52 protein-coding genes, 1 tRNA gene and 1 other RNA gene (1 of these 54 running past the window's edge) are annotated in these 57,671 nt (G+C 59.2%); 36 read left to right on the forward strand and 18 right to left on the reverse strand.

All coding sequences use genetic code 11. The features are described from left to right. The 5 genes from HALAL_RS0107265 to HALAL_RS0107280 form a co-directional block, all read left to right on the forward strand. A protein-coding gene (locus HALAL_RS0107265; RefSeq protein WP_156937656.1) for a hypothetical protein crosses the window boundary here: on the forward strand, window positions 1-1,612 show its 3' portion. 20 nt of this gene lie to the left of the window's left edge; only the last 1,612 of its 1,632 coding nucleotides appear in the window; its start codon lies beyond the left edge, outside the window; the stop codon is at window positions 1,610-1,612. Window positions 1,613-1,824: 212 nt separating this feature from the next. Continuing rightward, the gene (locus HALAL_RS0107270; protein WP_025273369.1) at window positions 1,825-4,620 is read left to right on the forward strand and encodes an alpha-L-arabinofuranosidase C-terminal domain-containing protein; all 2,796 of its coding nucleotides are present in this window, start codon (window positions 1,825-1,827) and stop codon (window positions 4,618-4,620) included. A gap of 361 nt (window positions 4,621-4,981) precedes the next feature. Then, on the forward strand, window positions 4,982-5,290 hold the full coding sequence (locus tag HALAL_RS0107275) for a helix-turn-helix domain-containing protein (RefSeq protein WP_025273370.1): 309 nt from the start codon (window positions 4,982-4,984) through the stop codon (window positions 5,288-5,290). 208 nt (window positions 5,291-5,498) lie between these two features. Continuing rightward, window positions 5,499-5,600 (forward strand): 30S ribosomal protein bS22, encoded by a 102-nt coding sequence (locus tag HALAL_RS18075; RefSeq protein WP_084471901.1) that lies wholly within the window; start codon window positions 5,499-5,501, stop codon window positions 5,598-5,600. Window positions 5,601-5,837: 237 nt separating this feature from the next. Then, window positions 5,838-6,140 carry a DUF2516 family protein gene (locus HALAL_RS0107280; RefSeq protein WP_051462816.1) on the forward strand — a complete coding sequence of 101 codons (303 nt, stop codon included), beginning with the start codon at window positions 5,838-5,840 and terminating at the stop codon, window positions 6,138-6,140. Window positions 6,141-6,166: 26 nt separating this feature from the next. Here the strand turns inward: HALAL_RS0107280 and htpX are convergent, their stop codons facing one another. From htpX to HALAL_RS0107310, 6 genes are all read right to left on the reverse strand, one after another. After that, window positions 6,167-7,027: a zinc metalloprotease HtpX gene (gene htpX / locus HALAL_RS0107285; RefSeq protein WP_025273372.1), complete on the reverse strand. Its 861-nt coding sequence runs from the start codon at window positions 7,025-7,027 to the stop codon at window positions 6,167-6,169. Between the two features lie 142 nt (window positions 7,028-7,169). Further along, window positions 7,170-9,941, reverse strand: coding sequence for a type I DNA topoisomerase (gene topA / locus HALAL_RS17495; RefSeq protein WP_025273373.1), 2,772 nt, complete (start codon window positions 9,939-9,941; stop codon window positions 7,170-7,172). A gap of 241 nt (window positions 9,942-10,182) precedes the next feature. Further along, a complete protein-coding gene (locus HALAL_RS0107295; RefSeq protein WP_025273374.1) occupies window positions 10,183-12,549 on the reverse strand; it encodes a sodium-translocating pyrophosphatase in 2,367 nt (788 codons plus the stop codon). Between the two features lie 305 nt (window positions 12,550-12,854). Next, window positions 12,855-13,304: an ATP-binding protein gene (locus HALAL_RS0107300; RefSeq protein ID WP_025273375.1), complete on the reverse strand. Its 450-nt coding sequence runs from the start codon at window positions 13,302-13,304 to the stop codon at window positions 12,855-12,857. After that, window positions 13,301-13,648 (reverse strand): STAS domain-containing protein, encoded by a 348-nt coding sequence (locus tag HALAL_RS0107305; RefSeq protein WP_025273376.1) that lies wholly within the window; start codon window positions 13,646-13,648, stop codon window positions 13,301-13,303. The genes HALAL_RS0107300 and HALAL_RS0107305 overlap by 4 nt, the downstream gene beginning before the upstream one ends. Before the next feature lie 145 nt (window positions 13,649-13,793). Further along, window positions 13,794-14,960 (reverse strand): glycosyltransferase family 4 protein, encoded by a 1,167-nt coding sequence (locus HALAL_RS0107310; protein WP_025273377.1) that lies wholly within the window; start codon window positions 14,958-14,960, stop codon window positions 13,794-13,796. 296 nt (window positions 14,961-15,256) lie between these two features. Here HALAL_RS0107310 and HALAL_RS0107315 point away from each other — a divergent pair, with 296 nt between their 5' ends. The 3 genes from HALAL_RS0107315 (at window position 15,257) to HALAL_RS0107325 (ending at window position 19,003) form a co-directional block, all read left to right on the forward strand. Next, the gene (locus HALAL_RS0107315; RefSeq protein WP_025273378.1) at window positions 15,257-16,801 is read left to right on the forward strand and encodes a sugar transferase; all 1,545 of its coding nucleotides are present in this window, start codon (window positions 15,257-15,259) and stop codon (window positions 16,799-16,801) included. Window positions 16,802-16,945: 144 nt separating this feature from the next. Continuing rightward, window positions 16,946-17,926, forward strand: coding sequence for an NAD-dependent epimerase/dehydratase family protein (locus HALAL_RS0107320; protein WP_025273379.1), 981 nt, complete (start codon window positions 16,946-16,948; stop codon window positions 17,924-17,926). 75 nt (window positions 17,927-18,001) lie between these two features. Continuing rightward, window positions 18,002-19,003, forward strand: a complete 1,002-nt coding sequence (locus tag HALAL_RS0107325) for an LCP family protein (RefSeq protein ID WP_169732414.1) — start codon at window positions 18,002-18,004, stop codon at window positions 19,001-19,003. Between the two features lie 48 nt (window positions 19,004-19,051). Here HALAL_RS0107325 and HALAL_RS17500 read toward each other — a convergent pair whose 3' ends face one another. Continuing rightward, window positions 19,052-19,768, reverse strand: coding sequence for a hypothetical protein (locus HALAL_RS17500; RefSeq protein ID WP_051462819.1), 717 nt, complete (start codon window positions 19,766-19,768; stop codon window positions 19,052-19,054). A 343-nt stretch (window positions 19,769-20,111) separates the two neighbouring features. On the opposite strand from HALAL_RS17500, the gene HALAL_RS0107345 reads away from it, so the two are divergent. The 4 genes from HALAL_RS0107345 (at window position 20,112) to HALAL_RS17505 (ending at window position 26,912) form a co-directional block, all read left to right on the forward strand. Then, complete coding sequence (locus tag HALAL_RS0107345; RefSeq protein WP_025273384.1) at window positions 20,112-21,191, forward strand: glycoside hydrolase family 43 protein; 1,080 nt, start codon at window positions 20,112-20,114, stop codon at window positions 21,189-21,191. Window positions 21,192-21,361: 170 nt separating this feature from the next. Then, window positions 21,362-21,434, forward strand: a tRNA-Arg gene (locus HALAL_RS0107350). A 1,609-nt stretch (window positions 21,435-23,043) separates the two neighbouring features. Then, the gene (locus tag HALAL_RS0107365) at window positions 23,044-23,448 is read left to right on the forward strand and encodes a hypothetical protein (RefSeq protein WP_025273386.1); all 405 of its coding nucleotides are present in this window, start codon (window positions 23,044-23,046) and stop codon (window positions 23,446-23,448) included. Window positions 23,449-24,029: 581 nt separating this feature from the next. Then, on the forward strand, window positions 24,030-26,912 hold the full coding sequence (locus HALAL_RS17505) for a hypothetical protein (protein ID WP_342670455.1): 2,883 nt from the start codon (window positions 24,030-24,032) through the stop codon (window positions 26,910-26,912). A gap of 327 nt (window positions 26,913-27,239) precedes the next feature. On the opposite strand, the gene HALAL_RS0107380 is transcribed toward HALAL_RS17505, so the two are convergent. Both HALAL_RS0107380 and HALAL_RS0107395 read right to left on the reverse strand, forming a co-directional pair. Continuing rightward, window positions 27,240-28,274: a hypothetical protein gene (locus HALAL_RS0107380; RefSeq protein ID WP_025273388.1), complete on the reverse strand. Its 1,035-nt coding sequence runs from the start codon at window positions 28,272-28,274 to the stop codon at window positions 27,240-27,242. A gap of 1,133 nt (window positions 28,275-29,407) precedes the next feature. Continuing rightward, window positions 29,408-29,785 carry a VOC family protein gene (locus HALAL_RS0107395; protein ID WP_025273391.1) on the reverse strand — a complete coding sequence of 126 codons (378 nt, stop codon included), beginning with the start codon at window positions 29,783-29,785 and terminating at the stop codon, window positions 29,408-29,410. Window positions 29,786-29,892: 107 nt separating this feature from the next. Here HALAL_RS0107395 and HALAL_RS0107400 point away from each other — a divergent pair, with 107 nt between their 5' ends. Continuing rightward, complete coding sequence (locus HALAL_RS0107400; protein WP_025273392.1) at window positions 29,893-30,639, forward strand: TetR/AcrR family transcriptional regulator; 747 nt, start codon at window positions 29,893-29,895, stop codon at window positions 30,637-30,639. 247 nt (window positions 30,640-30,886) lie between these two features. Continuing rightward, the gene (locus HALAL_RS18550; protein ID WP_025273393.1) at window positions 30,887-32,140 is read left to right on the forward strand and encodes a glycosyl hydrolase family 18 protein; all 1,254 of its coding nucleotides are present in this window, start codon (window positions 30,887-30,889) and stop codon (window positions 32,138-32,140) included. A gap of 13 nt (window positions 32,141-32,153) precedes the next feature. Here the strand turns inward: HALAL_RS18550 and HALAL_RS17510 are convergent, their stop codons facing one another. Beyond that, window positions 32,154-32,873, reverse strand: coding sequence for a hypothetical protein (locus HALAL_RS17510; protein WP_025273394.1), 720 nt, complete (start codon window positions 32,871-32,873; stop codon window positions 32,154-32,156). A 71-nt stretch (window positions 32,874-32,944) separates the two neighbouring features. Between HALAL_RS17510 and HALAL_RS0107415 the strand changes: the two genes are divergently transcribed. Next, the gene (locus tag HALAL_RS0107415; protein ID WP_025273395.1) at window positions 32,945-34,690 is read left to right on the forward strand and encodes a glycerol-3-phosphate dehydrogenase/oxidase; all 1,746 of its coding nucleotides are present in this window, start codon (window positions 32,945-32,947) and stop codon (window positions 34,688-34,690) included. Between the two features lie 45 nt (window positions 34,691-34,735). Here the strand turns inward: HALAL_RS0107415 and HALAL_RS0107420 are convergent, their stop codons facing one another. The 4 genes from HALAL_RS0107420 to HALAL_RS0107435 form a co-directional block, all read right to left on the reverse strand. Continuing rightward, window positions 34,736-35,224, reverse strand: a complete 489-nt coding sequence (locus HALAL_RS0107420; RefSeq protein WP_051462823.1) for a RidA family protein — start codon at window positions 35,222-35,224, stop codon at window positions 34,736-34,738. A 93-nt stretch (window positions 35,225-35,317) separates the two neighbouring features. Next, entirely contained in the window at window positions 35,318-35,473 is a 156-nt protein-coding gene (gene sp36, locus HALAL_RS18815) for a Sp36 family protein (protein ID WP_169732415.1), read from the reverse strand. A gap of 198 nt (window positions 35,474-35,671) precedes the next feature. After that, window positions 35,672-36,589 carry a hypothetical protein gene (locus HALAL_RS0107430; RefSeq protein WP_025273397.1) on the reverse strand — a complete coding sequence of 306 codons (918 nt, stop codon included), beginning with the start codon at window positions 36,587-36,589 and terminating at the stop codon, window positions 35,672-35,674. Between the two features lie 611 nt (window positions 36,590-37,200). After that, window positions 37,201-37,992 (reverse strand): DUF3800 domain-containing protein, encoded by a 792-nt coding sequence (locus HALAL_RS0107435; protein ID WP_025273398.1) that lies wholly within the window; start codon window positions 37,990-37,992, stop codon window positions 37,201-37,203. A 1,037-nt stretch (window positions 37,993-39,029) separates the two neighbouring features. Here HALAL_RS0107435 and HALAL_RS0107450 point away from each other — a divergent pair. Next, the gene (locus tag HALAL_RS0107450; protein ID WP_025273400.1) at window positions 39,030-39,353 is read left to right on the forward strand and encodes a hypothetical protein; all 324 of its coding nucleotides are present in this window, start codon (window positions 39,030-39,032) and stop codon (window positions 39,351-39,353) included. Here HALAL_RS0107450 and HALAL_RS0107455 read toward each other — a convergent pair. From HALAL_RS0107455 to HALAL_RS0107470, 4 genes are all read right to left on the reverse strand, one after another. Continuing rightward, window positions 39,342-40,007, reverse strand: a complete 666-nt coding sequence (locus HALAL_RS0107455; RefSeq protein WP_025273401.1) for an HAD family hydrolase — start codon at window positions 40,005-40,007, stop codon at window positions 39,342-39,344. The genes HALAL_RS0107450 and HALAL_RS0107455 overlap by 12 nt on opposite strands. 12 nt (window positions 40,008-40,019) lie before the next feature. Beyond that, a complete protein-coding gene (locus HALAL_RS16740; RefSeq protein ID WP_169732416.1) occupies window positions 40,020-40,658 on the reverse strand; it encodes a protein phosphatase 2C domain-containing protein in 639 nt (212 codons plus the stop codon). A 181-nt stretch (window positions 40,659-40,839) separates the two neighbouring features. Next, entirely contained in the window at window positions 40,840-41,748 is a 909-nt protein-coding gene (locus tag HALAL_RS0107465) for a DMT family transporter (protein WP_025273403.1), read from the reverse strand. Next, window positions 41,748-42,533, reverse strand: a complete 786-nt coding sequence (locus HALAL_RS0107470) for a GntR family transcriptional regulator (RefSeq protein ID WP_025273404.1) — start codon at window positions 42,531-42,533, stop codon at window positions 41,748-41,750. The genes HALAL_RS0107465 and HALAL_RS0107470 overlap by 1 nt, the downstream gene beginning before the upstream one ends. Before the next feature lie 1,601 nt (window positions 42,534-44,134). Between HALAL_RS0107470 and HALAL_RS0107475 the strand changes: the two genes are divergently transcribed. The 20 genes from HALAL_RS0107475 to HALAL_RS0107570 all read left to right on the forward strand — a co-directional run bounded on the left by HALAL_RS0107475 (window position 44,135) and on the right by HALAL_RS0107570 (window position 57,014). Then, window positions 44,135-44,506 carry a hypothetical protein gene (locus tag HALAL_RS0107475; RefSeq protein ID WP_025273405.1) on the forward strand — a complete coding sequence of 124 codons (372 nt, stop codon included), beginning with the start codon at window positions 44,135-44,137 and terminating at the stop codon, window positions 44,504-44,506. 2 nt (window positions 44,507-44,508) lie between these two features. After that, entirely contained in the window at window positions 44,509-44,790 is a 282-nt protein-coding gene (locus HALAL_RS0107480; protein WP_035534431.1) for a hypothetical protein, read from the forward strand. Window positions 44,791-44,817: 27 nt separating this feature from the next. Further along, window positions 44,818-45,522: a GGDEF domain-containing protein gene (locus tag HALAL_RS16745; RefSeq protein ID WP_281171605.1), complete on the forward strand. Its 705-nt coding sequence runs from the start codon at window positions 44,818-44,820 to the stop codon at window positions 45,520-45,522. Then, window positions 45,522-45,950, forward strand: a complete 429-nt coding sequence (locus tag HALAL_RS0107490) for a hypothetical protein (protein WP_025273408.1) — start codon at window positions 45,522-45,524, stop codon at window positions 45,948-45,950. The genes HALAL_RS16745 and HALAL_RS0107490 overlap by 1 nt, the downstream gene beginning before the upstream one ends. Before the next feature lie 95 nt (window positions 45,951-46,045). After that, a complete protein-coding gene (locus HALAL_RS18555) occupies window positions 46,046-46,225 on the forward strand; it encodes a hypothetical protein (RefSeq protein ID WP_156937659.1) in 180 nt (59 codons plus the stop codon). A 28-nt stretch (window positions 46,226-46,253) separates the two neighbouring features. Further along, window positions 46,254-46,466 (forward strand): hypothetical protein, encoded by a 213-nt coding sequence (locus HALAL_RS0107505; protein ID WP_025273409.1) that lies wholly within the window; start codon window positions 46,254-46,256, stop codon window positions 46,464-46,466. Window positions 46,467-46,603: 137 nt separating this feature from the next. Beyond that, complete coding sequence (locus tag HALAL_RS0107510) at window positions 46,604-46,903, forward strand: hypothetical protein (RefSeq protein WP_025273410.1); 300 nt, start codon at window positions 46,604-46,606, stop codon at window positions 46,901-46,903. A 140-nt stretch (window positions 46,904-47,043) separates the two neighbouring features. Next, window positions 47,044-48,363: a DUF2637 domain-containing protein gene (locus HALAL_RS17515; RefSeq protein ID WP_025273411.1), complete on the forward strand. Its 1,320-nt coding sequence runs from the start codon at window positions 47,044-47,046 to the stop codon at window positions 48,361-48,363. A 2-nt stretch (window positions 48,364-48,365) separates the two neighbouring features. Further along, entirely contained in the window at window positions 48,366-49,013 is a 648-nt protein-coding gene (locus HALAL_RS0107520) for a hypothetical protein (protein WP_025273412.1), read from the forward strand. A gap of 141 nt (window positions 49,014-49,154) precedes the next feature. After that, window positions 49,155-49,547, forward strand: a complete 393-nt coding sequence (locus HALAL_RS0107525; protein WP_025273413.1) for a hypothetical protein — start codon at window positions 49,155-49,157, stop codon at window positions 49,545-49,547. Between the two features lie 3 nt (window positions 49,548-49,550). Continuing rightward, window positions 49,551-50,783, forward strand: coding sequence for a hypothetical protein (locus tag HALAL_RS0107530; protein WP_025273414.1), 1,233 nt, complete (start codon window positions 49,551-49,553; stop codon window positions 50,781-50,783). A gap of 89 nt (window positions 50,784-50,872) precedes the next feature. Continuing rightward, a complete protein-coding gene (locus tag HALAL_RS0107535) occupies window positions 50,873-51,169 on the forward strand; it encodes a hypothetical protein (RefSeq protein WP_156937660.1) in 297 nt (98 codons plus the stop codon). Between the two features lie 163 nt (window positions 51,170-51,332). Further along, window positions 51,333-53,492 (forward strand): hypothetical protein, encoded by a 2,160-nt coding sequence (locus tag HALAL_RS0107540; protein WP_025273416.1) that lies wholly within the window; start codon window positions 51,333-51,335, stop codon window positions 53,490-53,492. Window positions 53,493-53,546: 54 nt separating this feature from the next. After that, a complete protein-coding gene (locus HALAL_RS0107545) occupies window positions 53,547-53,813 on the forward strand; it encodes a hypothetical protein (protein WP_025273417.1) in 267 nt (88 codons plus the stop codon). Between the two features lie 81 nt (window positions 53,814-53,894). Beyond that, on the forward strand, window positions 53,895-54,503 hold the full coding sequence (locus HALAL_RS0107550) for a hypothetical protein (protein ID WP_156937661.1): 609 nt from the start codon (window positions 53,895-53,897) through the stop codon (window positions 54,501-54,503). A 24-nt stretch (window positions 54,504-54,527) separates the two neighbouring features. Then, window positions 54,528-54,935, forward strand: a complete 408-nt coding sequence (locus HALAL_RS0107555; RefSeq protein WP_025273419.1) for a hypothetical protein — start codon at window positions 54,528-54,530, stop codon at window positions 54,933-54,935. Between the two features lie 161 nt (window positions 54,936-55,096). Next, complete coding sequence (locus tag HALAL_RS17520) at window positions 55,097-55,903, forward strand: hypothetical protein (RefSeq protein ID WP_025273420.1); 807 nt, start codon at window positions 55,097-55,099, stop codon at window positions 55,901-55,903. 23 nt (window positions 55,904-55,926) lie between these two features. Further along, window positions 55,927-56,307, forward strand: a complete 381-nt coding sequence (locus HALAL_RS0107565) for a hypothetical protein (protein WP_025273421.1) — start codon at window positions 55,927-55,929, stop codon at window positions 56,305-56,307. A gap of 6 nt (window positions 56,308-56,313) precedes the next feature. Then, window positions 56,314-56,391: hammerhead ribozyme type II (locus tag HALAL_RS18085), an RNA gene on the forward strand. 116 nt (window positions 56,392-56,507) lie between these two features. Continuing rightward, window positions 56,508-57,014, forward strand: coding sequence for a DNA adenine methylase (locus HALAL_RS0107570; protein WP_025273422.1), 507 nt, complete (start codon window positions 56,508-56,510; stop codon window positions 57,012-57,014). The last annotated feature ends 657 nt before the right edge of the window (window positions 57,015-57,671 follow it).

Raw genomic sequence — 57,671 nt, forward strand, 5'->3', positions numbered from 1 at the left:
CTCAGACGCTCCCGGCCCCGCCTCAGACGGTTCGGGACAGGAGAAACCCGCGCCGAGCCATACCGCGCCACAGCAATCAGAACAACCGCCGCAAACCGACCCCGCTGGAGCACAGGCGCTCCCGCCGGTCGCGCAAAACGGCTCCACTATGGCGGGACCTCCCGCAGGGGCACCACCACCGCCACCGACGGCTCAACCCGCCGTCACCGCCATACCACCGAACGCCCCACCTCCGAACCCCGGGCCACCGCCGCCGCAGTACTACCAACCCATGCCGCCTCCGACCCCACAACGGTCCGGCCGCGCTACAGCGATCGTGATCTCAGTGCTGGTTCTCCTGCTGGTGGTGGGATCTACCGCTGCCTATATAACGGTGGACCAGACCGACATGCTCGCCACCCCCACCGGCGACATCGAACCCGGTACCGCCGACGACGGACCACCCCCCAGACCCGACGACGACGCCGACCGACTGGAAGTCATCGACTTCGTCGAAGGGACGATCGAGCACGACCTCGGCAATCGCTCGGAAGCCCTCCTCGACAACGACCGCGAGGGTTGGATGCGAGCAGTGGACTCGCCGGCCGACGAACAGATGGAACTTCTCTTCGACAACCTACAGACCATGGGCGTCAGCCGTTACGACTTCGACGTCAGCCGCCCACGCGAAGGAAGCTCCGACGACGAATACGAGATCCGAGTTACCGTCACCCAATGTTTCAGCACCCCCGTGGAAGACTGCTGGCCCATCGACGGCGATTACCACACCACCTGGCAAGACCTCGGCGAAGACGAAGGGTTCGAACTGACCGGGTTCGAGGCCGACGACAGCGAATGGACACGGCCCTTTCCCTGGGAAATCGAACCCCTGACCGCGCTCGCGGGTCGGAATACTCTCGCCGTCGCCCCCAGCCACATGGAAGGGGAGCTGGACAATTACCTGTCCATGTCCGAAGGTGCCGCCTCTGTATCCGATCCGTGGGAAGTCTGGGAAGAACCCGACCAGTACCTGGTGTTCTTCGCCGACAAAAACGCCTTCGACGAATGGTTCGGCGGAATCGACGACAACGACGGTGGAGTGCTGGGCTATGCCACGGTTCTCGAGGGAACCATTGAGGGCACACAGAAGAACTCGGCCAGTATCACGGTCATGGGCGTCGACAACCATCGTGACAACGGCCAACTGCGTTCCACCGTCCGGCACGAATTGGCCCATGCGGCGACTCGGTGGGCCGCACCGGAAGTGCGGGCGAAACCGGAAGCCTGGTGGTTCATCGAGGGGATCGCCGAATACATCGACCAGGGCGAGACCGACGTGCGCAGCTACCTGCGTTCATACGGAATGAAGGATTTCGTGGACGACGGTTTGTGCGACAACGGGATCGTTCCCAGTGACAGTGATGACGGCGAAGAGATCAGTGCCAAGTACGGCTGTGCGTACCTCGGGGTACGATACCTACTCGACAATTTCGATCGTGAACAGTTCGAAGAGGTCTTCGCGGCGGTCGGTCGTGAAGGCAAGACCGTGAAGATACAGGTCGAGTCGATTCTCGACGTCGACTATGACGATCTCATGTCTGATATCGGCGACTACATTCGCGAGATGATCTAGGGGTCCTGAGCCAACGGGGCGGCTCGGCGGTATGACACCGCCGAGCCGCCCCGTTTTCGTATTGCGAAGGGGCGGTGCGGGGGAGGGTGTCTGATCCGATCGTGGTGTCGAAGAAATTAAAATGTTTGATAATGTTGTTTATCTTCCTCACTTGACATATTTACCCTCATTACTCATCATGTTTACACAGAATCAAACATTTAAGGAGGGTGATGTCTATGTCACGATACGTGCGATCGGGCGTGGCCGTGCTGGCCGCGACCGCCGTGGCGTCGGTCGCGTGGCAACCGATGGAGACGGCCCAGGCAAACACGACTGAGGCGACAATCGACGTCGATCTGTCGGACACGACGCCCATCAGTGACGATCTGTATGGACTGTTCTATGAGGACATCAATCATGCCGCCGACGGAGGCCTCTATGCCGAGTTGGTGCAGAATCGGTCCTTCGAATTCACCGAAGCCGACAACATCGACTATCACGCCCTGACCGCGTGGGAGGTATCCGGTCAGGCCAATCCGTCCACCGGCGACGGGCTGAACGCGAACAACCCCACCCACCTCTCTTTGACACCGGGAACGACCGTCACCAACGTCGGGTTCAATTCCGGGATGTTCGTGGAAGCGGGACAGTCCTACGACTTCTCCGTATGGGCTCGGGGTAATCGGGGAGACGTGGTGGACGTTGCGCTCCGGGACGCCGACGGAAACGCCGTGGGCGACAGCGCGTCGGTCAACCTGACCGAACCCGGCTGGAGTCAATACGAACTCGATCTCGATGCTCATGACACCACCACGTCCGGGCGCCTCTCGTTGACCGCACATGCGGCCGTCGACGTCGACATGGTCTCGCTGTTCCCCGAAGAGACGTTCATGGGGCGGGAGAACGGGATGCGCAACGACCTCGCCACGCACCTGGCCAACCTCAATCCCTCCTTCCTACGCTTTCCCGGTGGCTGCATCGTCAACACCGGCTCCTACGACGAGGATTCGCGGGAACGCGTATACAACTGGAAAGATACCGTCGGTCCGGTGGAAGAACGCAAAACCAACCACAACTTCTGGGGTTACAACCAGTCGTACGGCGTGGGCTTCTACGAGTACTTTCAGTTCGCGGAGGACATGGGGGCCAAGCCGCTCCCGGTCGTTCCGGTAGGGGTAACCGGTTGCGGCGATCCGTACGAGATCACCGATCCCGACGTTCTGCAAAAGTGGATCGACGACGCCCTGGACCTGATCGAATTCGCCAACGGCCCCGCCGATTCCGAGTGGGGTTCGGTACGCGCCGAAATGGGGCACCCCGAACCGTTCGGCATGGAAGCCTTGGGGCTGGGAAACGAGGAATATGAAGAGCAGTTCCTGGAGAACTACCCGCAGTTCCACGACGCGATCCGCGAGGCGTACCCCGACATCGAACTGATCGGAAACTCGGGTACCGAATCCTCAGGGGAGGTATTCGACCGCAATTGGGACCTCATGCGGGAGATGGGAACCGATGTGGTCGATGAACACTACTACAACAGTCCAGAGTGGTTCTTCGCCAATAACGACCGCTACGACTCCTACGATCGCGAGGGCCCGCATGTGTTCATCGGGGAATACGCCTCCCACTCGAACACGTGGTGGTCAGGACTGTCGGAGGCGTCGTACTTGACCGGGGTGGAACGCAACGGCGACGTGGTCGACATGGCCTCCTACGCCCCGTTGCTGTCGAACATCGACTACATCGACTGGGCACCCGACATGATCTGGTTCGACAATCACCGCTCGCAGACGTCGGTCAATTACGAGGTGCAGCGATTGTTCGCCAATAACACCGGCGACCAGCTCGTTTCCAGCCAACTCGATATCTCCGACGGAGGCGGTACGGTAGACGACATTCAGGGGAGCGTCGGACTGGGGACGTGGAATACCGCCGCTTCCTACGACAATGTGAGCGTGACGTCTCCCAACGGCGACACCATGTTCGCCGACGACTTTTCGAACGGCGCCGACGCGTGGACGGTGACCGGCCCCGGCGGCGAGCCCACCGGGGACTGGTCGGTCGTCGACGGTGCCTACCAGCAGGAAGCCCTTGTCGAAGACGCTCGCTCGGTGGCCGGATCCTCCGACTGGTCGAACTACACCCTGGAAGTAGAGGCAACGAAGGAACAGGGTGAGGAAGGCTTCCTCATCATGTTCGGGGTGGAAGGCTCCGACGATTACTACTGGTGGAACCTCGGCGGCTGGGGCAACACCACTTCGGCGGTGGAAAAAGCGACCGGCGGCGGTAAGCAGACCCTGGTCAACCATGACACTACGATCGAGGAGGGGCGCACCTACGACCTCAAACTCGAGGTTGACGGGCGGACGATCACCGGTTGGGTCGACGGAAACCAGGCGTTTTCGGTAACCGACGAGGTGCAGATCGATCCGCTCTACGAAGTGGTCACCAGGGACAGCGCCACCGGCGACACCGTGGTCAAGGTGGTCAATCCACACGGCTCCGCGGTGGAAACGTCCGTCGAGTTGAGCGGTGCGAATCTTGCCGATACCGGTACCGTTACGACCTTGCAGTGTGCCCCGGAATGCGACAACGTCCTCGGGGAAGAACCGGTGCTGCAACCTGAGGAGTCCACGGTGTCGGGACTGGGGAACTCCTTCGATCACAGCTTCGCAGCGCATTCGGTGACCTTCATTCGCCTGCACGAAGAAGGCGGAAATTCGGGCACGGTCGACGCCTGTGAGGTGTCGGTGGAGACATCGAACGATACTTCACGCGTCACAGTGACCAACCTTGGCGACAGCGCGGTGAGCGACTGGGAGTTGACCTGGAAACAGAAGGGAAGCAAACAGGTCGCCTCCAGTTGGGGAGCTTCGCTGTCGATGCACGGCAACGATGCCGGCGCGGAACCGGGCGAACGTCTCCAGACACTGAGGCCCGGGGAGAGCGCGACGTTCTCATACCGAGTGAAGGGGCGCGAGCACGTCGGCTCGGATTATCGCCTTGACGGTCAGAGTTGCGGTTGACGCTGCGGCCGAATCTATGACACTTGCCTCCGGGCCGGGTCCTTTAGGGGGCTCGGCCCGTTTAATTGCCTACATCACAATTAGAACACTAATTGATAACAGTCGCCAGTGCCCCTTGGGTAACACCGCTTGACTCACGTAACATGAGTTACATCTCATTTACCAGATGAGGGGGTCTGTACGTATTCGACTCACACCCCACCGGAGTCGTATGCGGCGATGCCACTGCGGTGTTCGCGGACAGGCTGCGTGGCGGCGGCAATGAAGCCGTCCGTCATGGAGGAGTGAAATATAAGGACAGAGTTGGCTTTACGGCCACTTAAAAGGACCGATGCAACCCCCGGGAGGACGGCGTACTCTCATGACAGATCCCACTTCCTACCTGCATTATCAGATACTGCAGGAACTTGAAGCCCTGGAAGACGTCAAGTTTTTCACCGTGCAGGAAATTGCCGGATTTATGCAAGTATCTAAAATGACTGTTTATCGCTTGGTGAAAAGCGGAGAACTGCAGGCGATGCGGGTAGGGCGATCGTATCGAGTGCCGCATGATGCTTTGAAGGCATATATTGTCAACAGCATCAATGAGGTGAAGAAGACCGTGGAGAGCAATGAGGAGGCTCGTGAGGCCAATGTTCGTGAATCTGCGGTGAACGGTAACGACACCTAGCAACGGGCTCTCCGGTCCATGCGTTGCCAATATCGGGGCGCGTGGGCTGGAGGCGTCTTATGGCCCGCTGTCGAGGCGATATCCCCCGGCCTTGAGCGTGTCGGCTGGTTTCGCCTCGTTGCTGAGAGTCCCTTCCGGAAACCACCATTGCGGGTTAAGCTGTGCGCAGCGTTTCAAAGCTTCGACGAACGAGCTGTGAGGAAGACCGATGGGTTCAGTCGTTAAAAAGCGCCGTAAGCGCATGTCCAAGAAGAAGCACCGTAAGCAACTGCGAAATACCCGCGTGCAGCGTCGTAAACTCGGTAAATAGTCAGTACCGTCGGCCCTGGTCTCTGGGGCAATACGGCGATTGTCATTCGATCGCCGTCGGCGACACCGTACCGACGGTTTCCCATCCGTATGCGACCGCTCGGAATAGGCGGCCGCCGACCTGCCTATCGTCCTCTGCGCGTATCGGTTTGAGATCGGGCCGTTGACGAGAGGCCGATCTGGTCCAAGTTACTTAGTGACTGTCGCGGATCGTCGGTAAACGTTTACACTTGAGCCCATGGAACAGATGGCCGACTCCGCCGCTTTCGCGCTGCAGGTAACGAACTGGTTTTGGGTGATATTCAATGTGGGAAGTGCGCTACTGGCTCTGATCGCGCTTGTGCATTGTGCGGTGGCGAAGGCCGCGGCCTTTGAAGCGATCGGCACCCTCAGCAAAGGGACCTGGGTGGGTATTCTGGCATTGGCGGTGGTGTTCACCTCGATCCTGACTCAAATTCCGTTCATGGGAATCATCGCTCTGTGCGCCTCGCTCATCTATCTGCTCGACGTGCGCAAGGGCATTAAGGACATCGGCGCGTAAAGCCACCGGTTCCGGTTGGAGCCGACCTAGTGGATCCCACGAGCCATACCCTTAAGACGTTTGATCCGCTCGGCGGTGGGCGGGTGCGTGGAGAACAGGCCGGACATGCCGCCACGCAGCGGGTTCTCGATCATCAAGTGCGCTTCGTTCGCCACGGGGCTGTCGGCACGAGCCGGAGTCCGGTCGATCCCGCCCGAGATTTTCTGCAACGCACTGGCCAGAGCCAACGGGTCGCCGGTGAGGTCGGCCCCCGACTGGTCGGCCTGGTATTCGCGCGAACGGCTGACGGCCATGCGAATCAGTCCGGCGGCCAGTGGACCGAGCAGCATGGTCAGAATCAGCACGAGCGGATTGGGGCCGTTGCGGTCGTTTCCCCCGAAAAAGGGGATGAACCAGGCGATATTGGCGACCATGGTGATGATTCCCGCCAGCGCTCCGGCGACGCTGGAAATGAGGATATCGCGGTTGTAGACGTGGGAGAGTTCGTGGCCGAGGACGCCGCGCAGTTCGTCCGGAGTGAGTAGCTCCAGGATGCCGGTGGTGCAGGCGACGGCGGCGTGATCGGGGTTGCGTCCGGTGGCGAAGGCGTTGGGCTGGCGGGTGGGGGCGATGTAGAGGCGTGGCATCGGTTGTCCGGCGCGTTGTGAGAGTTCGCGGACGATGGCGTACAGCTGCGGTGCCTGGGCCTCGCTGACGGCTTTGGCGCGCATGGAGCGCAGCGCGATCTTGTCGCTGTTGAAGTAGGTGTAGACGTTGATGCCGATGGCGACGAGTGCGGCGATGACGACGCCGGTAGAGCCGCCGAGCAGGTATCCGATGGCTATGACCAGGGCGGAGAGAACCCCCAGCAGGAGGGCGGTTTTCAACCCATTGCGATGTGAATGCATAACGTGATCCTCCAGTCGCTCACCTGTGGTCACGATACTACTGTTTATTACCGGTCAGTGACTGTTAGTGAGGTAAGACATATTGCCTCGCTCCGGTGGTTGTAGTCGTGCCACCGAAACGGCCGGGGATCGTCAGGGCCGTCTAGCTCGCCTTCTTGGTGCTCTTCTTCGCCGCCTTGGCGGTTTTCTTGACCGCCTTCTTCGCCGTCTTTTTGGCGGTTTTCTTCGCTGCCTTCTTAGCCGTCGTCTTCTTGGCCGCCTTTTTCGCGGTTTTCTTGGTGGTCTTCTTTGCCGATTTCTTCGTTGACTTCTTGGCGGCCTTCTTCTTGCCCCCACCGGCGGCGATCTTCTCCCGGCGCTCGGACAGCAGCTCAGCCGCGCGGTCGATGGTCATCGCCTCGATCGTGTCGGTCCGACGCAGGGAGGCGTTGGTTTCGCCGTCGGTCACGAAGGGACCGAAGCGACCGTCCTTGACCGTCACGTCCTTGCCGGTCACCGGATCGGCGCCGAGGTCCTTCAACGGTTCGGAGGCCCGTGCTCGCCTTCCGCGCGACTTGGGTTCGGCCAGCAACTTCTTGGCCTGTTCCATGGTCAGCGTGAACAGTTGATCCTCGTTCTCCAGCGAACGGTAGTCGCGCTTTTTGACCACGTACGGACCGTGAGGCCCGGCTCCGGTGCGTATCTCCTCGCCGTCGTCGTCGACACCCACCAATCGCGGCAGAGTCAGCAGTTGGACGGCGTTTTCCAAGGTCAGGTCTTTGAGGTTCTGATACGACAGCAGCGACGCGGTTTTCTCTCCGCAGGTCACGTAGGGGCCGTACCGGCCGGTTTTAGCGATCACGGGCTCACCGGTGTCGGGGTGGGTCCCCAATTCGCCCTCGGCGGACGCGAGATCGTACAGCTCTTCGACCTTCTCTCGTGTCAACTCGTCGGGCGCCAGGGAGGCGGGGATCGAGACGCGGTCCCCGGGTTCTCCCGCTTCGCGCTGACTGTCACTGGCGCGTTCCAAATACGGTCCATATCGGCCGACGCGCGCCACGATACGGCGTTCTTCGTCGTCGGTGTATATCGGGATCGAATTGACGCCCCGGGCGTCGATTTCCCCTAGCTCCTGGTCGACGAGGTTTTTCAGCCCGCCGGAGGCCGAGACCGACTCGTCGGTCCCTTCTCCTCCAAAGTAGAACGAACGTAGAAACTTCACCGCCTGAGCATGCCCGGCGGCGACCTCGTCCAGTTCGTTTTCCATACCGGCGGTGAAGTCGTAGTTGACCAGTTGCGGGAAATGCCTCTCCATCAACCGCACGACCGCGAACGCCAAAAGGGACGGAACCAGGGCCTGGCCGCGTTTGAAGGCGTAGCCACGGTCCTGAATGGTCTGCATGATCGAAGCATAGGTGGAAGGGCGGCCAATACCCTTTTCCTCCAGGAACTTCACCAAGGTCGCCTCGGTGTATCGGGCGGGAGGCTGCGTGGTGTGTCCGACGGGCAGCAGGCCGCGTTCGGTCAACTCCTCGCGTTCGGTCAACTCCGGCAATCGGTTGTCGGTGGCCTTGTCGTCGTCATCGGCGTAGGCCTTCAGAAATCCGGGGTTGGTCACCGTTTTACCGGTGGCGGTGAAGTCGGCTTCCTCTCCGGTGCTGGAGGTCGCCCGCGTACGAACCGAGGTGGAATTGCCGGTCGCATCGGTCATCTGGCTGGCGACGGTCCTTCGCCAGATCAAATCGTAGAGCCGGTACTCCTCCGGTGTCAGCTGCGCCTTGAGCTCATCGGGGCGAGCGAAGCGGTCACCCGCCGGGCGAATCGCCTCGTGGGCCTCTTGGGCGTTCTTCACCTTACGCGCATAACGACGCGGCTCGGCAGGCACGAACTTCTCTCCGAACATCTGCCCGGCTTGGCGGCGCGCCGCCTGTACGGCCGTCTCGGACAGGTTCGTCGAGTCGGTACGCATATACGTGATGTGCCCGTTCTCGTACAGCCGCTGGGCCACTCGCATGGTCTGGGCCGACGACAGGCGGAGCTTTCGTGAGGCGTCCTGCTGCAGAGTCGAGGTAATGAACGGTGCGTAGGGGCGGCGACGGTACGGTTTCTTCTCAATGCGCACCACCTGGAACGGCGCGTCGGCCAAACGTTCGGCCAAGCCGTTGGCACCGGCCTCGTCGAGTGCGACGACATTGCTTTTGGCCTGACCGGTCGCGGCGTCGAAGTCTTTGCCCGAGGCGATCTTCGTGCCGTCCAGGGCGGAGAGAGTGGCCTTGAACGTCTCGCCCTCGGACGTACCCAGCCGCGCGGTGATGTCCCAGTAATCGGCGGCATGGAAAGCCATGCGGGAGCGTTCGCGTTCCACCAGGATGCGCGTGGCGACCGACTGGACGCGCCCGGCCGACAGGCGGGGCATGACCTTCTTCCACAGCACCGGGGAGACCTCGTATCCGTACAGCCGATCGAGAATACGGCGGGCTTCCTGCGCGTCGACGAGATTCTGGTTGAGCTCACGGGGATTGGCCACCGCCTCGGCGATGGCATTGGGAGTGATTTCATGAAAAACCATGCGCCGGACGGGAATCTTCGGCTTCAGGGTCTCCAGAAGGTGCCAGGCGATGGCTTCTCCCTCGCGGTCCTCATCAGTGGCGAGGTAGAGTTCGTCGGCCTCGGCCATTTCGGCCTTCAACTGTTTGACGTGGTCTTTACGGTCGGGATTGACGATGTAGAGGGCGGTGAAGTTCTCTTCGACGTTGACGCCCAAGCGCGACCACGGCTTGTCCTTATACTTGGCGGGGATTTCCTTGGCCGAGCGCGGAAGATCGCGAACATGGCCGAGCGAGGAATTGACAATATATCCGGGACCAAGATACGACCCAATCGTCTTCGCCTTCGCCGGGGATTCCACAATCACCAGACGTTTGGGTTCAGCCACGGTCCACCTCTACATAAGTCGTTTAATCCGGTACGTGGGTTACGGTAGCGCATCCTGACATTGATGTCGTTGACAAACGCGGCAGACTGCACCCATACGTCGAACCAAGGTACCCCGAAAATCCCCATAAATATGACAAATTGCCCCACCATCGGTGAGGCAATTCATATAAATGAGTGGTATAGGTCGAAGGGCCTCCGGGAACCTAAGCATAGCCGCTCCGGAGGCCCCCAGCGGTCAACTACGAGCTCGCACTTACCTTCGTATCGTCTTCTCCCGCTTTGGTGTCTCGTTGTCCCGGAGCGGAATCGTCGTCTACGTCGCTTTTGGGCGCCTCGTCTTCCAACACCACCGTCCGACGCTTGGACCAAGCGATCGCGGCGATCAGGATGAGTGCGGCCGCACCGGCGATGAGGTAGCGCCCGGCACTGTGATCCTCGGTGCCGGTCCCCTCGTGGAAGGTGAAGGCGACGACGGCCGGAGCGATCAGCAGGCTGACGAGGTTCATGACCTTCAACAGCGGGTTGATGGCCGGTCCGGCGGTGTCCTTGAACGGGTCGCCGACCGTGTCTCCGATGACGGCGGCCGAGTGGGCCTCGGAGCCCTTGCCGCCGTGGTGACCGTCCTCGACGTCCTTCTTGGCGTTGTCCCAAGCGCCACCGGAGTTGGCCAGCATGATCGCCATGAGGACACCACAGCTGATGGCACCGGCGAGATACGCCGCCAACGGTCCGGCTCCGAGGCCGAAGCCGACCGCGATGGGGGCCAGAATCGCCAGGAGTCCCGGGGTCGCCAGTTCACGCTGGCTGTCGCGCGTGCAGATGTCGACGACGCGACCGTACTGCGGACGGGTGTCTCCGGTCATGATGCCGGGGAAGCGGGCGAACTGATCGCGCACTTCGGTGACGACCGCGGCGGCCGACCGGGCTACGGCGTTGATGGCGAGACCGGAGAAGAGGAAGACCACCGAAGCACCCACGATGAAGCCGACGATATTGGCCGGCGAGGCGACGTTCAGTGCGCTCATCAATTCCGTACCCGCCAGGCCGGCTCCGGCCACCTCGTCGGTGTAGGCACCGAAGAGGGCCGTCGCGGCCAGTACCGCAGTGGCGATGGCGATTCCCTTGGTGACGGCCTTGGTGGTATTGCCGACCGAGTCCAGATCGGTGAGCGTCTGGTTGCCCTCTTCGTCGACGTCGCCGCTCATCTCGGCGATGCCCTGGGCGTTGTCGCTGATGGGCCCGAAGGTGTCCATGGCGACGATGACGCCGACGGTGGTCAGCAGTCCGCAACCGGCGAGCGCCACGGCGAAGAGGCTGACCGTGCCTCCGCCTCCCAGTAGGAACGCACCGAATACGGCGGCCGCGATGGTCAGGCCCGTGTAGACGGCCGATTCCAGACCCAGGCTGAATCCGCTGAGAATGTTGGTGGCCGCTCCCGTGCGGGTGGACGCCGAGACGTCCTTGGTGGGCTTGAAACGTGGATCGGTGAAGTAGCCGGTGAGCATCATGATGACGACGGCCAGCACGATACCGATGATGACGGCGCCCAGGGCCAGTATTTGCGGTCCGACCGGAGCGAGTTCTCCTTGTCCCAGGTCCTCCCAGGTGGAGGGGATGTAGGTGAAGATCGCGAGTGCGGTCAGGGCGATGCCGAGTAGTGCGGAAATGTAGAAGGCCCGGTTGATGGCGGTCAGTCCCGAGGCGTCGTTTTCGCGCATGCGGGTGATGATGACTCCGACGATGGCACAGATGATGCCGACGGCGGCGACGATCAGGGGAAGTACCAGACCGTGTTCGCCGAAGGCGGTGCGTCCCAGGATGAGGCTGGCCACGAGGACCACGGCGTAGGATTCGAAGAGGTCGGAGGCCATTCCGGCGCAGTCTCCGACGTTGTCGCCGACGTTGTCGGCGATGGTGGCGGCGTTACGCGGGTCGTCTTCGGGAATGCCCTGTTCGACCTTCCCCACCAGGTCGGCACCGACGTCGGCGGCCTTGGTGAAGATTCCTCCGCCGACACGCATGAACATCGCGAGTAGGGCCGCGCCAAATCCGAAGCCTTCCAGGACGATCGGGGAGCTGGCTCCGTAAATGAGGACGACCAGGCAGGCGCCGAGTAGTCCCAGTCCGACCGTAAGGAAGCCGACCACGCCGCCGGTGCGGAATGCCAGCTGCATGGCTCCGATCTTCTGTCCTTGGCGGGCGGCGGCGGCCACGCGCACGTTGGCTCTGGTCGCCAGGCTCATGCCCGCCCAGCCGATGAAGGCACTGAACAGTGCTCCGACGATGAAGAATCCGCTGCGGCCGACGCGTTCGGCCATGCCCGCGTCGCCGACGGGCAGAATGAACAGCAGGACCACTGCGACGACGGTGAAGATTCCCAAGGTTCGGAATTGCCGCCGCAAATATGCCGATGCCCCCTCTTGCACGGCGGTGGCAATGTCACGCATGGAATCGGTACCGGTCTCGGCCCGAAGTATGTTTTTGACCAACGCGCCGGCGAAGCCCAGTGCTATCAGGGCTAGGACCGCCGCGAGGACTATGAATGTCACATTGGACTGTGACAGGCTGATGGCGTTCTCGTCGCCGTTGGCGAGCAACGTGACCATTCGCCTTCCTCCTCTGCTTAGGCATCAAAGACTCGTTTGTCAGCCGGACGCGATGACTCCAAGCGGGGCACGATGCTCCCGTGGGGCATGGGACGGGTCGACGTCAGGCATGGGCGGAGTCTACTGTTTGCCCGATTCGGGATATGGGTCAGGTCATTGTCATCGTCGGTGAATGAAAATTACTCGTATCAATGGGTATAATGTGGAGAGTAATCACTTCAAATGTGTCTATTTCGGACTATTAATTACTCTTATGCGCTGCTATGACACCAAGAGTGATGTCATCGTTCGGTAGGTGTCCCGTTCTAGGAGTCGTCGTCACTCACCGTGGCCGGTAGCGGCCAGCGCATGCGCACCGTTGATCCGGCGAGATCCGCGCCGGCGGTTACTTCCAGGTCTTTTACCAGGTTGGCCAGGACGACGAGAGTGAGATCCTCGGACGATGAGTTCTCCGTGGCCGTTGGTGCGTAATCTCCGGGCTCCAAGGTCGCCGTGCGCACGTTCTGCGCATTATCGGTGACTTTCACAACGAACTGATCATCAATCGAAAACTGAACGTGCACGAGATCGGTGAGGTAATCATGTCGGTGGCGCAAAATCGCTCGCGTACACGCCTCCCCGGTGGCCTGTTGGATCTCCTCAAGCGATACCGGGTCGACGCCCGATTGGGAAGCGACGTCGGCGGCGACCAGACGGGCGGCGCGGACGTAGGCGGCGGCAGGGGTAAACGAAAAACCAATCTCCACTGAAGTCATTCCGATTCCGGCACCGTCTCACGAACATCGAGTACCACGTTCAAGCCGGTCAGTTGGAGAAGCTTCTCAATCCGACTGTTCGCCGCAACCACAACCAGATGGCCCCCGCGACGAGTGAGGTTACGTCGTGCCCCCACCAGAACCCCGAGGCCGGTGGAATCGCAGAAGTCCACCCCCGAGAGGTCGACGGCGATATTGGTGTAGCCCTTGGTCACGGTGTCGTTGACCGCATCCCGCAGTTGGGGTGCGGTGTACATGTCGATCTCTCCGTTCACGGCCACCACCGCGTAGGATCCCGAGGTGGAGAGGCTCAGGCCCAGTTCAGGTTCGGAATTCGTATCCATGTGCACCTAATTCCTCGGCTGCGTTCGTCCAGTGCTCACATACCAATCAATTGTGACATGACGATCCTACCCTCATGCGGTGAGGCTCTGACTACAGGACGGTGTTTTGCGAGGTAGATTAGTTATGGCCGGGGCGGCGGTTCGGTCACTCCGCCAACTCCTCGTAAATTTCGATCAATCGACGCAAAACGACCGGCGGAGCGAACACCTCTTCATAGCGCCGCCGTGCCGCTTGTGCATAATCGGAAACCCGGTCATGCACTTGTTGAAAGCCCTCGGCCAGAGCCTCCGGCCGGGTATCGGTCACCGTACCGGCCGGGTTCTCGGCGTCGACTCCGGCGATATAAGGCGCACCCCCCATGCGAGTCGCCAATACCGCACGCCCCGCCGCCAAAGCCTCCAGTCCGCTCGTCGGCAAGACGTCCTCCCAGATCGAGGGGATCACCACCGCCGCCGAGGTTCGCAAACGGTCCGCCACCTCATCGCGATTCAAGCTCCCCACGTAATTGATCATCCCCGCTTCCGCCGCGGCCTCGACCTCGTTCCGCATAGGGCCGTCACCGGCGATGGTCAGCGACATGCCCGGCTGAGTGCGGTCCACCTTGTCCCAGGCGTCCAGGAGAAGGCGCACGCCCTTCTCCTCCACCAGTCGAGCGGCGAAGAAAAACCCCTCTCCCAGCCGATGCGGTGAACCGGGATCGGCAATCGCATTCGGTTTGACGCGAATCTGGTCGTCGCGCATCCCGATCGACTTCAGGTAATCCGACATGCCCGTGGTCAGGGCAATGAAGCGATCCACCGAGCGCCAGGTGTCGCGATGCCGTCCCAAGGCCGTCGCCATGATCGCGCTTTGGGCTCGTGAACCTCGGTAGCAGGCGTGGCGCACTCCCGGGGCGTTCCACCGTTTGCCATGACAGTCATGGCAATCGTGGCCGTCTCGGAAATACAGTCCATTGATGCAGTCATGTCTATAATTATGTATGGTCTGCACGACCTTGACCCCGTGTCGATGCGCGGTTTCGATCACCGCAGGCGACAGCAACGGGTAGACGTTGTGGAGGTGAAGGATGTCGGGCCGCTCGCGTTCGAACAATTCGGCCAGTTCCCTTTGGGTCGAACGCGAATGTATCGGCGACGTCACCAGGGACGCCTTTTGAACGGGGGAGAAGTCCGCGATTTCATCAGAGGAGCGCAGAAAGGGGACGACCTCCACGCCGGCCCGCGAGAGCGCGTCGATTTCGTAATCGACGATCACATTCTCCCCGGACGGCTGTGCCGAGGAATAACGATTATGCGCGATGACAACCTTCACAAATTCCGCCTCTCCATGCCTACCATGCGGCCCACAGCTTGACCCATCCCGAACAACGACGCACACAAGCCGGGTGGGACGGTTGTGGACCACTCAAACTAATGTGACCGAAGATGGTTCACCTCAGTCGAAGGTGTAGTTTATCGGAGGAGCGGATACGAGATGGTGATCGACGGCCCATACTCAGCACGGCTCCAGGTCCGATCGACCTACCTCGCGGCGCGACGCGCTCCGGTCGCACCCAGGCGGAAATCCGGCATACGGTCACCACACGGCGGTACCTCGCGGTCGACCGCATGACAGAGACGATACAGACGGGATCACAGTTGACAACTTCCAAGCAGACGGACGAATCCGGCGGAACGTCCACTGACCTCACCACAAACGGCGTCATCCGTTCTGCCTGGAAACGCCACGCCCAAGCGGTCAATTGGCACCACTCGTACCGCCTCGCCCTGGTCATGTTCGATCTCGCCGCCGTGCTCTCCGCCTCCGCCGTCGCCGTCACCTTCACCGCCACGCCGTACGCCGGGTTCGAAGAACCCGGAGACGCGGTCGACCCCATGTACTACCTCATCGTGTGGTTCGGAATCCCACTCTGCTGGATCCTCGTACTCTGGGCCAACAGCTCCTATGACCGGCGTTACCTCGGACACGGAACGGACGAATTCAAGCGTGTCGTGCGCAGTTCGTTCATCATGCTGGGCATCGTGTCGTTCCTCGCGCTGTCGTTCAAAACCGACGTCTCCCGTGCCACCGTCGCCGTGGGACTGCTGTGCGGAGCGATCTTCGTCGCCCTTCTACGCCTGGGCGCCCGTACCGCGTTGCACAAGGCTCGAGCGCACGGCCGTGCGGTGCAACGCGTCCTTCTCGTCGGCTCGTACCCCGAAACCCTTGAGGTCTACCGGGTCATTCAGCGTTCTCCCTCGGCCGGACTCAAACCCATCGCCATCTACGTCACCGAAGGGGCCTCGGCCGTGCGCGGACTGGACACCCCCGTTCCCGTCTACGCCTCCTCCGACATCGTCTCCACCGCCGAAAAGGTGCGTGCCGACACGCTCGCCGTCTGCGGACGCGCCTCCGCCAAGCCAAGTGACCTGCGACGTCTCGCCTGGCAACTGGAAGGCACCGGACGCGACCTCATGGTCGCGCCCCAACTGACCGACATCGCCGGTCCACGGGTGCATATTCGCCCGGTGGAAGGGCTGCCGCTGCTCCACGTCGAAGAACCCACCATCTCCGGGATGAGCTGGCTGGTGAAGAACATCCTCGACATCACCGCCTCTCTGATCGGCCTCATCCTCCTCTCTCCGTTGTTCATCGCGACCGCCATCGCCATCAAGGTCGACAGCCCCGGACCCGTGTTCTTCCGGCAGTCACGCGTCGGTCGGGACGGAGAAACCTTCCGTTGCTGGAAATTCCGCACCATGTACATCGATGCCGAGGAACGCCAGGCGGCACTGATGATGGAGAACGAAACCGACGGCCTGCTGTTCAAGATCAAAGACGACCCGCGTATCACCAAGGTCGGCACGTTCCTCCGCCGTACGTCGATCGACGAGCTTCCCCAGTTGATCAATGTGCTGCGCGGAGAAATGAGTCTCGTCGGGCCGCGCCCACTGCCCGCCGACAACGGCGACTTCCTGGGTGATGTTCGTCGCCGACTCCTTGTGCGCCCGGGAATCACCGGACTCTGGCAGGTGTCGGGACGGTCCGATCTCTCCTGGGACGATGCGGTCCGGCTCGATCTCTATTACGTCGACAACTGGTCGCTGACCACCGATGTGCAGATTCTCGCTCGCACTGTGGGGGCCGTCATTCGATCGAAGGGTGCTTACTGAGATTCAGGTACAGTTGCAGCTAAGACGGCTGCGAAGGATTGCGGTATCATTCAGAACTTCGAAACCGTGCTGCCGAGGATCGTTCACAACCGGCCGAGGCAGTCGGGGCAATAAACTGAACACTGTCGGACAACTGGGGAAACAATGGCCAAATACACTAACGGTAGTCGAGTTCTCATCACTGGTGGAGCGGGATTCATAGGCTCCCACCTCGTTGATGAGTTCCTGCAACGCGGCTGCCACGTCACCGCGGTGGACAACTTCGCCACCGGAAACACGGCCAATCTGCCCGATCACCCCGAACTAACGGTCGTGGAAGCCGACGTCAGCGCCGAACTGCCCGTCGGCGATCAACCCTTCGATCTTGTTCTGCACTTCGCCTGCCCCGCCTCTCCCCTCGACTTCGCCACCATGCCCATCGGTATTCTCCAGGTCGACAGCCTCGGTACCTTCCGGGCCCTCGACCGTGCCCTCGCCGACAATGCCCGCTTCATCATCGCCTCCACCAGCGAAGTCTACGGCGACCCACTGGTCCACCCTCAGACCGAAGACTACTGGGGCAATGTCAACCCCATCGGCGTGCGCTCGTGCTACGACGAAGCCAAACGCTTCAGCGAAGCGGCCACCGTGGCCTATCAACGCCACCGCAGCCTGGACGCGGGCATCGTTCGCATCTTCAACACCTACGGGCCGCGTAACCGCCCCGACGACGGGCGTGTCATCCCGCACTTCATCAACCGCGCACTCACCGGACAGCCCTTGCCGATTTTCGGCACCGGACAACAGACCAGGTCGATCTGTTACATCGACGACCTGGTGAGTGGAGTGATCGCGATGGCCGAATCCGAGGAGGCCGGGCCGGTCAACCTCGGATCGCCGTACGAGTTGAGCATCACCGAGATCGCGGAAACGATCATCCGGCTCACCGGATCGGAATCCGTCATCGAATATCACGATGCACGCTCCGACGACCCCGAACGTCGGCGGCCGGATCTTACCAAGGCTCGGGAGCTGTTGGGCTACGAGCCGCAGGTGTCGTATGAAAACGGACTCAAGGCTACAATCGATTATTATCGGCAATTGAACCAGACAACCGGCTACGATCCGGCCGCCGAAATTTCGTAAGGTTTAGATATGGGAAATCGATATTCGGGGAGTGCCTCCGTGCCAGCCGGCGGACGGCGTCCCGAAGGTGCTCGCGTGGCTAAGAAACCCAACAAGGCGGGTGGTGGCCCGAGCCGTCGTGGACTCATCGGGTCCGCCATCGGGCTCGCCGTCTCCTTGACGGCGGGCGGGTTCGGTCTGGCGTATTTTCGGCAATCCGACGACGTCAACGACAAGCTACAGCGGGCCTTCGAACTCGGCGACGTTCCCAACCGTCCCACCAAGAAGGTGTCCTCCGCACTCGACGTCCTGATCCTGGGGAACGACGCGCGCAGTGACGATCAAGAGGGGCGCTCGGACACGGCGATTCTCATGCACGTGGACAGCGATAAGCAAGAGGCCTATGGGATTTCGATTCCTCGTGACCTGTGGGTCTATGTCCCCGAAGATCCCAACGCCTCGACGTCGGGAACGGAAGCGAAGTTCAACGCGGCCTATTCCTGGGGTGGAGCGCATTTGACGCTGCAGACTCTGGAAGCGTACTCGAACGTTCGCATCGACCACATCGTGGAGATCAACTTCGACGGTCTCATCAAGGTCGTGGACGCGGTGGGAGGCGTGGAGATGGACGTCCCCAAGACCTTCACGTCCATTCACAAGCCGTACCGGACGTTCGAAGCGGGTACTCAGATGATGAACGGAGAAGAAGCCCTTGACTTCGTCCGGCAGCGTAAGCAATTCGCCGACGGCGACTTCCAACGCATGCGCAACCAACAACAGCTGATCACCGGCATTATGGAATCGGCCGTGTCGGCGGATATCCTGCTGTCGCAGAAGAAGCTGACCGATTTCATCAACTCCATGTCGGACGCCATCAAGGTGGACACCGAATTCGACGTCATCTCCACCGGGATCAAACTGATGGATCTGCGGCCGTCGGACATTCAATTCGTGACCAGTCCGAACCTGGGAACCGGGTGGCGTGGAAATTCGTCGGTGGTCGTCTCCGACGACGAAACGGCCACGGAACTGTACGAGGCCGTCGCCGAGGACACGGTGGGGCAGTGGCTCGACGAAAATCCGGAGTACGCGAAATAACGCGGATCAGTGGTGCGGGACGATCGCCCCGCACCTCACGAGCGTCGGCTAGAGGCAGGCGCGTTCCAACTCGTTCCAGAGCCGGTCGTCCTCGTCGAGGAAGTCGATGTATTCGTTGAGGTCTTCCTCGGACAGGTCGTCCGACGTCGGATCGATGATGTCACCTTCCCATTGGTGATCGATGTAGACTTCAACGGATTCGGTGCAGGCGTCGAAGTCGTCGGCACGCGCGCGTAGGTCGTCGTTGTCCGACTCAAGATTCTCTTTATCGGCTTCCAAACCGTCGCGAGTGTCCTCAAGATCGGCGACGGCGGCTTCGAGGTCGTCGGCGTCGCTGGATTTCTGCAGCAGCAGGATGCCGACCGTCGTGGTGCTCAGCACCAGAACTCCAACGAGAATGCTGAGGAAAACGATCGCGCCTTTGCCCTTCTTTTGTGGCATTGCCTGCGGTGCCATCGGTTGCTGTGGCGCATAACCGGGCATCTGCTGCGTCGGAGCACCGGGCGGTGGTGGGGTTGGGGCTTCCTGCGAAGCCGACGACTCGGCGGAAGCCTGTGACGTGGCTGGCGCGACCTCGGGCTGCGACGTGGCCGGCTCGGGAGTGGTCTCGTCGGTGGTGGCCTCGGTCGTAGCGGATTCAGTAGAGTCCTGTGTGGATTCTTCAGACGCCGCGGGTTCAGAGTGGGTGGTGTCCGTTTCCTCCGGGGACACACTGCCCTGGGGCTCGGAAGGGTTGGGTTGGTTTTCTTCGGGGTTGGCAACCATTGGAATCTCCTCATGGAAAAAATCGGGCGTCCTCATCATACAAACTTTCGAACTCTGCCAGGGCGCCGGTCGGAGCGGTTGTGGCTGTGTCCAAACCGGATTCCGGTTGCGATCCGATGCGGAATCGTGTCCATTGCTCAGCGATTCCGATACGTACGGGATCCTGTTCGTAGCGTCGCTGCAGGACGAACTCGACCAAGCAATATCCATCTATGTGTTGTATTATGTTTGAACATGTGGAATAATTGTCGGAAAATTCGAACATAGCGACATTAGTAAACATAACGTCGGTCGTTCCAGTGAACGGCGGTGACGATGTTCAAACCCGAAAGGATATGTGCGCATGGGAGTCAGTAGACGAACAGTATTTACCGGCGCGGGAGCCGCTGTAGCCGGAGCGACGTTGTTCCCGCATATTGCCGGCGCGCGTTCAGCACGCGGGGCGGAACGTAACCGTTCACACCAGCCCCCGGTCAACCCCCTCATCGAACAGCGCGCCGATCCACAGATCACCAAGCACACCGATGGGTATTACTACTTCACCGCCACGGTTCCCGAATACGATCGCATCATTCTGCGCCGCGCCCGCACCATCGCGGGATTGGGCGGCGTCGAGGAACATGTCATCTGGAACGCGCACTCCTCCGGGATCATGGCCAACCACATCTGGGCACCGGAACTCCATTACATCGAGGGTGCCTGGTACATCTATTTCGCGGCCGGTGCGTCGTGGGATCAGTGGCGGATTCGTCCCTATACCCTGCGCAACACCAGCCCCAACCCCATCGAAGGCGAATGGGAGGAAATGGGGGAACTCAACACTCCTTGGGACGCCTTCTCCCTCGACGCCACCGTATTCGAACACAACGGCGTGCTCTACCACTGCTGGGCGCAACATATTCCCGGCCTCGACAACAACACCTCGCTCGTCCTCGCGCCCATGGACACCCCGTGGAGCATCGGCGCCGAACCGGTCGAGATCGCGCGGCCCACCCTGCCGTGGGAACGAGTGCGCTACGCGGTCAACGAAGGTGCCTATGTCCTCAAACGCAATGGACGCCTCTTCCTCACGTACTCCGGTGCCGGTACCGGGCCCGAATACAGCATGGGGTTGCTGACCGCCGATGAAGACGCCGACCTCATGGACCCTGCCAGCTGGTACAAGAACCCCGAACCGGTCATGGTGTCTCACGAGGGCAACAGTGTCTTCGGCCCGGGGCACAACGCCTTCACCCAGGACGAGTACGACCGGGACGTACTGGTTTACCACGCCAGATCGTATGAGCACATCGACGGAGACCCGCTGAACGACCCCAATCGTCACACCCGGGTCCAGCTGCTGGAATGGAACGACGACGGAACGCCGCACTTCCCCGTTCCCTCTCCCGACGGCCCGGTATCGCCTTGGGGCAAGCAAAAGTAGTCAGTGGTGTCGGGCGGTGAGGTAGGTGGGCCTTGAACCATTCGATCGACCGCCCGGGACGCGATGGCGGTGCCCTCGGTACAACGGCGAAGTACCGATTGTCGGGCACCTCCATCATGCGTCGAGTGGGCGGGACGTATACTCGACGGTGTCCGTGGGAAGCGGACACGGCCTCAGTAGCTCAGGGGATAGAGCACCGCTCTCCTAAAGCGGGTGTCGCAGGTTCGAATCCTGCCTGGGGCGCAATAGAAGGACTGATCAAATCAGACGTGGGTCGGCAACCGACCGCTTCCGCAGCTCTCTGGTTAGTCGGATTCTACGGCGCGATCCAACACGGAGCAATACGGCCTGGTCGGTTCCACCGGGCTCAATCCAACTTGCCGGGGTGTAGGTACTGCCTCAGCCGTAATGGCCGATTATGGGGACAACAACTACGTTTCCCGCCCTGGTAGCGCTACGAGTTTATGAAAGATGATAATTCGGCTCACCATAAATGAGCTAGCGTGCCAGTGGCTGTCCCTAAGTATCCGAGGCTCCCTCAATCTACTGTGTCAGAACAGTGTGTCGTGATCGATGGGTGAATCCACAACTCATCTGATTCACAGCAACGTAAGGGAGGCAAGGTTTGCCGGAAGAAAACGCGGTCCTGCTCCTGGACCGGTTCCGTTCCAATGCGGGCGCCGACACTATGATCTCGTTGCTGCGGTCTCGGGAAGCAGCTGTAAGTCTCGCCCTTATGACCGCTCAGCTTGGCGGCGGGGAGATAGTTGAAGCCCAAACACTGAGCGCCGCGTTTGGTGCCGATCTCCACGCGATCGGTCGAAGTTCTGTCGCCCCGGAAGACGATGTGGATAGTGAGGAATCTCCGCTGTGTGTGACTGCGGCTGAAGTGCCTGGAGGTTTCCGGACTAGCAGCCTGGAATGGCTGGTAGGAAGGAACGACTGAACACCATGACAAGACCCATGCACCGGAAGTACAAGCCCGAATTCGTGCAAATGACCCTAGAAATGGTCCTTAACCAGGGTAAGAGACCCTGCCTCAGTCGTGTGCGAGTTTGACATGCCCGTCTACACGCTGCACAACTAGCTGCGCAAAGCTCGTGCCGAGCGCGCGGCCCGACTCCACTCCGCCCACCTCCAAGGAGGGTACCGATGAAGCAAGGTTCCATACGAAGGTGGCCTCGGAGATTGACACGATCACTAATCAAGGAGCCCCTTTTATCCTGAACACCGTTTGATTCGGTCGAGTTCAGCAACGGAGTGGACCAGGTTGGTAGCGTAGTTCGGGTTCCTTCGCAGTCGCCGAAGAACGGCGCATCGTCTGAACTCGGTCAGCCCGCTCTCCCAGAGCTCTCCATGACGAATGTTGTTGCTTGTACGCTCGCTTCCACGCTGGTAGGGTCCGACCCTTGTACCGGGTTTCCACCCGTTCAGGTGCGAGGCCCTGGCAGCGCCCTTGTAGGCGAAGCCAAAGAGGCCGGTTATGCGAAGCACTGGGACGATGTCCCATCGTCGGGCGGCGGCGGTGACGCGGAGGCCCACTACCTCGGCACGGAATACAGGCTTGGGATCGTGCGCGGCGGGGCGCCGCTCTGTGGGACGCCCCGGGGCAGGGCAAGGTCTTGTCTGTCAACGTGATCGCTGAGAGACAGTAGGAACAAGGACGAATGACCGGTGAATGGGCGGTTGACACCTGCTGGCGTGGGAAACAAATTTCGCCAGGTCACGGGGTGTGTCGTTCGAGATTCCCAGTAGTCGCACAGGTGCTCCGTAATGCGGGGGTCGAACGGACCTCTTGCGGGCCAATAGTTCTTGGTCATGTGACCTCCCGGTGTCGTGGCATACTGGAAAGATGAAGCACCGACGCCTCATCCTGTTCGCCGCCGCCAGTGGAATTTTCGGTACGACCGTCATCTTCGCCGTGATGTCCTGGCAGGACGCCTCCTACCTCGCAACGGGAATTGCGGCGGTCGTCGCGATTGCTACTTTGGGCGCGACCGTTTACGGAACGACCGGCGATCGCCGCCGTCCCCGGATCGAGGCCGTAGAAACCGGGGACTCGGTGGCAGCGCCGGATGGGACTGCCAATTCCGGCATCACCGTGGACGGTGATCACGTGCCCGGGGGCATGAAGGTCGAGCAGTCGGGAGAGGCGCAAGCGGAACGGCGAGGTGTAGCCAATACCGGGATTCGCGTGGGCGCTGAACCAGGAGAGCCTCGTGCCGGCGAGAGCGGTCGCAGGAGTCCGAAGGGATGAACCTATTCGGGAAGTCCGCGAGGGAGCCTGGAGCCGAGGTCAAGGACAGCGGGGACGCGCGGGTAGCGCCCGGTGCCTTCGCTAACACCGGAATCCTATTCGGGGACGTCCACCTGGCTGTTCCCGACCAGGGGGGAGCCGGCGGGCAGAGACCGAATTCCTCTGGTGGGATCCCTTCTGCCTATGTCGAGCAGGTAAGAAGGGTGGCCCCCGCCGAGCTGTTGGGCCGTGATGACGAGCTCGCCGACCTGGTCTGCTTCTGCGAATCGTCCGAATCCCGCTTCCTGCGCCTGGTCGCACCGGCGTGGGCCGGCAAGTCCGCTCTATTGGCATGGTTTGTCCTGCACCCGCCCGAGGGGGTCCGGGTAGTCTCGTTCTTCATCACAGCCAGGTTCGCGGGTTCGAGCGATCGGCGCGCCTTTATCGACGCGATAATGACGCAGTTGCGGGACCTCATCGGCGCGCCACCGCACGGTGAGGCCAACGGACCGGCTCGCGACTGGATCATGCTCTCCGAATTGAGGCGGGCGGCGGCCCATTTCCAGGAGCGCGGAGAGCGGCTCGTCCTGGTGGTCGACGGATTGGACGAGGACACGGGGGTGACCGTCCGCGCTGACAGTCATAGCATTGCTTCGCTTCTGCCGGTGGATTCCATTGAGAACCTGCACATTCTGGTGTCCAGCCGCCCCGATCCTCCCATCCCGCAGGATGTCCCGTCGCACCACCCGATTCGCGATCCGGAGAATACGCGGCCTCTCAAATCTTCAAGCCATGCGAAGGCGCAGCAATACGATCGGCTGCGGGACTTGAAGCGAATCCTCTATGGCACCCGACTCGAACAGGACATCCTGGGATTCGTCGTGGGGTCCGGCGGAGGCTTGAGCCTTGAGGACTTGGCGGTACTGACCGGCGCCTCGGAATGGGAGATCGAGAACCACCTGGGAACTTCTGTCGGGCGCACGTTCAACCGGATGGTGACGCCATTGGCCGCCGGCAGGATCGAACAGGTTTATGTGATGGCCCATGAGGAGCTGTTGCAGGACGCTTTGAAAGCGTTGGGTTCTCGCACCGAGGAGTACGGACAGCGGATCGATCAGTGGGCCGATGGCTTCCGACGTGCGGAGTGGCCTGAGGAAACGCCGGTGTATCTGCTGCTCGGATACTTTTGGAAGCTTCAGAGGGATCGGGACTTCGACCGGATGTTCGCCTTCGCTACCTCCCAGGCGCGTTATGTGCGGCTGAGGGCGTTGACGGGTGCTGATCGCAGCGCATTCGACGAGATTCAGGCCTGCAAGGACTTCTTGTTGGAGTCCGGCGGCGCTGACCTGCTGTCCATGGCCCGACTCTGCATGTACAACGATATTCTCCGATCCCAGAACTATGCCATTCCGGCAATTCTTCCCTCTATCTGGTTTCGGATGGGTGAGCCTGAACGTGCCCTTCAACTGGCGCGATCTATGCCCAACTTGGACGAACGCGCGTCGGCGCTGATTCATATTGCGCACGTATTGACGGAACAGGGCCGCCTCAAAGAATCGCGCATGGTTCTGAGTGAAGCGAATACCGAGTTGCCGCAGGTGAGTAACAGGCGTGACAATGGATTGAAGGTTGACCTGGCACGGGAGTTGGCAAAAGTGGGTGACACAGAAGCCTGTCTGGCGATCGCAGAATCAGTGGAGGAAGCTATTCGGCACGAGGAGGATGAACTCCTCAGAACCTTCTCTTTGCGAGACCTCATCGACATCCACGAGCTCCTCGGCCATAAAGAGAAGCCAGCGGAGCTAGTATCGCTTCTCGTCGGGGCCGTCGAGGGGATTCGACTGGATGCCAACCGCGTCCTGTTTCTCCCCAGCGTTTCTGAAACCTTGGAGAAGTTGCTCGGTACTCGTGTTTTGACCTCCATGATTACCGAAGTCGAGTCGATGGCGGAACGAACTGGATTTTCGGGTACGGACGATACAGCCTCTTCTTTTCTTTCCTGGGCGTATTCAAAATCGGGGGACTGGGGCAAGGCCATCGAATGGGCTAGGAACACCGTCGATGATGTCCAAGTTATTTTCAACTTGATCAACCTTATTGCCGGAGAAACACATGACTGTCCCAGTGATGTGATGGAGAACCTGATTGAGGAGATGTTGCTGATCTGGGAAGAACGGCAGCTCGACGACCGATTGGATGAGCCGTCCGTTTACCTGGCCAGAGTACTTGCAGCGAGAAACCGGGTCGGTGAAGCTCGCGCCGTCTTGGATACGATCCGATATACCGGTTTGCGTTCCCAAGGGCTGGCCGAAGTCGCACAGGTTCTCCTGGAACAAGGAAATAATTCGGAGATGGTTCGCTCGCTGATCATTGAATCTGAATCCATTGCCAGGGAATGGGATTCCATCTTTCATGACCCAGAAAGCTACGTGTTCATGGCGCGAAAATTGGATGTCAGTTCACAGAATGAACTATCACGCCGTCTTCTGCTTCGGGCTTTGAATTTGATCTCCCAGGATCCAGCCACGTATGAATATCGCTTCATGATGAATATGGTCGTATCCGAAGTGAGAACGCCGGACCAGGCGGATATTTTGGAACAGTTCGCTCGGGGGCATGTCAATCTGGACCTGCGGGCCTGGCTGTACGGGGAACTGGCCCTGTATTGGGCGCTCCACGGTCGTTCGGACAAATCCAAAGCACTGCTCAAAGCCACGTACGATCTCAATACCCGTATCGCAAACGGCAATTTTTCGTATCGGATCTGGTGTTTGTTGGCTGAAAGTCTGCAAGTGCTGCAGTGCCAAGACTTGTCCGAGTTGATTCAGCCCGGATTGAATGACTTCCTTGAGGTTCAGCCGGACAAGCGAATCAATCTGTTGGATCTCAACGACGCCATTGACCTATTCTTGCTGTGTGACGACATCCCAGGCGCACTGGATATGGCTCGGCGGTCAGACTTCTCATCGGGTGAATACCGCGTGGTGGAAGCCCTGGTGGGTTTTGGGCGGTTCGGCGACGCGGAACGAATGATCGAAGAAATATCGGATCTCGAAGAAAGGGTCGGGGCGATGTCGAAGGTGGCTCTGGGCCTCGCTCGTATTGCGGAGAGTTCACGTGCCTCTGCCTGGGCGGAGAAGGCATTCAATCTTAATGCTGCGATATCCGAAGACTCTAGTTCCGGGCCTGCAGAGACATTCGTGAAAGTCTTCACCCACCTTGGCGAGCACGACCGCGCCAGGGAATTGCTGATGTCCATTTCCAGTGATGAGGACCGGAGTAGACTGGCAGCGCTGATCGCCAGGTCGGCTCAAGATCCAGGGGCTCGAACGGAAATGATGCGGGCCTGTTATCACAGTTCGTGGGTGCACCTTCCTCCGATGTTGAACCGCTTCGATCAGACGATCCTTCCCCTTGTAGCCGAGGAGTTCATGGACCTGGCGAACCGGAGCGGATTCAACTGGGAACCCCCGCAGGGTGATTGAAGCCGTCATCTGATGTTCCAAATGGACGGCCTTCAAACGATTCTTTGGCCGACTCAAGCGCTTCCGTGCGGTGGCGATCAGATTCGCGATAAGCCGGCGCTGCGCTATCGGGCCACGCTCCATCTCGCCGTCATGTTCGCATGGAAACCGTAATTTCAAGACGCACCCGAAAGCAGTGTCGCTTGTTTTAATCCTGCCTGGAACGTCCGGTCAGACACAATGAGGGTCGCCGATTAGCTAACCAATCGGCGACCCTCAGGCCGTACTGAGACCCTAACGGGTTCCCATTGAGCCTTTTCCGCCCCCAACTGCTGGCCGGGGTTCTTATCAGCCTTCCAATATCTTCTGTGCCTTGGTGAGGTGCTTTTCGGCTTCCTGCTGGTAGGCGAAAACTTCGGTCTCGTATTCGGGCAGGTATTCGGCCAGATTTCGATAGAACACGTCAGCGCTCTTTTGGCGTGGGTTGGCGGTGGACTCCAAACAATCGGCGTCGTCACGCGCGAGGTCTACGATGAAATCGTCGAATTTCGCGGAATATTCCGAATCACCAATGGTTCCGTCGCTGACGAGATTGCCGAGGCGCACCTCCTCCTGCATGATGGCGGTATCTATCGTCATACTCGAATCCAAGGTATGTCCCTTGTCTCTCATGCATTCCGTCCACTCCGCGTCAGCGTCTTGGACTTCGGGATCCGACTTTGAATCATCGGTGGGGCGAGCTGTGGCTATGGCTTCCAGCCGTTTGAAATCGAAGATGTCGTCACCGTACAGCCGGGATTTCGCCTCGCCGAGACAACCGTCGGTCTCCCATTCGATCGTCATGCCCTCTTCGATGTCGAAGGACTCTTTACCCGGATTGTCGTCGGTTTCGGATCCGGCGTTCTGCGTTTCATCGTCCGAATAGAGTGCTTCGGCGAGCGCGGGACCCCAATAGTCGAACCAGAATTCCTCCGACTTCTTCTGCCCGGTGCCGGTATGGTATTCGCCGGCCGCCTCTTCTTCCGGAGTGAGGACTTTGGGATTCAATTCGTCCTGATTGAGCCATCCCCACAATGGATAGTAGGCTTCCTCCCGAAGCTCTTTGGGGGAGAGGTTGTGGAAGTTGATCAGTTCGACGTCACGCGCGTCGGTGAGCGGGGTGTCGCTCGGTTCGTATTGTGGGTATCCGCGCGATTCCATGCATTGAAGCGCGATGCGCTCCTCGACATTGGCGATCTCGCTTTTAAGACGGGAGTTTTCGTTCCACGTCGTGCGGTAGAGCTCGACGGTATCCTGATCGACGGTGTCATCGGTTGAACTGCAAGCGGTCAGTATGACGGCTACGGGTATCAAGGTGGAACAAAGTTTTAGGGGAATGCTCATTGGGCCTCGCTAAGAGCGGGAGTGGGATTCGTTGCCCCACTCCCGCTGATGAATGCTAATAATGTGTGACGGTTTTCGAAACGCCTGGTGCGCAGGAGCCACAGGTCTTGTGCGAGCTCGCGCGTAGGGTCACCACGGAAAGTTCCCGAGAGACACTCTGAGAATCGTGTATCCATGGGGTGTAGTTCTCACCGTAGTTGGCTTTGAGCCACGCATGTCCATTGCAGCTTCCGCTGGATTTCCAGGTTTTAGCAATGCTTTTGGTGCTGGTATTCGGTTCTTCCTTACTCCAGTACCCCCAGCTACACCCACTTCGTTCGAGGTATGAGCTTTCGGAGTGGGCACTAACGGGGGTGGAAAAGGCGAGGAAGCCCAAGATGACACCGGTGATGGTTGCCGCGCCAATGAACTTCCGTCTTTTTGGGGATTTCATGAAGTATCACTTCCTTTGTCATGGGGGACGCATGCATAGGATTCCTTAACGCATGCAAAAGTAATTGTGACATGTTGACTATACACAGGGATATCAAATATGGCAACGTCGTTTTCGGGATAATTGATTGGGCGCCAGGGATTGTGAGGTCAAGAGTAGGGCTTCATGCCGTCAAAATCTGCGGATTTGCGGGTTGGAAACGGTTCTGGTCTGAAGGGGGTGTTTTCGACGCGTTTATGTGCTTGGTTCACGCGGGCATGAGGAACAGCCACACCGAGAGGGTCACGAGTAGTATGGTGCCCGATATGGTCAGAAAGCAGCTTGCCCAGCCCGTTCTATCGGTGTAGATAAGCTGAAGGACTGAGCCCAAGAACGCTGCCAGTGCCGGTGCCCACGCCATTACCGGGATCGTACATAGAACGACGACCGACAGGGTTGTCACGATCGCATTGGTGACTATGACCGGGGTAGGGTTATCGATTTTAGTGACCATGTTGTGTCCCAACATATCCGACAACACATTACTAAAATACATCGCTATTGCCGGATGTGTCGATGGTGTCACCGCGAGCGTGATGGAGTGACGCCGATAGTGTTCGACGGCTGCCGGGAACCGAAGTTCCAGTCCCCGGCGGAGCCGTCTGTGAGTCGGTTATGGCCTACGGGATTGAACGACGTTCGAATCAGAATCCCGTTTCGTTTAAACCCACTGAACCAACTGGACCACCACTCCGTTCGGGTCGGAGACCTGGAAATAACGTTCGCCCCACTCTTCGGTCTCGATCGGGGTGGTGATCGCGACGCCTTCCCGCTTGAGGCGCTCGTATTCCGCATCGATGTCGGACACCACGAGAGCGAGTAGGAGACCATCGGCGTGCCGTCCCGCGATCGCCGCCGGTTTGAACGTGGGCAAACCGGTACGTAGATAAATAAGATGAAAGCCGACATCGGGCCGGTGGAGTGAAACGAACCCGTCGGCTGACATGGCTGTGTCGAATCCGAAGTGCGCTCGCATGAAGTCGGCGGAGCCTTCCGGGTCAGTGACGTTGAGGGAGACGGCTGAATCGGTAACCTGCACGGTACCTCCTTTAGTTGTACGTAGTAAATTATACAAGGTATAACTAAAATTGCCGGGCTGCTGTTCCATATTCTTATATGATGTACGCCATTCAATAGGATGGAGTCATGTGCGAGCGTTCCGCGATCGAGCTTCAGCTGCTGTGGAGGAAACCCGGCCCCGAGTCGCGAGGTCGGCGTAAGAAGTACAGTCTTGACGACATCGTCGCCACCGCGATCGACATCGCCGATGTCGAGGGGCTCGCGGCGTTGACGATTCGACGGGTGGCATCGGCCATGGGTATGTCCACAATGAACCTCTATACCTATGTTCCCGGAACGAAAGAACTGCTCCACCTCATGATCGACTACCTGTACCTCAGCTATCCACAGCGCCCATCGGAGACGTCGGGATGGAGAAGCAAGGCGGAGGCGGTCGCGGAGGACAATTACGATCTTTGGTCGCAGCACGCCTGGATCGCGACGGCAGCGCCGTCACGTCCGCCCTTGGGGCCCGGAGTGCTGCGGAAATACGAGCATGAGCTACACGCCTTCGACGGGGTCCCGCTGTCGGACGTAGAGAAAGACGCCGCGCTGACGTACCTGCTCACCTTCGTGCATGGTGCGGCACGGGCGGCGACTGAGGCCGCTGAGGTACGGAAATCCTCCGGAGTTACTAATGCGGAATGGTGGGAGGCCAATGGGCCGTTGCTGGCGGAATCGGTGACCCCCGAAGAGTATCCCCTGGCTACGCGGATCGGCGAGGCCGCCGGGATGGTGTCGGGAAGCGCTTACGATCCGGATGCGGCGTTTCGATTCGGGCTGGAACGGACACTGGACGGTCTGGCGGTGCTCATGGATCGGTATCGGAGTTGACATCGTCGGTTGTACAGGTGCGTCCGTCACGAAGTGGCGAGCGAAGTCGATCGATACGGGGCTACAGGCATCGGCTCATGCAGTGGGGTAATCGAACCTCTTCTCCGTGACAATGTGGATTACCGGATTGTGTCGTGTAAACGGATTATTACTTAGGTATTTGAATACCATCATGCCCATTATTAAGTAAGAAAGTTTGTTATGTATGATGCGGATAACCATCAAGTCTTACGAACATGGGGGAGACATGAGCAGAGGTCAATCGATCTTGCTGCGCGGTAAGTCTCGTACGGTGGCACTCGCGGGTGCTGCCGGAATCGCGTTGACCGCCGCGTTCGCGGTCCCAATGATGCAGGCATCGGCTTCGGAGGCCGATTGCAATGGCGTTGCCTGGGATACGAATGCCGTTTATACGGCTGATGATCTGGTGTACCACTCGGATCAGGAATATCGGGCCAAGTGGTGGACCACGGGTGAAGAACCGGGAACCACCGGGGAATGGGGCGTTTGGGAACACCTGGGCGCCTGCGACGGTGCCGACGAGCCGGATCCGGACCCGTCACCGGACCCCGACCCCTCGCCGGATCCGGACCCCGAACCCGATCCGGATCCCAATGAAAAGCAATACGTGGTGGGCTATTGGCACAATTGGGATGCCTATGACACCGGTCTGCGCCTCTCCGAGGTGCCCGACGAGTACAACCTGATCCACGTCGCCTTCGCCCTAGAGGATTCGACCCGTCCGGGCGGCATCGACTTTGAGCTGGAGCAGGACTTCATCGACCAGGGATACAGCGAAGCCGATTTCAAGCAGGATATCCAAGACCTGAACAACGCAGGTAAGGATGTAGTGATCTCCATCGGTGGACAGAACCACACCGTGGAGGTCGACAGTCCGGAGAAGGCCGCCAACCTGGCCGAATCCACTATCGAGCTGATGGACGAGTACGGATTCTCCGGCTTGGACATCGACCTGGAACACGGTATTCACGCCGAATACATGGAAATGGCCTTGCGTCAGATTCACGACTCGGTTGGAGACGATTTCGTCTACACGATGGCTCCACAGACGCTGGACATGAGTGGACCGAGCTACGAGTACTACCAGCTGGCCGACAGCACCAAGGACATCCTCACCCTGGTGCACATGCAGTACTACAACTCCGGAACGATGATCGGCTGCGACGGTCAGATCTATGAGCAAGGAACCGTGGACTTCCTTACGGCCTTGGCGTGCATCCAGATCGAAGAGCTCGGTCTTGACCCCTCCCAGGTGGCGTTCGGACTGCCGGCCATCCCCGATGCCGCACCCGCCGGTGGATACATGGACCCGAACAAGATCGTCGAGGCGATCGACTGCATGGAGACCGGTTCACAGTGCGGAACCTGGTCTCCCGACAATCCGTACGGTGAGATCGGTGGGGCCATGACCTGGTCGATCAACTGGGATTACAGCAACAATTACGACTGGGGAAGCACCTTGGGGGCTCGACTCGGATAAGACCTGATTGCACCTACCGGTGAGAGGGGGCCGACTGTTCCGGTCGGTCCCCTTCTTCTGTCTGGTTCTCTGAAACGGTCGGTTCTGATTTCTCTTCTTCCCGTTCCCGCATCTCCTCTTCTCGGCGGTTCTTCATCACCAGCCACGTCGCGACGGCCAGGATGGCGCCGGCAACCAGGATCGGCAGTACTCGCCAGTTCTTATCCAACCAGTTCAGTAGTTCCCAGTGTTGCCCGGTCGGGTCGGCGAGCACGACGGCAACGAAAACGGCCATGATCAAGCCGAACACCGTGAACACGGCGGTCTTCAACCAACCGCGTAGGCCGAGACGGCGTTGCAATACGCGTGAGGCGTTGAAGATGCGTTTTGCACGTAGAAAACGCAAGGAGCCGATCAGTGACACCAGTCGCAGGATCTGTGCACCGCCCAGGGCGAATATCAGGGTCACAAGGGTTAGTGCACTGACGACGATCGGCCATTTGTTCATGATGATCCATTGGATCTTGCGTTCGGCCGCCAAAAGTAGAATGATCGTCTCGGCCCACAGGACCGCACCGGCGGCCCAGCCGACGAGCATTCCGGCAGTTCTAAATTCACCATCGTTCCAGATCGTCAGAAACACCGCTGGTATGGAGGCAAGAGCGGCAATGACGACGGGCCACGTCAGCCGGTCCTCTAGTTTTTGGGCGAGGCGGGTGACGCGCTTGAGCTTTTTTCGGGAGTATAGCGCCACCCAATTACTGTAGCGAAAGTCTAATGGACGGAACAAGAGCGTAGGTCCTAACGGACAACTAGGCTGTAATCATGCGTATTCTTCCGTCGTGGACCCGGTCTCATGCAGCGCAATTGTCGCCTCAGCGTCGCGACTTCGAACTGGTGCGCGCCACGTCGGAGGAATTCGACCTAGTCATCGTCGGCGGTGGAGTCACCGGAGCCGGATGTGCGGTGGACGCCGCCTCGCGCGGATTGAACGTCGCACTTATAGAAGCGCGTGACTTCGGTTCGGGGACCTCGTCGCGGTCGTCGAAACTCATCCACGGCGGGCTACGGTACCTGGAACAACTCGACGTGGCGCTCGTCCACGAAGCCCTGACCGAACGCGGACTATTGACCTCCCGCATCGCGCCACACCTCGTACACGCTCTACCATTCCTGCTGCCGGTCAAAAGCCAAGCCCAGCGCCTCTACTACGGTGCCGGACTGTTCGCCTACGACTTTCTCGCGTCGGCCAACCGCTGGGGACGCGGTGTTCCTCACCATCAGCACTTTGGGAAGGCCGCCACCCAACGCCTGTTTCCCGACTTGAACGACAAATACGTCGGCTCGATCGGATATTACGACGCCCAAACCGACGACGCACGGCTGGTATCCACCCTGGCACGTACCGCCGCAGGCCTCGGAGCCTGTGTCCTGTCCAGCGTCGAGGCACTCGGCCTCGAGCGAGGCCCCGACGGCATCAGCGGAGTCAAAGCCTACGACGTCGAAAGCGGCGAGCGCATGACGCTCAAAACCACACGGGTCGTCAGCGCCGCAGGAGTGTGGAGCGACGAGGTCACCGGCCTGGCACATGGGCGATCCGGCATCAATGTGGAGGCCTCCAAGGGGGTTCACCTGGTTCTGCCGCGCGAAGCCATTCAAGGCGACACCGCCATCATCGACCGCACGCCTTGGAGCGTGCTGTTCATCATTCCCTGGGATCGCCACTGGCTCATCGGTACTACCGACACGTCGTGGAATCTGAACCTGGCACACCCGGCCGCTTCCGCCTCGGACGTCGCTTACCTGCTCGAGCAGGCGAGTGAGACGCTTGGCAAACGTATCGACATCAGCGCCGTCGAAGGCGTCTACGCGGGGCTGCGGCCGCTCCTGAAAGGCGAAAGTGACGACACCAGTAGACTGTCGCGCACTCACGCTGTGGTGGAGCCGGAGCGTGGTTTCGTCGTGGTCGCCGGCGGCAAACTGACCACCTATCGAGTCATGGCCCGCGACACGATCGATCGGGTCACTCGTGACCTCCCGTACGTGCAGCCGTCCCGCACCGAGTACCTGCCTCTCCTGGGCGCAGACGGTTGGGAATACTATCTCGCACACACCGCGGCCGTTGCCAAGCGTTACCGGCAGTCTGAGGACGTCGTATCGCGTCTGCTGCACCGATACGGCAATCTGGCCGTCCAGATTCTGGAGCTCATGCGGCAACAGCCACAACTCGCGCGACCACTGGCCGGGGACGAACAATATCTACGCGCCGAGGTCGTGTACGCCGCACGATGTGAAGGCGCCCTGCATCTGGAAGACGTGCTCGCTCGTCGCCTGCGAGTGTCGATTGAGACGACCGACCGTGGTGTGAAAGCGGCCGAAGACACCGCCGGGCTCATGGCTACCGTGTTGGGCTGGAACGAGACTACCCAGGACAATGAAGTGGCGTGTTATCTCGACCGAGTGGCGGCGGAAAAGCGTTCGCAGCAGCAGCCGGACGACAATGCGGCGGAGAACGCGAGGATGGCCGCCTGCGAGATTCGTCGGGTGTTGGAGTTGTCGACGTCGCGGTAATCCCCGATCGGGCCTGAGAGGTTGCCGATCGGGGCTGGGTGGTTATTAGACGAGGTGGTTTTTAGCCTCGGCCTTGAGTTCGACGATCAGCTCGACTTCGACGGGCGCGTCGAGCGGCAGTTCGGAGACGCCGACGGCGGCGCGGGCGTGTTTTCCGGCCTCCTGGAAGATCTCTCCCATGACCTCGCTCGCTCCGTTGATGACCTTCGGCTGGTCGTTGTATCCGGGGGCAGAGGCTACGAAACCGGTGACTTTGACGATCTTGGTGACGTCGTTGAGGTCGGCGATCGAGGCGACGGCGGCCAGGCCGTTCAGCGCACAGGTGCGTGCCAGGTCGTAGGCGGCGTCGGTGTCCAGGTCGGCGCCGACCTTACCTTTTTTGGGCAGTTCACCTTCCACCATGGGAAGTTGGCCGGAGACGTAGACGTGGTTTCCGCTGCGTACAGCCGGTTGATAGGAGGCGACGGGGGGAACGACTTTGGGGAGGGTGATCCCCAGGCTGTCCAAAGTGGCGTGAATATCAGACACGGTCATGTCCTCACTTTGCTGGTTGTTGGAACGGATACGGCCCGTGGGGCCAGGTTGTCCGTGGGCTTCGACGGTTAACGCCGAAGCCCACGGGAAGTCTTACTCTTTCTTGCGTTTAAAGTAAGCTACCAATTGCTCAGCGCTTTGACCGGGCAGAACGGTAACCAGTTCCCAGCCGTCGTCGCCCCAGGTATCCAGAATCATCTTGGTGTTGTGAATCAGGACCGGTGCGGTTGCGTACTCCCATTTCTCCATGGTCCAACTCTAACCGTCGACCTCGGCGGAATGATGGGGGAGCGACTGTGTGACCGACAATGCCACAACGAGCGGAAGGGCGCTTGAGAAAAGCTTAGGTGGGCTCAGAGGCAGAAGGGGCCTCGTGCCTACCGCGCGTTAAAGTCTCACCTCCAACGTGCGGCAGGCACGAGGCCCGCGTCATGGAATCGTTCAGCGTCAGTTCGTCGTCAGGTCTACTACGAACGGTTCATCAAAGGCAGTACCGTCGTTAAGGCTCCTTTCCGCCAACTTGGTTCCAGACGTTCCGTCTACCAGCTTGATGGTGCCATCGCTGGCGAAACCGAAACGGACTGTTTCGGTCACCGTCTGCGGAAACCGAGTGATGTAGCCGGCGACCTCTCCGAAGTCCCTATTCCAGTCGTGGTGTTTGTCGTGCCAGTCGTCCTTTCCCCAGCAGTAGGCGCACAGCCCGCCCGCCGGCTCCACAGCGTAGGTGACCGTGGCGCAGTACTGCGCCACCTTTCCGTAAATCAGCACGTCGACGGCCTGACCGGGCTCGAGCTTGACGTCGACTCCGGCATTGACGCCGAGTTTGTACGAGAACGACTCGGTTTTGTTGTGCATCCAATCATGCTGATACCCGATGGTCGTAGCAACGCCGCCACCACTACCGAGGATCTTGAGTTCGGCCTTGATCGAAAGATCCCATTTGACGGTGTTGGTGTTCGACCACGAATTCGAGATCGTATCGGTGTATTCGGTGGTGGCGTTGACGTGGTAGGTGCCGCTCGCAGAGCTCGTATTGACGAGATGCTCGACAATGGCCAGCTGTTTGTCCACGGCGTCTTTTGGGTCATCGAATTTCACTTCGATTGGCCTGAGACGAAGTGCGGCTTGGCCCCAGCCGTAGTCTCGGTACATATCGCCCACGTATTGGGTGGGAGCAGGTGAATGAAGATACGCCGACGACGGACGATAATTGCGGATCTTTTTGATGGCGTCTTTGAGTGCTTCGGTCGTCAAACCCAGTTGGGATTGATCGGAATCAGAGATGGTCCGTTCTTCTGCTCCGGTAAAACCTGCACTGGTCGTACCGTTGAGAGTATTTGTCGTCAGCGTGTACCCGAGTGACATTGAATTGAATATCCTCTCCGAGGTGAGACTGTGGTGTTCGTAGAAATGAGTGCCCGACAAGCGATATGACCTTTCTGATCACCCCAATGCATAGCAAGTATTTCTCGGTGAGTCTGATATCGCCCGGGTTGGCTCCCCGGTGATTTCAGAGTAGAGGTGAGCCCGGCATCGCGGGCCGTTTTCGAACGTGTGTCAGATAATTGACCGTCAAGCATGGCGGTAATCGACGTTCTAGGACTCGCGACGCCGTTCGCGATTGAAAAGATTGGTTCATGGTATGCCAAGGCGGCGTTGGTGTCTCATCCGGAACGCAGAGGCGTTTGGGCGACGGGTGAGCGGCCCGATAGAGGGAGGACCACTGACCTAGGGGCGATTGGTCAGAATGCTCAGCAAATCAGTCGGCCTATCTCCTCAGGGGGCAAGAAAATAATGGTGTGACGTGGTGGAACGGCTGTGCGGGCAGGGAGCCTCACGTCTGTACTCAGGTCGGTGGAGTGGATGTTGTAATGTAACTCGACATTGTGCTACGAATTCGGTATCCTTGAGTTTAAAGGTCCCATCCCGCTGATAAGAGCCCCTGGGCTCTCCGCAAGGTAGGCGGGATGGTCATTTTACCAGTATCGTTTCATTCCATAGCGAAATAGATCGAAGTCAGTCCAGTCGATTCGTTCTTGTAGCGCAGTTTCCGCTTCCGTGTCCCCGCGCTCGAGCGAACGGAACTTTGCCCAGGAAAAGTAGTCAGCAATTTGTCCGTTAAGGTCGGCTTTTACGGGGTGGATCAACATCTGGTATTCCGCTTTAAGCATTTTGAGCTGGGGTTTTATTCTGGCTTGAAATGCTTTACATTGTTTGGCAGTGAGAGCTGAATCAAAAATTAGGATGACCTGCCGGTGTTTACCACCGAACATTTTGAGTACCCACTTTCCCATTGCCGCTCCGAATAGGGAAAAGAGCTCGACGGGGTCGTGTTTGCAGGGGTGGGCGTAATGCTTGTCGATCCATAGACTATGAACTTTGATGACATCTTCTAGTTGTCCGATGGAATCGATGACACGTTTGCGAGTTCCTTTGCTGTTGTTGGTCGCATGAAACTCGATATCCGTGCTACGCCGGGCCATCTGTTCGTATTTAAGGCTCTGCATAACGCTAGCTGAACGACACGGCTGGGTAGTGTACATGGCAGATAGAACGAAATGATCAGAGCCTTTGTGCGAAAAGTCGAAGTTGCCCGATTCATCCATAAAGACGAACAAAGTATCTATATCGTTAGCATCGAAAGTTGCAGCTATGTCGCGATCAGGAATATCGATTGAGATACGGGTCTCCGTTCTATCCGGATCAGAAATGATTGCGTATAGATGTCTTCGGTTGGTCGCTTGCTGCGATGTGCATGCTTGAACCAACGGATTTCATTATATAGAGTTATGAGGATATACTCCGTATCGAAGATCGGCAGGGGTATGTCCTGGTGACAGCACTGGGGGATTGTCCCGAGGCCTATGGAGATCGAGGTAAGTTTCGTGAAGACCGGAGTGGCGCAATTGCCCCTGAGCGACGATGCGGCCGAACGAGACGGAGATGAAACGGACGTAAAACAGCGGCCCTACCGTTCACGATAAGGCCGCTGTCCTGATTTTCATCGGCGGTGGCGGTGGGATTTTCGATCACATGTCTGCTCTCCTAGTCAAGAGTTTGCCGACGTGTTGAGCTGGATATTGACTTTCGGAGTGTTTTGGGTCGTTTTGACAGCAAGACCTGTATCCCGTACTGGCTTTGGACGAGCTGTGGACGGGATGGGCGTCCTGGTTCTTGTCGCAACTTGTTCAAAAAGATCCCGGACACGGGGGTACCCCCGTGTTTCAGCCTTCTCGAAGACAATCAATCCAAGCTTTGGGTTCATCAGTATAGCTGAAACACTTGGGGTACTCCTTTACTGAGATAATAGGGAAACGACACCCGCCACACCCGCCAATGGATGTTTCACCTGGTTGTACCGGCGGGTGTCAAGAAAAGCTTACACCCGCTTCTGACCCGCCACACCCGCCTTTACACCCGCCAAATGTTTGGCGTTGTCGGCCCATCAATGGAAGAGAAATCAGAAATCTGAAACACTGCGGGTTGCTGCATTGAAGAGTGCTCGCCTACGATGACTAGAACAAGCTTGGAAAAAGAGGACAGGACTCAACGATGCCGAAACAGGTTAATCTCAGCGAGGAACGCGCTGAACAGGTGCGTCAGGCGGCGGCTGGCGAGCACATGAACCCTGATGAGTGGGTGGATCGTGAGTTGCAACGTTCGCTTCGTCGACGTCAGCTTGAGGCGTTCACTGGTCCGGATGAGGATACTCGTGCGTGGATGAGAACTGCGCACGCAACGAGTGAGTTGATTTGGAGTCAAACGGCTGCTGGCGAACGAACTGGCCGTTGAGGAGATTCCCCTAGTGGTTAAACGCGGTCATATCTATCGTCATGCTCGCCTTGGCATGCGGTTCGTTGTCTTGTCTTCCGATGATTGGAATGCGACGTCTTATACTGCCAGTGTTCTTGCTGCGCCTATTACTCATTCGTCGACCGATATGGCTGGTGTTGAGATTCCCTATCTTGTGAATCTCAACGATGCCGACTCGGTGAGTGGCTTTGTACGGATCGCAGAGGCGTCGCAGGTGCTTGCTTCCGACCTTGTACAGCCTGATCGTGATGAGATGCTGTCGGGTGCGTCATTGAGCAATATAAAAACCATGTGGGACGAGTTCCTAGGATATTAGCTCCCGGGATGCGATGATGCTCAATACTTCATCCATATGGTCGACCACCGCCGTAGCGTTGGCGTGTTTGAACTTTGCGCGTTTCCCTTCTTTATTGGCGAGAGCGATGATAGGAACTCCTGCCGTTTGTCCGGCTTCTACGTCGGAGGCTGAGTCGCCGATAAAGAGGCTGCTTTCCAACTTGATCTGGGCAACGTTGGAAGCGAATGAGAGGACGTGTTTGTGGGGTTTCATCAGATCAGGACGCCCGAACGGGCGCGCGCTGACTAGGTGGATATTGTCCGTGAGCCGGAAGCGTTTAAGAAACAGCTGTATGCAAGCCTCTGCATTGTTGCTCGCCACGATGACCGGCAGGCCCCTCGCGGAACACTGTTCAAAGAGGTTGATGGCACCGGGTGTGACCGTTGCGGACTCTGCTGCTTGAATTTCAGCGTGGACTAGTTCGGTTTCAACCCAATCCAGGGAGTCCTCACTCAGGACTCCCTGGCACTGGCGTAGCACTTCCATCGGGTCCGTGGTGCCGTCAAGGGTCTTTCCTAGGTTGGTATCAAATTGGCGGACGAGATCCACTAGCCGTTCAGCGATCTTTGAAGCTGGGTATCCGGCAAAGACGTCCGCGACGGGTCCGTCGAAATCCAAAATCACGGCAGACATTACAGTCCCTATTCAGAATCGAACCAGTGTGATGGTTGCATCATCATGGAGTTTCGAGCTTCCATGGCTTCCTTGTTCGAGCTCGTGTTGGCGGACCCAATCTATAACGCTTCGGGGGCCGTACTGTTCGGCAGCTTCAATGATCCGCATCCAGGGTTGGCTGAATTTCTCGTTGAGTCTCGAAACTCCGTCGGAGCATAGGACCAAACTGTTGAGCGTAGAGATGTCGATGGAGCCGGTCCGTGCTTGCAGGGCGGCTTCTGGTCTTGAATCTGCGACCCAGAACCCGCCTTCCTTATTGCGCACAGTGGAAATATATTCGGGGGTGAGGCGTTGGATGCCATCGACATCTTCCGGTTCTGGCGTTTGTTTAAGTTCGTCTAGCCGGGTATCTGCGACACATTCCGTTTGACCATCAATCGTTTTCCACGCCACAGCTGCATCCCCAAGAACCAGGTATTCTACTTGATCGGATTCCCATCGGGCCGCTGCGACGGTGGCTCCAGGTGTCACTGGGTTGGCGATGTCGCATGTTTCCGCGTGACTGTCCGCCGTCATCGCTATTGCTGACTTCAGGATTGTGGTAAGTGATGTGCTGGTGGAATAGGACGCCATGAAGTTTGCAGCCAGCGTCCATACATACCAAGGCACGTCGTGTATGCATCCGTCGTTTGGGTAACGAGTGATGCCGTCGAGAGTTAGGGCCCAAGTGGGGGAACAGTTCGCGAGGTCCTCGTTGGGTTTCGCAGATGAGCCGGGTTCGGTGCTGAAACTTATTGACCGTGCTTCTCTCGTTCCCATAGCTTGTAACTCTCCGTGATAGTAGGGGTCTTCACTCCCGAACTGGTTGAAGCTCTTTTTTCTGTTGCATTGAAGTAGGGCGACGTAGCCACATTGCAATGAAAATCAGTGCGAGCCCAAGAGCAACCTGTAGGAGTATAGGTTCCCGTAGTAGCGCGACTCCAAGGATAACGGCAACTGCTGGTAGCAAGTAGCTGACAATGGAAGCTGCAGTTGGCCCATCATCCGTGATGATTCGATAGTTCAGAATGTAGGCCAAGCCGGTGCTCAGGATGCCAAGAATGGATACTGCTCCAACGGCGGACAAGGGGATGTCCAAGCTCCAATTTGAGAATGCAGCAACAGGTATGGCAATGATTGCAGCGCATGTCATTTGGCCGGTCGCCATAGGTATAACCTTCGATTTTTCTTTCGCCAGGAACCGCCCGATGTACAAGTAGCTAATCGCATACGACACCGTCGCTCCCAAGCAGTAGAGCGCTCCCCATGAAAAAAGGAAGGTGCCTTGATTCCAAGGCGAATAAATTAGCAGAACTCCTGCAAAACCAATAAGGAGACTCAACCCGTTGCTCTTGGCATCAGAACCTTTCCGGTATGCCAGGATAGTCAGCAAAGCCGTCCATAGCGGTGTACTGGCATTTACCACCCCCGCGATAGATGACGGAACAGTTTCTTGCCCAAGAGCGAACAGCGAGTAGGGAATGACGTTCCCAAAGAGAGCGGCAATGGCGAGGTGCCCCCAGGTCCGCCATCCTGAGGGCAAACGCATTCTCATAGCTGCGAGAACAGTAATTAGCGCAAGCGCTCCCAATCCAAGGCGAATGAATGTAATTTGCATAGGAGTGAAGCCTTCAAGCGAAATTTCGACCCACATGAAGGCTGAGCCCCAGATTGATGCGAGGACGAGAACTCGAAGTACTCCAGCGTGTTTTTGCGCCATTAGTTGACCTTGATTTCATAGTCAAGGCCATTCAAGTCCGATCGCATGCGAAAGACAGTAACTTCGAATGGTTCTTTTTCCTGGTCGAGGCCCGTATGAACTACCTCTATGATTGGAACTCCAGCTGGCACCTCTAGGCGCTTGGTTTCGTCTGCGGTTGGCATCCTGCTGCTAATTTCTTCTCTGATCCAGGTGATGACATAACCTTTATCCTCAAAACGTCCGTAGAGTGAACCTTTTCCCAGGTTGGTTGAATCTTCCAACGGGCTGTCTTCGGCAACCTGCACTGGGATGAATGTAACCCCCACTTGTACTGGCACGTCATCTGCGAAATACCAGTTTTCACGGCGTACAACCGGTTCCTCAGTACTAATTCGCAAACGTTCCGCTATTTCTGAAGGCGGTGCCTCCTTTGTAATCGATGTGCATTTCGTACTGGGTGTTTTACCCTGCTTCTCGACCTCAGCCCGGAAAGGTGACAGGCCCGTCTGCTCCCGTAGCTTGTTCGAATAGCGTTCACTACCCAGCCTGAACAGGCGCTGTTTCGTTCGAACCCGGCTTCCAGACTTACTTAGCGTGTCTATAAGTCCTTCCGCTTCCAGGATCTTTACGGCTTTAGCCGCAGTAGACCGAACGACCCCGTACCGTGTCGCTAGTTCCCGTTGAGACGGTAGCTTCTCGCCCGGTCGGAACCGCCCGTTACCGATATCTTCGCGAAGTTCGTTTGCCATCCTCCAAGATTCGGGAAGGTCGTTTTCCTGCGATTTCGTCTCTTCGTTGCTCATATTCTCACCTCATTTTCCAGTCTAACGTATCTGGCTTAGGCCAGACCCTTGCGAGACGGAAAACTCATATGGTATAACTGGCGTACGCCAATCTGGTACGTACCAAGTTGGCGTACGCCAGAAGTTTAAGTCCCTATTTATCGAGGTGAACGGATGATGCACCGGATAGGATCACACCCTTTTTCTGAAGCGGCGGCTTATATGTGTCGTGAAACGCACGCCCATATCCCGTCGTGGAACGATGTTGCCTGCTCCGACTGTTGGAACCGCGTTATTGAGCACGATGCTCAGGTGGCCCGTGAACTGGATTTGCCTGCGACGCCGCCGCGTGACACGGATTATGTCGATCCAGTAGCGGTTGATCGCGCTATTACCGGTAGCCCGGTGGTTGTGACGTTCCGGGAATGGCGGCGCGCGATGTGGCGGCTGAGCTGTCGATCGAATTGGACTGACCGTCGCGCGTTCGCGTATTTGACCGGGCACGTGGTGGTCACCTGCCGCCTCGGTAATCCGATTCCATTTGACCTTCTGTTGACGGTTACGCATCGTCCCTGTAGTGCGCGCCAGCTGTGCGATCTCGTGTCGCGCCGCCTGCGTGCCCGCCGCCGGGCCGCCTCCCGCGCTTCGTCAGCGCCCCATGCGCGTCATGGTTCTGTTCTCCGCGCTCAGCGCTCAATCAGTGCCGACGCCGCTTGAACGGTTCTCTTTCTCTTTTATGGCTCTAGCTAGTGGGAATCCCATGTGGTGCCGGTTCGATCCCGGCCTAGAGCACTGATGCTTCGGCATCTGGGCGTGCTGTCTGTCGCTTCGGTGATGGATGGCTCCCAGGCGAGGTGGCGTGCACCTGAGGCAGGCCACCGTTGAACTCATCGGAGACCCCGAGTGGGCTGCCAAACTAATCGGGATGGGTGGCAGCGAGACCAGTCTGTACTTTGCTGGGAGTTCATAAGCCCGAGGGATCGGGTCACGGCGTTGGAGACGACGTTCCGGGCACGGGCGCAGTGTTGTTCGCTCCATGTGGAGCACTACAACGTGGATCTGCCTCCAGGCGGGGAATCTCGTTGCTACGGCGCGGGAGGGAGCTTCCCAACGGAAGCGAGTGGGAGCGCAAATAGTGTGTATGACCAGGTTACGGGCCTGACCTACTGTGCATGAGCCGGTGAGCTTCTTGCTTGGCGACTCTGCGACGGGGGTTGAGGTGTTCCCTTTTGGATCTGTGGATTGGTGTTCCCTCTTTTGTTGAGGGTGACACCGGAACTCGTGAGCGCGATGACTGACTGTACCCGAATTCGGTCAGGAATGTTGCTTGTCCAACACTCGCCCGATCGACCACGACCTGACTGACGACTTGCAGAGCCAGAAGCTCGCGCCCCTTTTTGAAGGGGCCCGGCGCCCGGCATGGGGAGCTGGCTGTGCGCAGCGCATAAGGGAGCCCTTTCTCAAGGGTTCGCTTGCCGTTCAAGGGGCTCCCTTGTGCACTGTTTTATTTCTCTGTCTGACTTCTCGTCTCGGTGCTCTTCTTCTCCCGATCATCTGCTGTCTCGGCTGGTCGTGGGTAGTGGAGTGTCAACCGATACATACAGGGAGGTTAGCGGTTACCGATGATGTGGGAAGACTTCCAGCGGACGCTGGAGAGAAATTTCGCTGAGATCGGCAATGAGTTTATGCGTACTGCGTTGCGCATGTGGCAAAAGCCGATCCGCCCGGTGGCCCGGTTCGTCCGCGATGATGAGTTCACTGCGGACGTGTGGCCTGCTGGCGACACTGTCGACTGGGATGAGATGGCGGTGAAGGGGAGAGAAGGCCCCTATGCCACTAGCGAACTGCTCTTTCTGAGCATGAGCGCCGGGATTGCCCTGAGAGAACCGTTCCATGTTGTCCGCGCTCTGGATTTCGTGACTGATGAGGCGACTCTCGAGGTCATGTGGGATGCGCTGTACGAGATCCGTTCCGGTGAGGCATGGAGGCGGTGAGTATGACCGGAACGGAATATCGCAACGCTAAACGTGCCTACAAATCCGCTCGGCGGCGGTTTGGTCGCCTACAGCAAAGCCAGCAGCGGCGTGGAATACCGGCAGGTTCGGACCATCCATTGGCGGTATACCAACGCCAGGAAGTCAAGGCTCAGCACCATCGCATGGCGCTACTGCAATGGAGATACCTGGCGCGGATGCGCCAGCAACAGGCGGCCCGCTTGGCCGCCACCTTGGCTTGTCTCATTTTCGTTATCGCCGCTGTGGCCGTTGTTGTCGCGTAATGCGGTGGGGGAAAGGAAACGGTAATTGTGATTGATCTTGTTGTGTCCGCTACGGCGGGTATGGCAGCGGCGACCGGTGCGGTTGCCTGCCTCGGTTGTGGTTGGAGGCGGTCGTTGGCTGCGGAACGTGACCGAGCTGAGAAGTATCGCTACCTATGGTCCGCCTCGCGGGCCGAAGCCGAACGTGACGAACTGACCGGCGTTTTCAACCGCCGTGGATGGCACCGGCAGGTCGAAGCGCACCGTGCTATTGCAGGGTCTTCGGCGGCGTCCGAGCGGCTTTGGATCGTCCTGGTCGATCTCGACGGTTTCAAGATGGTGAATGACACCCAGGGGCACGCGGCTGGCGATGCCGTTCTAGTCGATCTGGCTGCGCGGCTGCGGCAGTTGCCGGAACATCCGTTGGTGGGGCGTCTTGGTGGCGATGAATTCGCCGTTCTAGCCACGACCGCAGCGGTAGAGGCGATCCGGGCCGGGCATGCCGATCCGATCGTCGAGACCACCGAGGGAGTGGTGACAGTGCGTGTGTCAGCGGGTGCCGCTCCATTCTCAGCCGATCGACTGACTATGGCGATACGCAGCGCTGATGATGCTCTCTACGCCGCAAAGGATTCGAGTGACCGTCTGGCGGTTCAGACCGGGAGGCTGTCGGACGCCGGCGGTGCAACCCGTCCGTCTCAGCGGGTACGCGACCGTGGCCGCTCAACCGATCGCGATCGGGAGGTGATCTGATGGGACAGGCTCAACATCGCGCTACTGCCCAACAGTTGGTTGCCAGTGTCGCCCAGGGAGATTCCGAGCTGTATGCCGCCGTGGTGTGGCTGGCTGAGGCCGACTGTAGTGGCGACATCATCGCTGACGCTGATTTCGTCAGCATGTTCCACGACTACACGCCCGATCCAGTACCTATGGGCGAAGTCGACGAGGAGATGTTGGAATCGCTGCTCCGACAGCATCGCCGCCGTGGTTGGCGGACCGATCGCCCCGCGAAGCAGCAGCCATATATCGCGGCGATCGGCGGTCTCGCTCTAGCCGGATTCAAACCATATGAGCAGATCCTGTCCCGTGCGTCCGATGACCTCACCGAACATGATCAAAACTTGCTGATTCGGTGTATCGGAATCTCCTACGGACTGAAGGGCGGAAACAATGTCGCCTGACCGCCGCACCATCGCCGTGGCGCTGACATCCGCGTTGTCGCTCGTCACCTTCGCCCTCACTGTCACGACTCTCTTCGTTTCGTAAGGAGGGCAGGATGCAACCAATCCGAATGCGCCTGATCGCCGACGGCCCTGCTATCGCGGCTCTACTTGACCTCCTGGAGTCCGCTGGAGTCGACATCATCGAAGTCTCCCAGCCCTACCCGGCACGCCGGTCACCAGGGCAACAGCGGGTCTATGTCGACCTCAACATTCCAAGCACGTCGCTCGACTGAATCCAAATCCCAACAGAGAGGAGATTGCATGTACCGATATTCCATCGCCTACACCATCACGTGCGCACCAGGATCGGCAACAGGAGCCGACTACGTCGAATCCTCCACGCCACTGACCGACGCCGCTCTAGATCGCTATATCACCGAACTAGAGGCACAACTATCGGCTAGTCAGAACAGGCCTGTGACCGTGCGCGTGTCCAACATCAGCGAAATTTCGAAGAAAGAGCCAGCGGTCTAGCCGACCATTCCATACCGCTCCGCACCGCTGGGGACTAGGCACGGCAACTCGTTGTCTTGGCAGGGTTCGAGCCCCTGGCGGAACACCCATCTTCGTTTCTTTAGCGCCCTACCCAGACAAATTAGAAAGGAATGCCTGTGGCCAGTAAAAATACCATCGACCAGGTTTTCGATGTCATTACCGCCGCGAACCTGGCCGAGAATCCAGCCTCTGCCGAATGGGTGCGCCTGGAGGATGTCCGCGCCGCTGTGCCAAACCTTGGTCGCCGTGACGTCGACCAAGCCCTAGTAAAGCTATTCGAGGATAAGCGCCTCCACGTCGGACCGGAAGAACACCGGGCCCGTCTCACTACCTCTCAGCGGGAGGCAGCCTTGTGGCTCGGGGGCGGCTACATCCACTACGTCATGCTCACGGCCCGCCCGGGCTCCGGTCGATAAGGACACATTGTTATTACCGCTCCGCACCGTTTGGGGACAAGACACAACAAAAAACATTGTCTTGGCAGGGTTCGAGCCCCTGGCGGAGCGCTCATGAATCGTTTGTAGACAACCATCCCACGACAAAGGAACAACACATTATGGCAGCGACACCGACTCCGGCCTCTGATGAGCCGGATGACAACAGCAACACTGATGACGAACTAGCCCGAAACTTGCTGGGCACCGTCTGGTGCGAGGGGTGCGACCGGTCGGTCGACGAATGCTCGTGCGAACGCAAGCTACGGCTGAAATTTGCCCAACCGAACAAGGACACTTCGTCGAAGACCTCCGGTGGCGAAGAAACAGGCGAACACAGTGACGGGGTCGAACAGGCCCACACCGAACAGGCGAACACGACCAAACAGCGTTCGGTCTCGCAGCCGAACACGGGCCGAACGAACACGCGCGCAGAAGCGAACACTCATCGAACACCGCCGGACCGAACAGTTGGTCGCGACTGGGGTTTGATCCTGATTGGACTACTGGCCGGTGGGCTCGCCCTCGGCGGGTTCGCCGCGAGCTTCCAAACGGTGACCGATTCTATGGCGGGGTCGTTTGAACAGCCCTGGCTCGTGCCGCTGGTGGTTGACCTGGGAATCATTGTGTTTACCCTGCTGGATATCGTTCTCGCTCGTCGGGATATGCGTATCTCCTGGCTGCGCTACATCCCCTGGGGTTTGACGGCAGGCACCATCTGGTTGAACGTCGCCGCTGGCGGAACGACCGAAGAGAAAGTTGCTCACGCGGCTTTGCCGGCCATGTGGGTGGTGTTTTCCGAGGTCGTTGCTCACGTGATGCGGCGTCAAACCCGGGAGGACCGCGATACGACCGTCGAGCCGATCCCGTTGATGCGGTGGGTATGCGCGCCGTGGGCGACGATCAAACTGTGGCGGTCTATGAAGCTGTGGGACATCCGCCGCTACCGCACCGCGCTTGAACGTGAGGAACAGCGGCAGCAGTCCCGCGCGGTGATCGTCGATCATTGGGGTTCTGTTCGCCGTGCCCCGAGACGGTTGCGGGTGTCGTATCGCCAACACAAGATCACGGTCGAACATGTTCTCCAAGCCGCCGCCGACAGTGGGCAGCGAACACCGGCACCTGTTCGGTCGAACACGAGCGAACATGATTCTTCGACGCGATCGAACACGCCGTCCCCATCGCGTTCGGCTTCATCGACACGGTCAACACGATCGAACAAGCAGAACGGATCGAAGCGTTCGCCTGTTCGGTCGAAGGCGTCGACGTCGCAAAAACTGTCCGAAGCCTATGCGGCGTTGACCGCTGAGGGCGCGTCGAACCCGACGGTGCGCGATCTCGCTGACCGTGCCGGTGTTTCGTCATCAACGGCATGGCAGTGGAAGAACCGCCTCGACAAGACCAAGAACACCAGCACCAAACCTGACACTGGAAAGGAGTAGGCATGGCTGCGCCTGTAGGCAAACCTACCGACTGGAGCCCGTTCACCGGTGCCGCCGAAGGTGCCGGCGACTCCGATGCTGCCGAGAGCGAGGCCGATAACTCCTCTGCCGGTGACGAAGACGCCAGGGATGTCGAGCAGGCGCAACCGCGATTGACTCTGCTCGACCCACCGGCTGAAGCTGGCCCGGAGGAGCCGGACGAAAAGTCGGCACTCGGCACTCGGCACTCTCACGACACCAATGCCGAGATTAAAACAGCAGGTCACAGTGATCACGGGGAGGGCGAAAGTCGGCACTCGGCACTCGATGCCGACTCGTCAGTGCCGACTTTGGAAACCGACACACCGGCGGCGACTACCGCGTTCAGAGAGCGCCTGCGATCTGAATTCTCGGCGCCATTGTCGTGGCAACGCCGGCCCGCCGCTCCCGCCGAAATGCTCGAATGGGCCCGGCAGGGCCATTGGGGGCAGGCGGTCGATCCGGACGCAGAACCTGAACGCATTCGGGGTCTGTCGGCGGGGTGGGCGTGGCTGGCCGTGAGTGTCATCAGCGCGCTGCGCGTGGTCGAATGGCTTATCGAACGCCCCACCCGCTTTATCACCGTGGTGGTGGCGGTGTTGTTGACGGTCGGCTGGTGGCACCTGGCGTAGAACCACCCCTCAACCCTCCCTTCCCCCTGCATGCCAGGGGTTCTGTGTCGACGTGATCGCCTCACGTCGACTTTCTTTTTACCCAAAAATCTGTTTCCCCTCGTCATTTATCAATTTCGAACTCATGATGGGAGTATTTCTATGGCTGTAATGGCAGGAGCCGCCGGGATCATTTGGGGAATCCTAGCGCTGTTGAAAGTCCACCCCAAAGCCCAAGCAGTTTTGCTTGTCTTCTTGGGCGCGGGTGCTGGTGGCCTGTTGGGTGAGTGGATCGGGCGTCTAGCGGCGTTCATGGTGCGCGCTGTTGATGCCGGTACCGGTTGGGCGATTGGGATGTCGCTCGGGTGGGGACTGGCACTTGGTGTGCTGTTGTTTTGGGTGATCATCATGTTGCCCAACAATGTCGAGCCTGTCGGGCTCGATAACGCCAAGTGGATTCGCCCGACATTGTATATTTCCTCGGTGTTCCTGTGGCCGTTTGTGATGCTGCTGGGCGGTGGCCTGCAGACGATGGCCGCGACGGTGGGGGTGTAGCCCATGTCAGTGCTGATCGTTTCCATTGCTATCGCCGGAGTGTTTACCTTCGGAGTCCGGCGGGCTATCACCGACACCACGTGTGCGGTAAAGGGCGTCGACACGCCATCGCTGGCAAAGTGGCGGGCGCGGAAAGAACACCGCGCCGAAAAGAAAGCCAACCGAGCTGAAAAGAAAGCCGATAAGGCACCAAGCCCGTTTGCTGGTTGGTGTTCGGATGTGTGGCGTGACTGGTGGACCCGAAGAGCGGAGGCCCACCGGGCCAACGAAACCGCACGCCGGGCCAACAACGGAGTACTTCCCGGCACCGCCCGTGGTTGGGCCTACCAAGAAGCCTCCCTACGGTGGCGGCGCGCATGGGCGGCCGCTATCGCGAAACAGGAGGAGCGTTTCGGTCTCCCCATTTCCGATACCACCAATCGAGATAAGGAATCGACGCGCAACAACAACACCGATGACGATCCGGCTCCCGCCCAGGACTCGTCTCAGCCGGAACCGGGCGAGGCGACCACGGAACCGAGCCAGACGACTGAGGGCGAGGCGGTGGACGGTGCGTCCGGGTCAGACGAGGCGGAGACGGTGGTGCAACGACCTGGTGGTGATGTCGCCCTTGACGAGGGAAGCGAGGCTGGCGAAGAGGCGATCGACGAGCCGGTCCATGACCCACCGCCGTCAACGCAGGGGGTCGATGATCCCTACAGCAACGCAAACGGGGAAGTGCATGATGATTCGATCGACGAGCAAGCCCGCGACGCTGCTGCAACGCCACTCAATCTCGACGATCCGGCCCTGGAGGAGGGGAGTCGACGGCTCACGTTGCAAACGATCGACGAACTAGCCGTTGACGATCGAGTAGGCGAGACCACCGACGGCGCATCGTTGCGGTCAAAGGCAAAAACGGGGTCGTTTAAGGAACTGAAGGATGGCTTGGCGACCGGGGCGATTACAGCGACACCGGCGGCGACGAATCTGATGGCAGCGATTCTATTTGCCGAATCGATGAAACAACAGGCCGACGGTGTCATGACCTCGATCGATCGAGCGAAAGCAGATCTGGCACTCAACGGTGTTGAAGGCAGGCCGATCGACGAACTCACCGCCGCCAGTGACCACGCCCAAGGCGTGTGGTTGATGTTCGGTGATGTCAATGAGGCTCTGCGCCGTCAGATCGCTCTACGCGAGATATTCCTCGCCAACGATGAAACCGGTAGCAAGGCATTTGTCGCCGGTCAATAGACACCCGCCGGGAACGCCGCTCGGCTCAATCGATGTGCGTTCCCGGCGGTCTTTCAACACAAGAAGTCACACAATGAAAGAGAGACACGATGAGTGACATATCAGCAGAATCGAACTCCCTCCCCCGGGCGATGCAGTTTTGTCAGGCGATGGCGAAACAAGCCGACGAGGCCATCCCCAACGTCGAGAGAGCCAAGGCCGATCTGACTGCCTCGGAGGTCACCGGTCGCCCGATCGACGGTCTCGCGGTGGCAATGGAAATACTCGCCGACCTGCGTGAGTCGTTCCAGGCGGCTGACGCGGCCCTGTCGGAACAGTTGACCGCCCGCGAAGCGCTGCAAGCCAATCAGGAAGCTGGTAGCAAGGACTTCCTGACCGGCGAATAAACCAACACCACTGTGGCCACCGTTGGATACGCCTGCTGATGTGTGTCCAATGGTGGCTGACCTATCTGGCTTCTATACGCCTTTTACTTGTGACGGCTGCCCGTTGTTTCTTCGTCGGCTGCCGTCGTGCTTGTTTCGTACTTCTTGTTCTTTGGAGGTTGCCATGACGACCACGGCGGCGCCTGCCGACCACACCACCAATAACACCGCCGACACCAGCCTGGCCGATAGTGCTGAGACCGAACCGGGTGAGGCGGTCCAGGTGGATAAACCACCTCCACATCTCTCATTCGATCCGACCGATTCATGGTGGCAGCGGCTGCAACCCCAACTGTTGCCGTGGAAACTCGGCGGCATCATCGCCGCCGCGGCCAATGTTGCTTGGGTGGCGTCGTTGTTTTTGCATCCGCTTCTCATGGCGGCCCTGGTCGCGATTGCGGGTGGTGTGTGGTTGGCCTACTGGAGACACACCACGAGCCAACACGGCTGGCTAACCACCCGCGCCGCACATTACGCCTATTTCGTCTACGTGTTGGGGGTGGGTTGGTCGGCCTGGTATCTGCTGGCCGGCCCCAGCGCCCGCCTCTGGTGCGCCGGTGGCCTATTGGTACTGGTCGGCGGTATCCGGCATTGGCGCAACGTGCGCATCCCCAACCCGGCTGATTTTGCCCCGCCCGAGCCCGATACGCCTCCGGCGGTGGAAGATCCGGTCGCCGAGGAGGCGACACCAGTCGAAGAGGACACACCGGTCAGTATCCATCAACAGGTGGTGGACGATTGGGACACGCACATCGCCGCTGCCAACGCTCCATTGCCTGGTAGCAGCGTGGATATCACTGATATCGGTGAGTATTCGACAGTGTATGACGGTATGTTGGTGCGGGCGAAACAAACGTTTAAAACCGTCACCGACAACCTCGACAAAATCGCCACAGGCTTGGATATCCCGGCTCATCAACTGATCGTGGAAGAACACCCGTCAGGTCGCCCCTCGCTGTTTCAGTTGACCTACAACCACACTGACGCGATCGGGGAATCGGCAGCCTGGCCGGGGTCGACATTTGATACCGAGTCCGGCCAGATCCGCCTGGGGCCGCACACCGATGGGCAAGGTGAAGCAACATGGCGAATTTTTTCGAAAAATAGCATCTGGAGCGGCTTCATATGCGGTCAGACCGGTACCGGAAAAAGTCGTGACGCCGACGTGATTGCCTACAACCTGATCGACGATGGACGCACGGTCGTGTGGGCCGGCGACGCCACCGATGGGGCCTCCAGCCCTGCTTTGACGCGTCATGCTGACTGGTATGCCGGGGCCGAACGGGTCCTGGGCATGTTGCAGGCAGCCGAACGGATCATCCAATACCGTAAAGCGCTGTTGAAAGTGCGTGGACAGGTCGGTTTCACTCCCAGTCGGAAGTTTCCCGCGTTGATGATCATCCTCGACGAGGTCCACGAGCTGGTCAAAGACAAGGCAGTAGCGGAGGTATTGAAAACCATCGCCACGCTCGGGAGAAAATTCGGAGTCGCCCTCATCCTCATGGCTCAACAGGCCAGCCTCGAATCGTTTGGCAATAACGAAGCGCTTCGCGCCAACATCGTCGCAGGAAATTTGGTGATGCATAAGACCTCGACGAAGAACCAGTCTCAGTTGATTGGTGGGGTCGATATCAACCCGAACAATCTGCCGGGAGTGCCTGGCTATGCCTACCGCAACGCTCCGACCGACAAGAATGGTCGCCGTGTGGGACGGTCGGCACCGTTCCGGGTCTATCACATGGGAGACCGTCCCGAGGAGGCGTCTGACGACGAGGTCGATCCTAGTGTGGCGCTGTTCGACTCGATCCCGTGTGAAAAGAAGGCACAGTTGGATGCCGGTTCCGCGCGTTTTGCGGGGGAGGCCTATCTCCATCGGCGTGGTGACGCGGAAGCCGACATGGACCGTAACCGCGCCATTGTCGAAGCCGCCGAGTCTGGTGACCACGACGAGATCAATCGGGTTCTGGCCGGAGACATCAAAGCCGCCGGCAGCCAAACTGCCGATCAGTACGGGGCGGCCATCGAGTTTCCCACCTGGGCCGATTTCGCCGACGTCGGCCAGGACGAGACCCGTGGCGTCGATTCCAATGATGATCACCAGCTATCGGAAGCAGCACGCACGGTCCTCGCGACGGTGCGGAATATGGGGCGGTGTCGACCGGTCGACATCGTTCGACGGACCGACCTCAGCGACCGCCATGTACGCAACCAACTGCAATACCTCATTGACCTGGACCTGATATCGAAAGATCCCGAGGTCCAAGGCATCTACTACCCAACCTAAAACCGTGCGCCCCAGTGACTACGAGGGGCGCACTGCACAAGCGAAAGGAAACGATTGAACGACCACATCAGCCACGGCAGTAGCTTCGGGGAACCGACAGCGAATTTCGATGAAATACACGAACGCGCGCTGTTTCATCTCATTGAGGCCGAACGGATCTTGCGGACTCGCTATACCGGGTGGAGCGGCAACCGTCCCACCTGGGGACAACGATCGCTTATGCGACGGGCTGTCAAGCAAATCAAACGGGCACGCACCACGCTCACCCAAGCCCAAGCCATGACACCACCACCGTCGGGTTACGGCTCCGACGACCAGTAACCCACAACCAGATCACACAACCGAATCGAGGGACGCCCCAACTCGGGGGGCGTCCCTCTTCTCATTTCTAAAAGGAGCTCGATGACGACAACGATGAACCTCAGTATCAACCCCGAAAACCCGATTGACTGGACTCTTATCGACGATCGCGACCGCCTCTGGGGCGGAGCAATCACCGGTGGCGTCGCCAGCGGGAAGACCACCCTGCTGCGCCGCATCATTACCGGTGCCAGCGATGCAGGAATCCAGGTCAGCGCTATTCGCGGCGCGAGCGATCCTTTCACCCAGATCCATCAGATCCTCGACGAGGCGCGGGAGGCGATCGATCAGAACCGAGACGCTATGGGAGGCACGAACCCTCCTACGCGTCGTCTGGTGTGCATCGACGATGCCCCAGTCCTCACCGATGATCGCGATTCGTTCCGGAAACTGTCCGCTATCGCTGGCCTCGGTCAAAGCGTGGGCGTGGCGGTCGTCTATACCCTCCAACGGGCTTACAGCACCGGGACGAACCTGGACCCCTCCCAGATGGGCAACGTCATCGGCCTCAACATCACCGACCCCACCAACCGATTCCTACTGAGCGCCAACCCGCAACGCAACCGCTACGGCGTCCACATTGCGCCAATGACCGGAACCCGCACATTCTTCGATGCCGCCGACGTTATCGCTGGACTACGCACCACATAAGCCGACACAAGGAGGACCTTACCCATGACCATCGACGTGCAGACGCTTGTCGCCCGGGTCGATACCTGGCAAAACATCATGTGGGCACTCGGACGCGCGGTAGCCCTGGGCACCCGCAGCAACGCCACCGATGCCCAACGCCAAGCGCACACCGAACTCGACCTCGAAGCCGACCGCGCCTGGCACGCGTTCAACGCACCACTTGTCGCCAAGCTTGATGCCGCCGGAGCCGCTGAGGAGGATATTGAGACTCTGGTCGATCTGATCTGGAGCACCGGGCAGGAACGCTACCTCGCCGGGATGTTCGCTGCGAAATCCGGCGACCTGAACGCGGCCCGCGAATACGAGACCACCACCGCCGATGCCGGACGCCCGTTGTGGGTTGCCACCCTCGAAGCCCTCATCGACACCAACAACACCGAGGCGAAGTGACCGACACTAAGCCTTGAAAACTGAAAACAAGCAAGAGAAGCGAAACCACGAAGGAAGCCACCCACCCAACTAGGGCGGGTGGCTTCTCGCGTTGGTCTGTCGGGCATGGCCTCCCGACACTGACGAGCTAGGCCAAGACAATCACTACGGAAAGGAATTGAATGATCCGAGCCGAAGACGACCATCTCTGGTCGGATAGCGACCCTGACCTCATCATCCGCCACACGCCAGACGGATGGCACCTGCCATGGACCGACGGACACTGCGTTCCCACTCTCGACAAGGCCCAGTGGGCTGGCACCATCGCCGAATCCACCACATCGCAACTACGCCTGACTGAAGCGGCGGGCTTGTGCGGGGTGCCCATTTGGCAGCTACGCCGCCTCATCACACTCAACTTCACCCCTGAAATAAGTATCGATAGTGGGGCCGATACGGATACCGACCACGACACCGTGCCCCGCGAATGGGCCGCCGACATTGCCTCGCGCATTAGCCAGCTGATACCAAAAGCCGGCACCATCCCCGATGTCGGTCTCTACCGGGCGGCGGCGGAACTGAGCGAACGACTCGGCCTCACCGTCACCACCGATGGGGTCGAAGAGCTCGTCCGACGCGGCTATCTCCATACCGCTGGTACGTATGAACACCGGCAGTTGTATTCGGGCCTGGACATTGAGGTGCTCACTGACACCGCTATCGTCGCGGCGGCGTGTGCGGAGGGCCGGTTGATCGACGCCAATGAAGCAGCTTCGTATCTCGATATTCGTCAATCAGACTGGACACACCTCGTCCGCGCCGGGCTGGTGACACCGATCCGATCCCAGCGGTATTGGAATGCCCGCTACCGCGCCGCCGACCTCGACGCCCTAGAGACAAACCATCCCGATATTGATTGGGACGCCGTACGTTCTACGGCGAAAGGCCGCCGATCGCTCCTCGCGGGGCTTCCCACCGCCACCGCCTGACTTCTGATCTAAAACAAGCAGGCGTGGCCGATCTTTTCGTATCGGTGGCGACATCGTTTTTCTACTGGAAGGAGAACCACTTGACCGCATCAACCGCATCACGCTCGCCCCTGGGACTGGGGCGCACCGTTGACTACCACGGCTCCAGACGCGACCTGCACGGGCGCTACATGATCACCTATCGGCGGCCGCAATCGCCGAACGACCCGAGACCCTCGGCAGACGGACACATCTACATGCTGTGCCCCAACCGAGGCGAATGCGCCCCCTGGCTGCTGCCCTTTGAGGTTAGCTGGGAGCCATGCGATGACGACAGCATACACCTCAGAAAAGCCGTCCGGGACTCCCTGACACTGGTCGACCAGCCCGTCGTGGGGCTACGGCCCGAATACAACACCATCTAGCCACTCAGGCGAAACCCACTCCGGCAGCGAGACCGGGGTGGGTCTGTCGGGCATGGCCTCCCGGCACTGACGAGCCAGGCCAAGAAGATGACTATGGAAAGGAATTGAATGATAGCAATCTCCCACCTGGGAGATTCGAGGCGACCTGCGAAAACAATCCGATCCACGTATCCAAATCAGCGATCTAACCGGGAGAATCCATGCGCCCTCCATTGATCTATTACGGATCGAAAACCCGCCTGGCAGACCACATCACGCACCTGCTGCCGGACCATACGCACTACATCGAACCCTATGCGGGTAGCCTCGCGGTGCTCTTGGCCAAACATCCCGCGCGGATGGAAACAGCCAACGACCTCGACGGCGACCTCGTTCAATTCTGGACTATGCTGCGTGATCGGACTGAGGAGTTGGAACGGGCCTGTGCGCTCACTCCACACTCTCGTACGGAGTTGACCATCGCGCAACAGCCCTTGGAAAGATTGGGCGATATTGAGCGTGCCCGGCGCACGTGGGTGCGCCTCACCCAAGCACGTGCTGGAACCATGCGGGCGACCGGATGGCGCTATTACGCCAACGGTGCTGCGAGCAGTATTTCTATGTCCCGCTACCTTGACGGATACCAATCACGACTCGCTCCCGTCGCCTGCCCCTGGCGAACACCAAGGGGGCACACACAACGAAGCGGGCCAGTCCGACAGAATTAGGCCCATGAACTGCTTAAACAATTGGGTTGAAGCAATGAACGAACCGAAAACGAAAATGAGCGTTTCCGCAGGCAACAGGTGAATATACAGGTCGGGAGGGGTGGACCTGGGGGTATGACCCCTCACGCTGTGTCAGCGCACCGCCACGTCGTAGCAGCTGAGGCTCTGCCACGGTTTCGACCCCGATGACCTCGCTAAACAGTGCGGTATCCACGAGGGCGGTCCCTCGGTTTCAATGCTGCGCATCAGGGCCAGCATCAGGGCCAACGGCCCCAAGGCTATTGCCATCGCGACCATGATGGCCGGACCACGAGGGAAGCCCGACAGTGGCCGTTCAGCTTATCCGTTGGGTGGCTATAGGTGCGAGTCCGTTCGAAGCCACGGCGGAGCGAATGACCCATAATCGTGGTCACGAAATGGTAACGCNGCCCTTGGCTAGGGGCAAAGACCGGCAACCACCGCAACTGTCGTTTGTAGCATTGACCAGTGCCCCAAGGAAACAGGCGAGTGAATATCAGCACTTTTCCTTGACAGTTTCTGATCCCGTTTTATACTTGACCGAAGGTCATTAAATACTAGCGACGTCGCCCATCGGCATCGATGAGCGCGAAGCGCCGCCCCTCCAGGGCGGCAGCGTAGCGCGCCACGATCATCGCC

Source organism: Haloglycomyces albus DSM 45210 (genome assembly GCF_000527155.1).
Lineage (GTDB): Bacteria > Actinomycetota > Actinomycetes > Mycobacteriales > Micromonosporaceae > Haloglycomyces > Haloglycomyces albus.

Excerpts from the sequence above, each read along its gene's own strand:
- HALAL_RS0107270 (WP_025273369.1), top strand. The coding sequence starts at position 1,825 with ATGTCTATGTCACGATACGTGCGATCGGGCGTGGCCGTGCTGGCCGCG.
- HALAL_RS0107275 (WP_025273370.1), top strand. The coding sequence starts at position 4,982 with ATGACAGATCCCACTTCCTACCTGCATTATCAGATACTGCAGGAACTT.
- HALAL_RS18075 (WP_084471901.1), top strand. The coding sequence starts at position 5,499 with ATGGGTTCAGTCGTTAAAAAGCGCCGTAAGCGCATGTCCAAGAAGAAG.
- HALAL_RS0107280 (WP_051462816.1), top strand. The coding sequence starts at position 5,838 with ATGGAACAGATGGCCGACTCCGCCGCTTTCGCGCTGCAGGTAACGAAC.
- htpX (WP_025273372.1), bottom strand. The coding sequence starts at position 7,027 with ATGCATTCACATCGCAATGGGTTGAAAACCGCCCTCCTGCTGGGGGTT.
- HALAL_RS0107295 (WP_025273374.1), bottom strand. The coding sequence starts at position 12,549 with ATGGTCACGTTGCTCGCCAACGGCGACGAGAACGCCATCAGCCTGTCA.
- HALAL_RS0107300 (WP_025273375.1), bottom strand. The coding sequence starts at position 13,304 with ATGACTTCAGTGGAGATTGGTTTTTCGTTTACCCCTGCCGCCGCCTAC.
- HALAL_RS0107305 (WP_025273376.1), bottom strand. The coding sequence starts at position 13,648 with ATGGATACGAATTCCGAACCTGAACTGGGCCTGAGCCTCTCCACCTCG.
- HALAL_RS0107315 (WP_025273378.1), top strand. The coding sequence starts at position 15,257 with ATGACAGAGACGATACAGACGGGATCACAGTTGACAACTTCCAAGCAG.
- HALAL_RS0107320 (WP_025273379.1), top strand. The coding sequence starts at position 16,946 with ATGGCCAAATACACTAACGGTAGTCGAGTTCTCATCACTGGTGGAGCG.
- HALAL_RS17500 (WP_051462819.1), bottom strand. The coding sequence starts at position 19,768 with ATGGTTGCCAACCCCGAAGAAAACCAACCCAACCCTTCCGAGCCCCAG.
- HALAL_RS0107345 (WP_025273384.1), top strand. The coding sequence starts at position 20,112 with ATGGGAGTCAGTAGACGAACAGTATTTACCGGCGCGGGAGCCGCTGTA.
- HALAL_RS0107365 (WP_025273386.1), top strand. The coding sequence starts at position 23,044 with ATGAAGCACCGACGCCTCATCCTGTTCGCCGCCGCCAGTGGAATTTTC.
- HALAL_RS0107380 (WP_025273388.1), bottom strand. The coding sequence starts at position 28,274 with ATGAGCATTCCCCTAAAACTTTGTTCCACCTTGATACCCGTAGCCGTC.
- HALAL_RS0107400 (WP_025273392.1), top strand. The coding sequence starts at position 29,893 with ATGTGCGAGCGTTCCGCGATCGAGCTTCAGCTGCTGTGGAGGAAACCC.
- HALAL_RS18550 (WP_025273393.1), top strand. The coding sequence starts at position 30,887 with ATGAGCAGAGGTCAATCGATCTTGCTGCGCGGTAAGTCTCGTACGGTG.
- HALAL_RS0107415 (WP_025273395.1), top strand. The coding sequence starts at position 32,945 with ATGCGTATTCTTCCGTCGTGGACCCGGTCTCATGCAGCGCAATTGTCG.
- HALAL_RS0107420 (WP_051462823.1), bottom strand. The coding sequence starts at position 35,224 with ATGACCGTGTCTGATATTCACGCCACTTTGGACAGCCTGGGGATCACC.
- sp36 (WP_169732415.1), bottom strand. The coding sequence starts at position 35,473 with ATGGAGAAATGGGAGTACGCAACCGCACCGGTCCTGATTCACAACACC.
- HALAL_RS0107430 (WP_025273397.1), bottom strand. The coding sequence starts at position 36,589 with ATGTCACTCGGGTACACGCTGACGACAAATACTCTCAACGGTACGACC.
- HALAL_RS0107455 (WP_025273401.1), bottom strand. The coding sequence starts at position 40,007 with ATGTCTGCCGTGATTTTGGATTTCGACGGACCCGTCGCGGACGTCTTT.
- HALAL_RS0107465 (WP_025273403.1), bottom strand. The coding sequence starts at position 41,748 with ATGGCGCAAAAACACGCTGGAGTACTTCGAGTTCTCGTCCTCGCATCA.
- HALAL_RS0107470 (WP_025273404.1), bottom strand. The coding sequence starts at position 42,533 with ATGAGCAACGAAGAGACGAAATCGCAGGAAAACGACCTTCCCGAATCT.
- HALAL_RS0107475 (WP_025273405.1), top strand. The coding sequence starts at position 44,135 with ATGATGTGGGAAGACTTCCAGCGGACGCTGGAGAGAAATTTCGCTGAG.
- HALAL_RS0107480 (WP_035534431.1), top strand. The coding sequence starts at position 44,509 with ATGACCGGAACGGAATATCGCAACGCTAAACGTGCCTACAAATCCGCT.
- HALAL_RS0107490 (WP_025273408.1), top strand. The coding sequence starts at position 45,522 with ATGGGACAGGCTCAACATCGCGCTACTGCCCAACAGTTGGTTGCCAGT.
- HALAL_RS18555 (WP_156937659.1), top strand. The coding sequence starts at position 46,046 with ATGCAACCAATCCGAATGCGCCTGATCGCCGACGGCCCTGCTATCGCG.
- HALAL_RS0107505 (WP_025273409.1), top strand. The coding sequence starts at position 46,254 with ATGTACCGATATTCCATCGCCTACACCATCACGTGCGCACCAGGATCG.
- HALAL_RS17515 (WP_025273411.1), top strand. The coding sequence starts at position 47,044 with ATGGCAGCGACACCGACTCCGGCCTCTGATGAGCCGGATGACAACAGC.
- HALAL_RS0107520 (WP_025273412.1), top strand. The coding sequence starts at position 48,366 with ATGGCTGCGCCTGTAGGCAAACCTACCGACTGGAGCCCGTTCACCGGT.
- HALAL_RS0107525 (WP_025273413.1), top strand. The coding sequence starts at position 49,155 with ATGGCTGTAATGGCAGGAGCCGCCGGGATCATTTGGGGAATCCTAGCG.
- HALAL_RS0107530 (WP_025273414.1), top strand. The coding sequence starts at position 49,551 with ATGTCAGTGCTGATCGTTTCCATTGCTATCGCCGGAGTGTTTACCTTC.
- HALAL_RS0107535 (WP_156937660.1), top strand. The coding sequence starts at position 50,873 with ATGAGTGACATATCAGCAGAATCGAACTCCCTCCCCCGGGCGATGCAG.
- HALAL_RS0107540 (WP_025273416.1), top strand. The coding sequence starts at position 51,333 with ATGACGACCACGGCGGCGCCTGCCGACCACACCACCAATAACACCGCC.
- HALAL_RS0107550 (WP_156937661.1), top strand. The coding sequence starts at position 53,895 with ATGACGACAACGATGAACCTCAGTATCAACCCCGAAAACCCGATTGAC.
- HALAL_RS0107555 (WP_025273419.1), top strand. The coding sequence starts at position 54,528 with ATGACCATCGACGTGCAGACGCTTGTCGCCCGGGTCGATACCTGGCAA.
- HALAL_RS17520 (WP_025273420.1), top strand. The coding sequence starts at position 55,097 with ATGATCCGAGCCGAAGACGACCATCTCTGGTCGGATAGCGACCCTGAC.
- HALAL_RS0107570 (WP_025273422.1), top strand. The coding sequence starts at position 56,508 with ATGCGCCCTCCATTGATCTATTACGGATCGAAAACCCGCCTGGCAGAC.